Genomic DNA, 57,671 nt, shown 5'->3' with positions numbered 1-57,671 from the left:
GCGACGATTTACAATAGCAATAGGCATCGTGGGTTCAATAAGCTTGTTCTCCTGTTCAAAGGATGACAATATCCTTGTCGAAGAACCAGACTATACTACGCTGACCTATGTGGTTGAAGATAACTTTAACCTTTCGCACTTATTTTTTGCGTTAGGACGGACGGGCTTGGATGAAGAACTGGTGAAACCAGGGCCATATACGCTATTGGCCAGCTCCAATACAGGATTCCAAAATGCCGGATTAGGCTCCCAGACTTCACTCTTTAGTCTGCCTGTGTCCGTTCTGACACAGCGGGTGCAATACCACATCCTTCCTGAGAAGATCTCCTTCACGGATCTTCCACTGGAAGCTAATCAGGAGCTAATGACTGTGACAGGCAAACCGATCTTTGTCAGCAAAGTGGCGCAGGATCAGGATACCTTGACCTTGATCAACGGTACAGAGCTGAGCATGACCGATTTCGAGGCTTCGAATGGATATCTACAGGTGATAAATGGCTTTTTACAACCTTTCGTTTACGAAAACGTAGTTGACAATATCATTAACCTCCCTGAGCTGACCATGTTCTATCGGGCCATACAAAAAGCCGGTTTGGAAGAGCAGATCCGTAACGCACAGGGGCAAACGATCTATGCACCTAGTAACACGGCTTTTGTCTCAGCTGGATATGCCGATCTGCGGGCGATAGACGCCACAGATCCAGCGACGTTGCGACAGCTCGTGCTCAGGCATATCGTAGGAGAACGCCTGTTTATGCAGGATTATATCCTCAAGGCTGAAGTCTCCGCCAACAATTATCCGCAGATCATGTTGGACGAAAGCACCGTTACTATCAACATGTCGAGACGAGCCGGCGGCTTCCGGCCTATTAACAGCATCACACTACGCGGTCCGCGAAACACGGCAAACATTTCAGTAGGCACACGCGACCTGATTACGAACAACGGCATTATCAACATCATCAATGGAGTTGTTCAGTAATGTTAATTTACAAACACATAAAAATAGAAGAGTTGTATAATGAAAATCTATATAAATAGTATTTACGGGAGGATAAGCGGCTTTTTATGGCTTCAGTTGATTATGCTCTGTCCTTTTGTCGCTTTTTCCCAGGAAACCGGTGGATCGATGCTCGGTCGGGTTTTGGACCAGTCGGGCGCGCCTGTGGTAGGAACAACCATAACGGCAGTGCACGTACCGTCTGGGACACGCTATTCCTTATCTACAGATGCAGATGGACGCTATGTGTTGGATAACTTGCGCATAGGCGGGCCTTATGAGGTGACAGCTTCCCAGATTGGGCGATCTCCGGTTTCCCGAACCGACATTACGGTAAGACTCGGTAGTGCGCAGCGCGTAGATTTCACATTGGTGGACGACGTACAGCAATTGGAAACTGTAGCCATTACGGCCCGGCAACGTTCCGATCGGGCCAATACGTACGGAACTGGCCAGAACATCTCCCGGGAGCAGGTACAAGGTATGCCGACCATCAGCCGTTCGGTGACCGATATCACGCGGCAAGTGCCACAAGGGAGTAGGGACAACAGTTTTGCAGGAACGAACTTCCGCTATAATAACGTGACCATAGATGGTGCCATCAACAACGACGCCATCGGATTCAGTCCCTCTTTGGGTGGACAGACCGGTACCTCCGGCATGCCCGGAAGTAGCACGCGGACAAACCCCATTTCTTTAGACGCTATTCAGGATATGCAGGTATATCTAGCACCGTATGATGTGAAAATTGGTAATTTCACGGGGGGATCCGTCAACGCCGTGACACGCAGCGGGACGAACAAAGTTGAGGGATCAGTATACGGCTACGGACGCAACGCAAGCATCACAGGAAATGACAGGGTAGGCTCTTTGGGTAAAATGGATAGCGATTTTCATGACTTCCAAACCGGTCTGCGTCTAGGTTTCCCAATTCTGAAAAATAAATTGTTCTTCTTTACGAACCTCGAGTTTACTTCCCGCAACGATCCCACCCAGTTGATCGCCGGAACCGAAGAAACGGCCCATATCCTCACTGTGCAAGACGCTGCGGTACTGAGCGAGACCGCGAGAGCCCGCTATGGTGATATTTTCGATATCGGCACATCTGGCCTTTTTGTAAACAAAAGCAGATCAACGAAACTATTCAACCGCATAGACTGGAATATCAATGAACGGCACCAACTGGCCATTCGTAACAACACCATTTTCAGCAGCGCGACACACATGGACCGGGATCAACAGGACTTCCGTTTCTCCAGTATGGCTTTTGATCAGACCAACAATCAGGTCAGTACCGTCGCAGAGCTAAAGAGCCGCTTCCGCAATAATCTTACGGGCAATTTTATTGTAGGATATACCTCCGTCCACGACTACCGGGATCCCCAGAGTGATGCCAGTCTGCCCCAAATCCAAATTCAGGGAAGGACGCCGGGAACAACCATTTATCTCGGCACGGACCGCGAAGCCAGTATCTTTAACATGAAACAACGCACCCTGGAGTTGACCGCCAACCTAAACTGGAACATCGGCAACCAACGCTGGACTTTTGGTACGCATAACGAACTGTATGGGATAGATTATGGTTTTGTAAATGGCTGGAACGGCCGTGTGGACTTCCTAAGCATCGAGGACTTTCTGGATGAGAACAAGTCGCCATATCGGGTACGGGGAAGCTACAATTACCAGAATAACAACCGGGATTTTATCATGGACAATCCGGCAGCAAGCTTTAATGTCAACATGTACAGTGTCTATGTGCAAAATGAGATCAGGATCAGCAATGGCCTATTGGTGACACCGGGTCTGCGTGCGGATCTAGCTCATCTTCCTACCCTACCGACATTGAGCGAAAAGGTACAGAGCATGTTGCCTGATCCTGATTTTGGCAGAACATATTCCTATACGCCTGTTAACAGGATCCGCAATGACTTTTTGAACAGGGTGCAGTTATCTCCAAGGATAGGTGTTCGCTGGGAAGCCTTAGAAAATCAAAAACTAGTCATTCGGGGCGGGGCAGGTCTATTTACGGGCAGGATACCATTTTCCTGGTTGGCGTATGCCTATTATAATACAGGCTTGACGTACGGCGCCTTTGACCAACGCGCAGAAAACAAGCCATTTGCTCCAGGAAGTGATGCTGTCCGGCCAAGTGAAAACGGTTTGGCAGACTTTATCGCTCAAAATGGTGTAGTGATCAATGACCGTAATAGCGGTAAGACGCAGGTGGACCTCGTCGACAATGGGTTTACCATGCCGCAGGTGTTCCGCACAAGTCTAGGAATAGATTACGCGGCGGGTAGCGGCTGGGATTTCACGCTGGAAGGAATGTTTACAAAAAACATCAAAGACGTCATGTTTCAGCAGATCAACAACCGTGATTTTACCTTGTGGTACGGATACGATAATAATCGTCAACAGCCTGTTTACGACGGTACGGTAGATGCACGTTTTACCAATGTGTATATGCTCAGCAATACAAGCCAAGGGTACCGCTATAGCGTAACAGGTACGATCAAAAAGCGTATAAGCAGTCTGTTCAACGGTTCGGTTAGCTACACCTTCGGCGAGTCGAAAGATATCTCCAACGGCGTACGTAATTCGATGGAATCCAACTGGCAGCTGAACCAGTCGCTAATCCCGAACAGCCCTGAACTGGCCTACAGCAACTTTGACATCCGGCACCGCATCGTGACCAGCTTCAGCTATACCCACGGCTGGAAAACCGCCGGCCGTACCAGCGTCAACCTGTTCTTCTCGGCACAGTCGGGATCGCCGTTCACCTACGGTATTGTGAACAACAGCATACAGGGGCTGCCCCAGCAGGTATCGCTCGTTTATATCCCCACGCAGGCAGAGGCTATCAACTACTTCAAGGACATTGCCGGCGGACAGACCGCCCAGCAGCAGGCGCAGGCGTTCAATACCTTCATCGACGGCAACGAGTACCTGTCATCCAGACGTGGCGACTTTACCGAGCGCAACACCGGGCGTACACCATGGAACGTACAGGCAGACCTGAGACTGGCACACGACCTGCCGGTCACCAGAAGCGGACAGTTCCTGACCCTATCGGCGGATATCGTAAACCTGACCAACCTGCTCTACAGGGAATGGGGCGTGCAGTATTTCTCACCGAACACGTTCAACTCGACCAGTTCGGTAGGGCTGACCCCGACCCTGTTCCCGCCGCAGCAGAACGCGGGCAACTGGCCCGTGTTCACCTTCAGCGATCCGGGAAGGCCGTACAGTATTGATTATTTCAACTCCAGAGCACAGGTACAGCTCGGGGTGAGATATACATTTTAAAACACACCAAGAAACCCGCCCCGTTCCATCAGCCGGGGCGGTACAATACTTCGGGCCGGAAATCAGCGGCCGGCCCGGTATTGTCTATTTGGTAAGTTCGATATGCAACAGTCACCCGAATGGATTTCCACTTCCCCTAGGTATCCATTTTTTCTTACTAATCATTCTACGTTCGTCAGCGGAATGGGCTGTTCCAGCTTCACCGACTCCATCGTTGTTGAGTCGCTCAACACTTGATTGAACCATTCCTCGGATCGCTTCGTACCCGTTCGCTCCATCAGGAAACGTCCAAGCTCGATCACATCTGTGTTAGCCATGCGTACCGAACCATGAGACTCAGCCTCACCTAAAGATTCGAGGTCAGTAGTGCCATGTATGGTATAAGGCATCTTGTATATGATGCGAGCTCGCCCCATCGGATTTCCGGTCTGACCGGGCCGCTTATAGCTCTCATCCCGTGCCCATTCGCTATCTGGCGGTGTCCAATCGGGATTCCAGTCGATCTGGTGTATTTTGAAGTCGCCCTGAGGGGTAGGGTGTCCCTGTTTACCTACCGATATAGCATATCGCTTTATCGTATCGTCTCCTTCAATTGCATATAGCTGCCGTTGCGATATACTGATCACCAGTCGAGTTTCGGGCAGCTCAGGCTGGGTATCATTCTTGGTTTCGGAGGTCCTATCCCTACAAGAACTGTAAAAAACTACTGCTAAAAACAAAAAAAAGTAACGCGTAGTGTGCATAATTCTTGATTTTATTTTCTAAACCTGCAAAAAGCACACCAAATTTGAGGGTTATCGTGTTATCTAAAACCAATACACCGAAACATCTGGTAGGGACATTATTCTTGGTCTGACAGAGGCTGCGCAGAACTATCTTGAGATAAAAAGCTTTCATTCAGCCACTTTAGCTGACTGTAGGACCGAACAGCTTTCAGTTTTGTTTCGATCTCTTTCTCTTGAATCTCAATTAGACTATTTTCTCGCGTATTTATCAAAAATAAGGAACTTTCTCCATTACTATATTTAGTCTCTTCGGCGCTTAGTAACTTTTGTTGGTTTGCTGCGGCAAGTGCCATCGTTTGGAGCTGCTGTTGATAGTTGATGATTTCGTTCTTATAGTTCTCGATCTTCGTCAGTATCTCCTGTCTCTTAAAATCAATATCTAATTGGTTTTGGACCAATTTATGGCGTGTTATACGGTAATCGGCGCGCGCCTGTCGGAGAAATATGGGGATCTCAAGCTTAATGCTATACTGATAGTTGTCCAGAAATAGCGGGAAGACATCTGTTTTATAATGTTGTTTGTTTAAAAAATTATAGGTGAAATCTATCTTTGGCAACAATGCCTGCCGTTTCAGTCGTTGTTCGCTGGTTAGGATAACCTGTTTTTGTAAGTACACGCGCAAGGAAGCATGAGCGTCTATTAGTTGCGCTTCCACGTCAGCTAAGAGTCCCGGATATAAATCTTTCAAGTTGTAACCGCCGAGCCGATCCGAAGGGACGGTCCACTCGTTCAATTCCCGTATCTCGTGGTTTTCTGTCCAGAGAAAAAGTTGTAGCTCCTGCGTATTTTTCACAAAATCCAAATACGCTTGTTGTTCACGTAGTCTATAGGTTTGCAACTGTGTCAAAGCTTCCGTAGTGTCAATTGCTGCGCTCTCTCCATATATATGGGATTTGCGAACCATCTCTATGCGTAGCTGATTAACCTTAACGGCTTCGGATAATAGCGTAAGGGACTCATATGATTTAGCCCATTGCCAGTACACACTTTCTGCTTCCGCTAGAAGAGCGTTGGTAAGCATAACTTGCTCTGCTTCTGTCATCCTCAGTGCAGCTTGGGCCTGATCCAGTATCGCTCTTTGTTGATTATAAATTAGATTTCGCGCTAAAGGCACTGTTACGCCAAACTGATACAAACCGCCTCTTGTATCGCTGTTATTGAGCTTCTGTCCTTCTATGTGATTAAAAGACCCCTCGAACATTACACCATACCAAGTAGGTATCCGTAAATGAACGTTACTTTCCTCATAATAGTCTACTCGGTCAATGGTTTTGGCCCCGGTCTTCGCACCCAGTACAGGGTCAACTTGTCCTCTTGCTCGCTGTACTTCCGCCCGCGCAATTTCTTGATCCATCTGATAGGATTCCGCCAAAGGATGGAAATGCTTAACAATAGTTAGAAATTCAAGCAAGGACAATTGATGATATTGCTGTCCAAATATAAGCTGGCAGCTAAAGCCCATTGACAAAAGAAGTATGATTATTTTAGGTATGAATTTCTTCATTTTTTCAACACTTGCTTTTCAGATTCGGACATATAATAATCGGGAGGGAAGCCATTGATGTTACGCCATAACTCGTACCAGATCGGTACGTCGTTCAATATGGCTATACCCTGCGTTCCAGTGCCTATCTTGATTTGAGGCGGCCAGGGTTTCGATTCACTATCGGGAACAACTAGCGCACGAAAAGCTCCACTCGGACTGATATTACTCTCCACTGCAATTACTCTCCCAGCAAACGTACCATAGCTGCTGTTTGGCCATCCAGAGAATACGATGGCGGGAAAACCGTCAAAGATACACATGACACGTTGACCTACCTTGAACAGCGGTAAATCAACAGGTTTGATACTTATTTCAACCGCGTACGCAACATCCGAAGGAACAACGGTGCCAATACTCTCGCTCTCTTTGAGAATTTCGCCAATACCAGATTTGTTGAGCTGTATAACCTGGCCATCCTGAGACGCCAGCACAAAATATAGTCCCTGTCGTACCTGATAATTGGCCATTTGGTTTTCGAGTTTCGCTATTTCTCCATTATTGTTCTCAATCTGTCCTAAACTCTGAAATCTATCGCCCTCCATTTTGCTTAGCTTTTCTGCGTAATCTTGTCGCGTGGCCTGCTGTTCGATGGCAGCATTAAGGATATCCTGCTTTGTTTGCATTACCTTGTTTTCGGCGGATGTTCTTTTTGCGATGGCATTACGGTAGGCAAGGGTGCGCTGCTGAAATTGGGTCAGCGAAACGAGTCCCTCTTCGTACATTTTCTTTTGTCGATTGTATTGATCTTCACTAAGGGATAGTTCTGCTTCAATTGCTTGTAACTCGGCTTGCTCGCCGTCTAGTCGGCTTTCAAGCTGGTCTACTTTTACCTCTAGTTGCTCGAGTTTGAGGTCTCGTACCGACCTTAGGGCCGCTATTTGGCTGTCCGTAGTAGCTATCTTCGCTTGGTAGTAACTGCGCACCCCATGTTTAGCTGTAACTTGCTTCTGGGTGCGCTCGATTAAATTGGGATCCATATAGGCATCCTTTATTTCGGCAAGTTGTAATATAGTATCACCTCTCTTTACGAAATCTCCGTTTTTAACATGCCACTTGATAATCTTTCCCGGTATGGGTGAGTTGAGCTGCTGCGGACGTTGATCCTGATACAGCGTGCTAACTTTTCCTGTTACTTTTATATTTTGTGTCCATGGCAGAAATAGCACGACAACTCCGAACGCAAAAAAAATGCTAAACCACTTTTTGGCGTTATCCTTTTTATGGATGTGATATATTTTGTCTATTGATTCTAATTTTCTCATTTATATATGATAAGATTATCTATCGATAGGTTACAATTTTTCCATATTCAAGCATAAGATGCTGATCAGCCTCGTGGATCAATTTTTCATTTTCCGAAACGATAACGACTGTGGTGTGTTTCTTTATTTGGCGTAGGTAATCCACTAATTTTTCTGAGAAATCTTGATCCATTCCTTCAATCGGATCTTCCAAAATAAGCAGCCTGTTTGACCCAAGGAGAGCTCGTAATAACAGAATTTTCTTTTTTGTACTAAAAGATACTTCTGTATCCGTCTCCCTTATTTTTGTATTGAGATCTTTGGTAAATCGACTAGAGAAATTTTCTATACCGAGTTTTTCCGTCAGTTTCAATACGTCCGCCGGCTTCACATCCGCCCGCCCCAGTTGGATGTTTTCAAATACTGTAGCTTTAATCAATGGCATGTCTTCGAGGTAAACGCCAATCTGTTCGCGTAAGACAGTCTTGTCCATATTGCGTATGGCCACCTTGTCAAAAAGAATGTTGCCCGAGGTCGGTTCATAAAATCCAGCAATGAGGTTAAGCAGAATTGTTTTTCCTGCCCCGAGATAGCCTGATATTACCGTCATACTATTACTTGCAATTTGGGTGGTAATTTCCTTCAGAATCGGCTTGTTATCGACAAATGAAAAATTGACGTCCACAAGATCGATTTGCATACCCTGCCCATTTTTGTGAGACGGTGCTAATTGAGCGTTAGGCTCTTCGTCAAGATTCAAGACTTTATCCAATTTGGTCAATGACGTAACGACATCGTAATAACTCTCTAGGTTTATAATCAGCTTTTCTACGGCGGCCATTATCGTCAGCAGAACTATTTCTGTCGCGATAAAAGCACCTATATTGAGTTGTTGTGTAACCAATAAATACGTGCCAATGGACAACAAGAAGAAAGTAATAATGACTTTAAACCCAATAATTGCTTTATATTGCAATATTAAAACTTTAAAATGCGACGTGCGGTTTTCAAGATAGTCGCCTACACGTTGGTCTGTTCCTCCCAAATGTAAGTCTGTTCCAGAATTTATCTTAAATGTCTTCACCGCTCCAGCAATATCTTCTAACCAAGAAGCAACCTCATATTTGCTTTCACTCTCTTCGAGGCTTGACTGGATACCCGAATGCATAGTCTGTCTAAAGATAATAATAACAATAATGATTACTAATGCCCCAAAAACCAAAAACCACGGGTGGTAAAAAGCCAATAGTATTAGCCCCAAAACAATTTGAATAAGCGCTGTTGGAATATCCAATAGGATTTTCGAGACCGCTTTTTGGAGATTCTGCGTGTCAAAAAAGCGGTTAACTAATTCGGGTAAAAAATATTTTTTGATGTTTTGAAGGTTAACTTTGGGCAGTTTTTCCGCAAAGGCAATAGAATATTCTACAAAGATCTTTTGCTCAATCTTTTCAATTATTTGCATAACCTTAAGCCGAAAATATCCCGTTAACCAGGTGCCGATTACGACAAAGGCGATCAATAAATAAAGAGACGTCACCATAGTTGCTCCCATGGCATAGTTTACGATGGCCTGTATGCCCAGTGGAATACTTAGCTGTACCAATCCTGCGAACAATGCATAAATATAAATATTTCCAACGTCGCTTTTTTCCTTGGTAATGTGTTTAAATAAATTTCTGCTGGTTACTTTCAGGTCTTTATCTCGAAGCATAGTATTTCATTATCCAATTAATACGCTAAATTTTATTAAACCCATCACTTATCCTGCAGGATTTAGTCAAATCCTCGCAAAAATATTATTTATCATAAGTTTTTCACAATAAAATCCCCCTGTTTTTTATGAAATGGCATTTAAATACAGGCTGGACAGAAATCAAAGCTTTTTCTGCATCATGTCGAAGTATTTTGTAGTAAAAAATAATCCTTTTCGAAGTTAACGCGGCAAATGCAAAATTATTAAAACTTTTTCATGCCCCGGTTGATACTATATAGTAAGCATACAAGAATTATATAAAAAGACACACTCACATTCCATCGCAACTTTCGTCTGGAGATAAGGGGCATGATATTCTAGTTTAAAAAGTTAACAAAGTAAATATGACGTACTACATCACTAACAATCTTTTAGAAATAAACGGTCTGCTCAGTAAGTTATCACCGGCTCAGTACAGCACAAAACTAAAGATCCTAACACAGGCGTCTATTGGTCAGCACGTACGCCATATCATTGAATTCTATCAATGCTTGCTTCATGCCGAACATCGGAAAGAGGTAAACTACGATGAACGCCAACGGAACTTAAAGTTGGAAACTGATATTGATTTCGCTTCGGAAACTATCAATGGATTAGTAAATACCTTGTCTAAGGTAAAGCAAGATTTTCCCATAACCTATGTGGCGGATTATTCCACTTCCGACGATGAGGCGCCCTTATCCATCCAGACCACTTTCTATAGAGAGTTAGTCTATAACCTTGAACATAGCATACACCACCAGGCCCTTATCAAGGTTGCTATCACTGAAATGAATTTAACGACTTTAATAGCGGAGAATTTTGGTTATGCTCCATCAACCATACGTCATTTGAAGAGATGTGCACAGTAACTTACATACCAACCCTAGACGGGTTTTATTTCACATCAAGTAGAGATGAGAAAGCCAGCAGAGCCACTATACCTCCAACGCAATATCAGGTTGATGGCATTGATCTCATTTATCCGAAAGATGAAATAGCAGGAGGAACTTGGATTGCTGCCGATTATAATGGTCGCACCGCCTGCCTTTTAAATGGAGCGTTCCACAACCATGCGAAGCAGAAAAGCTATACGCGGAGCCGGGGCCTGGTCCTTCTAGAGAGTTTTAAACACAAAAGCATACATGAGTTCTCAAACGTAGTCTATCTGAATGACGTAGAGCCATTTACCATGATTAGTCTTATTCACCTGCCAGGGATTAGGTCCGAATTCACAGAGTTTAGGTGGGATGGTACGAGCAAGCATCTAAGGCGGCTGGACATTTGCAAAAGCCAAATTTGGTCTTCGGCTACGTTGTACAGTTCCGAAATTCAATTACAGCGCACGGCAGTATTTAAAGAGTGGATCGCGAAATTTAAAGACGTAGACGGGCGGAACATCTTGGCGTTTCACAGCAGGAAACACGGGCTCGATACCTCACACGATATTATAATGAAGGGTGAGGACGACTTAATGACACTGAGTATTTCGCAGCTTCATTTTAAGAATGGAAATCTTGTATTTAGGTATTACGATATCCTGAATGACAAGGTCCATGTAACAGAACTTTAGAAAACCGTACCAATAGCCCAAATTTAATGGCATACTTTTTTCTGTAACTTTGCATAGACATATTGGCTGAAATTTAGATGTGATGGCTAACAAAACTACAGACAAGAAAAATTCCTACCTTCCAGTGGCATGGGAATACCGTGAAGGTATCGAAGAGCAGATCGATAAAAAAAATAGCGGAAAAGTGTTCTATTTTGACGAGGACAACAAACTGGAAGAAGCAGGAGGAAGGTTGATTTATCACGAAAAACAAAGATTGATATGAAGCGCTCTTCCAAAGCAGAAAACATACTGGCTCAGATCAATAGCGAAACTAAGCTGGGAGACCTACGAAAAATTGCGGGGGAGATCAAGAAGGACCACGAAGTGGCTTTAGAACTTTGGTCGACAGGTCAATTTTTACCCCGACAGCTTGCCATTTTGATTATGGACAAAAAGCAACTTTCCCAAGAACTCATCGACAATTTAGATAACGACATTAGACAACATAATGACGATGAAAAACTTCAATTAATTGACTGGTTAATGGCAAATCAACTTTCCAAAGACAAAAGGACGATCTCATTAATGGAGACTTGGGGAAACAGCCAGTCTGTCCTACAAAGGCGAGTTTTTTGGTACTATCAAGCCCGTTTACGTTGGGTTGGGCAAACGCCCCCACCAAACACGGAAGAATTGCTTTCTAAAATCGAAACAAGCATTGAAAAAGAACTGCCGGAAGTCCAATGGGCAATGAATTTCACCGCGGCTCAAATCGGAATTTTTGAAGAAAAATACCGTTCGCGATGCATTGCCCTCGGAGAACGTACTGGGTTATATAAAGACGAAGTAGTTGCTAAAAATTGTACCCCTAATTATTTGCCTAAGTTAATAGCGATTCAGGTAGATAAGCACCTGTCCGCCCGGTGAACCAAATATTTAGTCGTAGTATTGATTAGTTGTCATAAGACAAGGGTTTTCCTTTTTCTATGTTATAGCTTTGAACCAATACCAAAACAGAGGTCGCTAGAGGCTAAGCATGTGAGCCGTTAGCGGTATCGTAAAAACGGTTGACAAATACTAAGCCGACAGACAAAATCAACGCATAAAAATATCAGATAAATGGAACGAATAGAACAAATTAACTACATCAAAGCCCCCGCCACGTTAGTATATGAAGCACTCACCACAGAAGAAGGCTTAGGACATGTATGGACGAATAAATTGAAAGTAAAACCGGAGACTGGTTTCATAAATGAGTTTGATTTTAACGAAGGGTACCTCACAAAAATGAAAATAATTGAATTGCAAGAAAACGATAAAGTCGTTTGGGAGTGTATAGCATCTGATGAGGAATGGGTAGGGACAGGAATTTCTTTTGACCTTTCAGAAAAAAATAATGTCACAACCGTCGTCCTCAGACATTATAATTGGAGAGAACTGACGGACTACTATAGGTGGTGCAGCTATAACTGGGCGATGTTCCTTTATCGTTTAAAGGGGTATTGCGAAAACGAAATAACGTCTGCATACCAGGAAAACAAGACCTAGCATATTGCTTTCGCGCTAATCGTCGTTTTCGGTATCATTCTGGGGTTGAGAGTAAGAAGGCGGGTCGCTGGCCGGAAAAGTTTGCTCAAGTTGTTCATCTATTTTTTCTTCTTGCTCTCTTCGTTCATTGTCTTCCTGGTTTTGATCCTCGTCGCGTCCGGGAGCATTTTTATCTGGGTCTTTCATAGCATCTTCTTTAATTGCGGGAAAGCTTATTCCTTCCGCGAATAGAACAATAACCTGAAGCCTTTGTTTTTGCAAAGCTTAAGTATTTTATAATTTCGAAGTTGTCTCCCCTCCCAATAGGAGGGGAGTGGCTGGTCCTAATGCCCTTTCAATGATAGATATTGTGGAACCTTCGGTACTGTAAATATACCCGAGAGCACACTCATGGTCCCCATAAGGACATGCCACAGCCAAGTGCGATCATTAAATCCAAATATCCACGGAGATAATAAAAGAAACAGGCCTAATATGACGTCCATAGATAAATGAAACTTCATCGGGATGACACGGATCACGCCTCCCTCATACCGAGTAAAGAGGCTCAGCATAACGACGAGCGCGCCGCTCGCAATAAATACAAACTTTGCACTCTGGATATCTTGAAACGCCAAGATCCATGGACCTGCCAATAAAATTACTGCCGCCCCATAGTCTATAAAGGCGTGCGCGTTGGTGGGAATGACTTTTCTCATAGCTTTACTTTTATAAAAGGAACGCTTCGAGGGGATCTATGGTTTTGGCACCGGATAATTTTAGTCATATTTTTACTGATTCCGTTTTCTCCCTGCCTGAAATTGATAGAATCCTCGGCGGGTACAACCCAGGTAAGAACGAATTAGTTTTTGTAGTTTATTGATGAAATAGTTCTTTTACTTCGACAATCTCAAAATCGCTATTCGATTCAATAAGATGTTTAAGTATTGGTATATGCCCTTGCCCAAAGATAACCAATATAGCTTTGTCTGTTGGTTGCACTGCTCTCAAAATATTTGTATATATACGAAGGTTTGTCTTATACCATTCCGAAACCAAATCAGTTCCTTCGTAGTGATTTCCTTTACCAATATTTACATAATATTTTGTGTAGTATTGCAAATTTTTATTTAAAGTGCTTTGGTCGTTCAAGTATATTAGATGATCTATCAGAGGCAGTTCCCCTTCTTTTTCATTCATCTCGTCTACTAATTTTTGAGCGTATAAATCCATACTTTTTAACACGGTCTCCTGATCGTATCGTTGAGCCGCTTCCTGAGCTTCCCGCGCATCAAACTTTCCTTTGTAATTGATACAGGTTAATCGCGGCAGATTTAAAATTTTGGCAGCCTGAAAACCTAACAAATCTATTTCGTTTAACTCAAGATCGTACTTACCGGCGAGGTACTTTTGATATTGCTTATCAATGCTCTCTTGTTTGTCAACAGACAATTCAATGCAAATTTGATCGGGATTGAAGTCAGCCAATTTTGAAACGACCTCTTCCACTTCTCTCTGCTTCTGCGGAGTTAGCTTAAGTTCGTTGTTACTGTATGAGTCTTGGGTTGACGGGGTAAAATGCATGCTTCCTAATAAAGCAATTTTTATTTTTTCCTTTTTGTCAGTTTGGCTGTAGGTTATCGTTGATAATAATAGTAAAATTGCTGATAATAAATAGTTTTTCATTCCGAAATTTTTAGTTCACTAAGGTAATAAAATCATTTTCACCTAGGAAGATCTATTGATCGATTTTCTTTTGGACCTGCATAAAATCGAAGAGCGCGTTTTCCGGAAGGGGACTTTAAAACTATTCAGCGTGCTCGTTGTTGATGTAGAAGAAAGTATCAACGTAGCAGCTAAAACTAGTGGAAAATAAACAAAAACCGTCAGACGCAAAAACCATTTCGTTAAATACGATTTGGACAATTGTCGGAGTTACGGCATCGGTCGTAGTAGTGCTATTGCTCTGCTGGAAGGCCATAAATGTATTTCTATTTATCCTTGCAGGAGCCATTATGTCTATCTATTTTCATGGTTTTGCTGGGCTGATCGGCCGTACGACCAAAATGACGGCGAAATGGTCTCTTGTCGCTTCTGTGCTTATAACGATTGCTTTCTTGTTTGGGATATCATTTTTGATCGGAAGCCGTGTAGCAAATGAAGCTATGCAGTTTTCAAAACAAGTTCCTGATTTGGTTGCTGATGCTAAAAAATATATACAACAGAACGAGACGTTGAAATCTGTCTATCAGCAGATCCAGTCATCAGAAATGCTACAAAAAGCCACGCCGATGCTTTCCGGCTTCTTCAACAGTACATTGGGTTTTTTCGGCGATATATACGTTGTACTATTTATTGGCGTCTTTTTTACCGCGACTCCAGACGTTTACAAAAAAGGCATGGTAAAGTTATTACCCGCTCGAGCGCGAGACGAGGGCCGTCGCATTATCAACCTTATCGCCGGAAATCTTAGGTCTTGGCTAAAAGGTATGCTGTTCTCGATGTTTGTGGTATTTATACTGACGAGCATCGGTCTATTATCACTGGGTATAGATTTGTGGCTTATCTTGGCATTAATTGCCGGGCTTCTAAGTTTCATCCCAAACTTTGGTCCCGTTATATCGCTTATACCCGCAGCCCTGGTTGCACTGTCACAGTCGCCCATAACAGCACTGTGGGTAATTCTATTGTACGGTCTGGTACAGCTCATAGAAAGTAATTTTATTACGCCGTTAGTTCAGCAAGAACTCATAAAAACACCGCCGGCATTGATTATTATCTCCCAAGTTTTCGCAGGTATATGGCTTGGCGCATGGGGAGTGATATTGGCGACACCAATATTGGTGATTGTGATGGTAGCTACTGAAGAATTATACATTAGAAAGCAGGACATTAAAGAACATCATTAAAACGGTGCAACCCTAACAGACATCCCGTCCATTCCCAAAAGCAGGTACAACAGATTGTTCATCCAAGGCAATTTCGTTGTGTTTGGTTCGATGTTTTTCCCGGCTAATTAATTTCGTTTCCACGGATTTCTTAAGAGACCTTTATTATGTTCAGACCGGCCTAAGCTCGGCGCTAGGTGAAAAAACTTCAAATAGGGTAGTAATACGTGAACTCTTTAGATCATGGGAAGTTCATTAGTTGATAATTAAACGTATAACTAAATTAAATTGCTATGTTTTATCATGAACCAAAATTACAGTACAAGGTGCGGGTTGATAAACCCAATCCGCAGTTTGCTCGTCTACTCCAACAGGCTATCGGCGGGATAGAAGGTGAGATACGCGTATGTTTGCAGTATCTATTTCAAGCCTGGGGAAATCGCGGCCCCTCCAAATATCGCGATATGCTGTTGGAAACAGGTACGGAGGAAATTTCGCACATCGAGATGTTGTGTACGGCCGTAGCCTTGAATCTAGAGGGCGCGAAGGGTGATATAATCGATCGTGTCGTGTCTGAAAACCCAGTAGTCGAACAGATTATGGGAGGAATGGATCCGCGCCACTATCTTTCGGCAGGACTGGCTGCTATGGCCACGGATGCAAACGGTGTGCCTTTTAACGGTTCATGGGTGGTCGGTAGCGGAAATCTAGCAGCCGATATGTACGCTAACGTGATGGCAGAATCTACAGGTCGGACACTCGCGACGCGGCTTTGGGAGTCTACTGATGATCCAGGGATGAAGGACATGCTCGCTTTCTTGATTGCGCGGGATACCATGCACCAGAACCAATGGCTGGCCGTCCTTGAGGAACTAGGCGGGCCAACAGGCGTGCACCCCATTCCGAATACATTTCCTCAGGATCAAGAAAAGAGTGAATTTGCCTATACTTTTTTCTCGACCAACGTCAACAGACCGGAACCGCCTATGGCGCGGTGGGCTCAGGGTGCTTCTATTGACGGCAAGAGCGAGTTCACTTTCTCGCATGCGGTGCCTTACGGAGAAGAACCTGTATTAGGACCGCCGATTCCTGAGGCTTACGCACAGGACAAGCAACAAACGTAACGTAGATATTGTTACTGTTTGGTCGGACGGCGCGGGCGTTGTCCGACTAAACTTTTGCTGCAAGATATCCGAATATACTGACAACGTACGCCGACCCAAATACTAAATTAATAAATTATGAAAAGTATCTTCCTCCAGATCGCTCTACAGTTCACTACTTCGACATCGCATCGCCTAAGATGACCTTGGAAAGAACCTGGTCTATGGCTTTACTTTTCCGGGGGTAAAGCCATAGTATTTCTTAAAAGCCGCTGTGAAATTGGTAGAATCGTTATACCCCATCATCAGTGCTACTTCACTTACGTTCAAGTCCCCTGTCAATAATAACCGCTTTGCTTCGTGCATGCGCATTTCGGTCAGATAGCCGTAGACCGTTGTTCCATACACTTTCTTAAATGCTTTCTTAAGGTGGTATTCATTGGTGCCGACCCGATTTGCCAGATCAATGAGGGAACAGGGACTCGATAAGCTATCCTCAATGATATTTTTGGCGTCCTGCATTTTTTTATAGGTTCTTTTATCCACTTCAGTGCGCATATTTCCATTATGGAAAACTTCGAATTGTTCCAGTTGGAGCATCAGTAATTCAATGATCTTCGATTCGATGTGCATCCGCTTGAACCCACTGCGATGCTTATTATCCAAAATCTCTCTCAACAACACGTACATCCTGGGCGTTATGGGAAGGGCTGCATCACAAAGAAGCGCCGTCCTGTCTTTTTCCATATTCTTTATAAACGTGGAAAAAAGCATTTCCCGTGGGATATATTTTTCAACGTACGCAGGGGGTAACATAATGGATATTTTTTCCTGGTTTGCTCCGGCCGACCAACAGTTTTTATACGCCGTCTCCGGGTAATAAACAATGTTTTGCTGGTTTCCGTTGAGGCTGATAGGGGCGCTAATATCTTCAAACTTATAGACCGATTCTGAAGAAATGGAGAAGTTCATTACAATAGCCGGCTTATCTGTCTGTATCGCAAAATCTATTGGCTGCTGGGCATCAATGTTCAGGTGCGTTATGCAGATATCTGACAACGACAGAATTTTATTCCGGTCCACTACGCCGTCCGCAATGTTGACCCTGTCAATCTCAATGACATCCAGATAATCTGCCTCCTCTGCAAACCCGTTGATCACGTTAATACCGCTTGGTGATAAGCTTTGTACTGATACCTCCATATGATTCTCCTCTCAACCTTTTTTCATCGAAATTACTCCTCTTTTCATCGTCCGAAAGTTCATGCCCGGACTATCTTTGCAGCCAAAGTTATTTATAATTAATCTTAATAAGAAGCTATGAGCGTTGCAATTTGTAATCATCCTGTCAAATGCCATGGGGAAAGCGGTAATACCTGGAGTACAGGCAATCCTTCAGTTTACGTCGTTTGTCGTGGGAAATCTTCACGCCATTGTTACCGTACAATCTTCATATTGACTTTAAAAGCCTGAACTAATTTATCCTAGAACTACGATGCAAAAAAGCTACCTCAGTCTGCTACCGCTTGTTATCCTTGTCCTTTGGTCCATTCGATTAAATGCCCAGACCCCGTCGTCCGGCTCCCTATCTGGGATCATCCGCAACGACAAAGGAGAGCGAATTCAGAACGCATCCCTGCACTTCGACAAAAAAGAATATAACACACATGCCGATACCGAAGGGGAATTTTATATCAGGTCTTTACCACAGGGGCAATATCGGCTAACCATTTCGGTAATGGGCTATGACACGTATGAGTCAAGTATAGCCATTACAGCCGGAAAAAACACGGCGCACGTTGCTACCCTCAGACAACGCGTAAGTGTACTCGATGAAGTGAGCGTGGTGGGTAAGTCTGGCGTATTGGAGGTGAAAGAAACCCCTTTTAATGTGGTAGCGCTCGACGCTAAGTCGCACTATAACTCTACTTTGGATCTGGCGGGGCTTCTCGATAAAGCTTCGGGGGTAAAAATCCGTGAAAGCGGTGGTATCGGGTCAGACATGAACATCACGCTCAATGGATTTACCGGACGTAATATCCATGTGTTTATGGACGGGGTTCCGATGCAGGGCATGGGGTCTGCTTTTCAACTGAACAATATCCCGGTGAATATGGCCGAGCGCATAGAAGTGTATAAAGGGGTAGTACCCATTGAGTTCGGAGCGGACGCTCTGGGAGGCGTGATCAATATCGTGACCAACCGAACAAGGAATACGACACTGGATGCTTCATATTCCATCGGATCTTTTAATACGCACAAAAGCAACATCAGTTTAAACCACACCTTCAAGTCGGGAGTATCTTTGCAATTAAATGCGTTTCAGAACTACTCGGACAATGACTATAAGGTCAAGACAGTCTATCGGATTTTTGCCGAGGAAGGGAATACTGATGATGGCTGGTCCCAGAATGCAGGCTGGTCTACAGATTCTGCTTGGTTTAGACGGTTCCACGACACGTATAGAAACGAGACGGTCATGGCCCGGGTAGGGATCGTAGGCAAAAAGTGGGCAGACCGGATGCTTTTCGGACTAACACTTGGACAGGAAAAAAAGGATATACAACATGGGTCCGAAATGAAATACGCATTCGGTGAACGCACCGCACATAGCAAGTCCATATTGCCCTCGTTTGTTTACGATAAACGCGATCTGCTTATCGAAGGACTCAGTGTACGGGTCAATGGTAATTTTAATTACCAAAAAGGCGGCACGGTGGACACCACCTCTTACAAATACAGCTGGACGGGAGAAAGGGTGCCTATCGGCGGCCTGCGGGGCACCGGCGTGTCCTATGGGGAAGCTGGCTATGGTGTTACTGAGTTTACGAACAGGAACGAATCTGCTACAGCCAACATTGGCTACCGCATCAATCATAGTCATTCCATCGCGATAAACAACGTCGCGACCAACTACACGCGAAAGCCAGATTTAGCCGACATCGCGCAACGCTTGTATCCCGGACTGCCGACAGCGGCCGACAGCATGAGCCGCAGCAGCTTCCAGAATATACTTGGACTCGAATACCGCTTCTCCTATAAGCGAAGATGGAATACCAATCTATTTGCAAAACACTACCGTATTGATGCATCTGGGCCGCAGACCGACGAGGGGCTTACCTATCGCAAGAACGAAAATTCACAGAAAACGGGCTACGGTATAGCCACCACCTATTTTTTTAAAGATGTGCAACTCAAGGCCTCCGCTGAAAAAGCCTACCGTCTGCCGAACGACCGCGAGCTTTTTGGGGATGAAATACTGGAGGTTGGTAATATCACATTGAGACCTGAGCAGTCGAACAACTACAACATCGGATTCACGTTGAATAAAGAGCTGAACCCTGCCTATACGCTCTATGTAGATTGGTCCGGATACTACCGGGATACATATGATTTTATACAGACCGCATTGGACAGAATCGGCGACGACCTGAACGGAATATCCGTATACAGACGAGCTAACCATGGGCGGGTTACGCGTTTGGGAACAGATGTAGAGACCAGGATCTATTATAAAAACGTCGCTACCGTCGGAGCAACCCTGACCTATATGGATATTCGGGACAAAGCAAAATATACAGATCTCAGCAGCAACCTGGTAAACGGCAACTATAACTACCGTATGCCCAATCTGCCGTGCTTTTTCTGGAATGTGGACGCATCGTACTACCTACACAATCTCATGGGGAAGGGGAACACCCTCAACCTGAACTATACGTTCAATTTCGTGGACCGCATTTACAGAAACGCTATAGCCTACGGCGATCGCGACACCAAAGATTTTATAGCGAAACAAATGTACAGTGATTTTTCCGCTACATATATTATGAAAAATGGCAGGTACAATGTCTCATTGGAAGCCAGAAACCTGGAAAACGCAATGCTATACGATAATTTTAGCCTTCAAAAGCCCGGAAGACGTTTCGCGCTGAAACTGAGATATTTCTTTATCAAACGATAACAATTTAAATATAAAATAACATAACTATAATCTCGAAACATGAAAACACAACTGATAAGCAAATCCTGGACATTAGCATTGGCAGCAATCGCTATCATAGGCTGTAGCAAGAATAATCCTGAAGTACCCGAGCCGAACCCAAACCCGGAAGAAAATTTGGAGGGACAGTTCTTAGTCGCGGCAACGGTAGACAATTCAACCTACCTGCTCACCGCCGAGGCATTAGACGACGAGAATGCTTCAATAACGACGATCGGAAATGGACTTGAGTATTCAGGAATATTTTCAAACTATATGCAAAACGGCTATCAAGGCTTTACGGCCATAAACTATGGCCGGGGCGACGCGCATTTAGGTCAGCGTTTTACCATCAATGCAGAAGGCAGGCCAGAAAAACTTGGAGCGCAGTTTGAAATTCAGAACGGGTTCATTACAGCCGGTGTCGTGGGCGATATCGCTTATTCATTGATGAGCGGAGGCCGGTCTTCGGACCCCACATTGGCGACCATAAACAGGATTCCGATGTCCGCAGGCGATCCCAGTCATAAATTTTTCAAGGTCAATGAATTTCCTGGCTTCGAAGGCAAAAATGCGGCCCTGTTAGGAATAGCAGATGCCGGAAACGGGTCGTTTTATACAGGTCTTGACTTTCCTTCCGATGATGTAGACAATGTTATTGTTGCGCGGATCAATGCCAATAGCCTAGTTACGGAGATCGTATATTCGGATACCCGCCTTACCGTTTCCGGTGGTTTCTACAGGTCTGCACGCTATTCGCAGATTGAATCTGCAACTGATGGCGATGTATTTGTATTTTCCGGGAACAATCGGGGGAGCAAAAAAGCCGGAGCATTGGTTATCCGAAAAGGCGCTTCCGGTTTTGACAAAGATTATTACTGGGATCTGGAGGAGGCCTCTGGAGGCTATCGCTTCCGTAGGGTCTGGCCTATAGTAGAGGATAAATTCTTATTGGAGTTTTATAATGAAAAAATAGAGCCGGATAAAGCTGTCGATATTAGTAATGCGGCTTCCCAGTTCGCCATAGTGGATATGTCCGAGAAGAAACTCTCCTGGATATCCGGTATACCGGCAAAATCAGATATTCCTGATCTTAGTGTAGGCTGGCCGTATGTCTTTGCTGGGAAACTCTATATCGGCGTTATAACCTCTACCGAGGATCCCAGATTTTACGTTATCAATCCGGAAACCGCAGTCGCTAAAAAAGGCTTATCGGTTAAAAATGCATCGTCTATTGCCGCGGCTACATTTGTGCAATATCCCGGGACATATAAAAAATGAACAAGAAAGCATGCATTACGGAAAGACATGACATAATTTCAACACGCTATAAATGAAAATTATTTTACTCACCATACTGCTCCTGTTTTTATCCGGCATTTCGCTGTTTGTGGGAGTTGCCGACCTTACTGTGGGCGATATTGTCCAATGGGATAGGGAAAAGATATCACTAATATTTGTGAGCCGTATCCCCCGGACCCTGTCGCTTGTACTGGCTGGCATTGGATTGAGTGTCTCTGGACTGGTCATGCAGCAGGTGACGCAGAATAAATTTGTTTCGCCTACAACGGCAGGAACGCTTGAGGCCGCGAAAATGGGGCTCTTAGCCGCTATGGCTTTTTTACCATCGTCGAGCATGATGATCAAGGCCCTTTTCGCGTTCTGTTTTACGTTTGCCGCAAGTCTCCTCTTTTTAAGGATGGTGGAAAGGATACGTTTTCGGAATGTCATCTTTATACCGCTAGTAGGCTTAATCTTCGGAGGCATACTGAACGCTGTATCCAGTTTTTTTGCAATCAACCTCAACATTGTGCAGGATATGAATGCTTGGATGATGGGTGATTTCTCGGGAGTTCTACAAGGCCGCTATGAATTGATCTATATATGTCTTCCCGCAGTTTTCCTGACCTACATATACGCAAATAAATTCACGTTGGTAGGCATGGGGAAAGACTTTGCCTCCAACCTCGGCCTGAACTACCGGACGGTAATGAACATCGGTCTTTTCTGCGTATCGCTTACGGTCAGCACGATAATCATCACGGCAGGGGCCATCGCCTTCCTGGGATTGGTGGTCCCCAATGTCGTAAGCTTGGTTTATGGGGATAACGTTAAGAAAACACTGCCCCTTGTGGCGTTGGCGGGCGCTACGTTCCTGATTGTGTGTGATATTATCGGGCGGCTGCTGATTTATCCTTTTGAAGTTCCGATCGGTTTAACGGTAGGCATCATCGGTGGTGCTGTTTTTCTGACACTTTTATTATCCAGAAGATGAAAAGGAATCAGCGAATAATAGGTCTGCTTACGATATTAGCCTTGGTGGCTATCGCATCGTTTCTGTTGTACAACCTGGGGAGCAGCTGGCAGTTCGCCCTGCGCCTCCGGTCGATAAAGATCGTGGCAATGGTCATTACGTCCTGTTGCGTAGCCTATTCTACCGTGGCGTTTCACACGCTGACCAGCAACAGAATCCTAACACCTTCCATTATGGGGTTTGAATCCGTCTATATGCTCCTGCAGACCATATTGGTTTTTGTATATGGAGACCAGACATTCCGTGTGCTGAATAGTTTCGGCAATTTTATGCTGTCCATCGCCTGTATGATCGGTTTTGCGTTCCTCATCTATATACTGATATACAAAAAGGGCAGGAGCAATATGTATCTATTACTACTGATCGGACTGGTTTTAGGGATATTGTTCAATACGCTCAGTGCTTTCATGCAACTATTGATCGACCCCAATGATTTTTTCATTATCCAGGGTAAAATGTTTGCCTCCTTTAACAAGATCAATCAGTACCTGTTACCGTACACAGCTTTCATCCTGTTGCTGGTTATCTCAATCGGCTTCTACATGGCCAAATACTTGGATGTACTCGCTTTGGGCCGGGAGCAGGCCATCAGCCTGGGATTGAACTACAACAACATGATACGGCTATTCCTGATTATGATCGCCATTCTGGTAGCCGTCTCAACTGCGCTGGTTGGTCCGATCACATTTCTTGGTCTGCTGGTCGCCAATCTCACTTACGAGCTGATACGGACCCACAGCCATCGCCTCATGATCCTTGCATGCTGTCTGGTTTCGGTAATATCCGTCGTGGGGGGACAGTTTCTGATGGAACGGGCATTTAACTTTTCTACCCCCGTTAGTACCATCATCAATTTTGTGGGCGGGGGATATTTTATCTATCTGTTATTAAAGGTCAAAAAGATATGATTGAAGTAAAACATATATCCAAAAAATATAACAACAGGGTCGTCCTTGATGATATTTCACTACAATTTCCGAAAGGTAAGGTTACCTCACTGGTAGGCAGCAACGGAGCTGGAAAAAGCACCCTGCTTTCCATTATCAGTCGGTTGCTGCAACAGGATAACGGCCATGTACTGGTCAACGGGAAGTCTCTGACAGATTACAAGAACAGGGTCCTTGCACGGCACCTGTCCGTCCTCAAGCAATTCAACCATATAGGAATGAAACTTACCGTTCGGGAGCTGGTCTCTTTCGGGAGGTTCCCATACTCGGAAAACAGGCTGAACGCTGAGGATCATGAAATTATTGCGAATGCCATCCGTTTCCTTGACCTAGAAAACATAGCGGATGCCTTTATCGATGAACTGAGCGGCGGACAAAAGCAACGGGCCTATCTGGCCATGGTGGTCGCTCAGGATACTGAATATATCTTGCTGGACGAACCGTTGAATAATCTGGACATGAAGCATTCGGTACAGATTATGAAGATCCTGCGGAGATTGGCCGATGAGCTCGGCAAAACGATCATCATGGTGCTGCATGATATAAATTTTGCGTCCCACTATTCCGACTATATCATCGCATTAAAGGACGGCGGGATCAAATACCATGACCGGACAGAGAAGATCATTGACGAGAACATATTGAAGGATGTATTTGATATCGACTTTGTCATTTCCGAGTCCGGTTCCAAGAAAGTTTGTAACTATTTCAATCACTAATAAAATTAAATATTGTAAAAAATGAAAAAATCAGTTTTATTATTCGCATCGGCGGTTATGGTTACCTTTACTGCCTGTAACAGCAGCAATGGCGAAAGCAGCAAGGAAGCGGCGCAGAGCAAGGTTACCATCGCTCATACGCTCGATACGGTGGAAGTGCCGGTCAACCCTCAACGGGTGGTCGCATTGGATTACAGCGCGCTGGAGAACCTGGATCTGATCGGCGCCAAAATAGTAGGAATCCCTAAATCCGGATTGCCAAAATACTTGAGCAAGTACCGGGACGATGCTGCGATTGCCGATGTGGGCAATCTCGTGGAAGTTAACATGGAGAAGATAAATGAACTGAGCCCCGACCTGATCATTCTAGGAGGCCGTCTTCAGGATTCGTATACCGACATGTCCGTGATAGCACCTACCATCATCCCCGTATGGGATACGAAGGATCAGTTAGGAGCACTTGAAAAGAATCTTAGCAACCTTGGTGAAATTTTCGATAAACAAGCTGAATTTGATAGCGCACTGGCCGATATCAAAGCAAAGGCAAGTGCGGTAAAGGAAAAAGCCAGCAGGTCGGAAGCGAAGGCGTTGGTGGTACTCCATAATAAAGGGCGGTTTAGTGCGTATGGCAGCGGTTCCCGTTTCGGTATGATACATGATATACTGGGTGTCAAAGAAGCCTCAAAAGGACTGGACACCCATCTCCATGGCACCACCGCGTCAAATGAATTCATCCTGCAAACCAATCCCGACATTCTGTTTATTGTCGACCGCAGCGCAGCCGTTGGCGACACACCCTTGGATAAACGGGAAGTCGAGAATAAGCTGATCCAACAGACTAATGCCTATAAAAACGGAAAGATCATTTACCTTGATCCCGAAGCATGGTATCTGTCAGGCGGTGGAATAGCGTCGATAAATGTGATGATTGACGAGGTAGCCAAAGCACTTTAATAAATTCAAACGGCAGCCTTGGAATTTCCAAAGCTGCCGTATCATAGCAAATGCATATAATAATAAAAAATGAAGGCGATATGGCAAAACTGGCAGCTGGACAAATAATCGTGTCCGTCACTAAAAAAGAAATGATAACCCCCCACTTTATCCGTGTCTATCTCCAAGGGAAAGGCGTTGAACAGTTCAAACGCACAACTGTCGGAGACAATAACAAGCTACTTATCCCACCAGGCGGTGTAAAACAAGTTCATTTTCCTACCTTTAATGCGGAAAAACGTGAATGGAACCACCCACCAAAGGCGGTCGCACCTGCTGTCAGAACGTATACGCATCGGGGAATTGATGTAGCCAAACAGGAACTGGTTGTCGATTTTGTCAACCATGGCGAAACGGGGCCTGCCTCGAAATGGGCATTGCATGCACAGGCCGGCGATCAGTTGGGGGTTATGATGCGTACGGAGCCCAGAGAGCTATATCCTCCAGCTGATTGGTATTTGTTGGTTGGTGATGCTACGGCAATACCAGTGCTTAGCGCTATCCTCGAAACGTTGCCTGCAGATAAGAAAGGCGTGTGCATCATTGAAGTGCACGGTAAAGACGACGAACAGCTGCTACCCACAGACGCCGATATCGAATTCATCTGGCTGCATAATGCCTCCCCACAAAATGGCAGCGAGCTCGCCGACTTCGTAAGGAGCATAGCTATCCCCGAAACCACAAAGTTCGGATACGTAGCCGCCGAGTTTTCCAGCGTAAAACAAATACGTTCGTACCTGCGAGTGGAAAAAAAGTGGCAACAAAAAGAGCTGTATGCATATTCCTACTGGAAATCCGGCATGTCAGAAGATAAATCGCAATCTGACCGGCAGGTCGAGAAGAATACAATTCGATAACGATGTTCATCTTTCATGAAAGACATCGTTCTTGTTTCTTGTTTGCAAATCGCAAACAGATCTACGGTCCGCAACGTGATAACTGCAAACAATCTGTTAGCATAGTCGTTATATAAGTATATCAACCGCGGTTCTAAAAATTTATAAGAACGAAGTCGAAAACATCTGTTTACGTTTTCCCAAATAGTTTCTGTATGAAGAGGAGAATAATTTCAGATGCCAATTTCTTTCGGGCTTGGCTGCGGACGGTAGATAAACTTCCAAAATTTTAAAATATGGCTATCAGAAAACAGTTAGAAAAAATTGCTGCCGAATCAGGAGCGCCTTGTGTAACCATTTCTCTTAATACACACCGTACGCATCCTGATAATCAGAATGATCGTGTTAAATTGAAGAACTACATTACAGAAGCTCGGAAACGGGTCGAAGACGAATTCGGCAAACGTCCTGCTACCGAATTATTAGCAAATCTAGAAGAGGTTGAATCCGAGATTGATGAAAACTTTAACCTGGAAAGTTTGCATCTTTTTGTATCAAATCAAACGAAAGAAGTTGTTCGATCTATTTGGCCAGTTTCCAACGAAGGGGTAGTCATAGCAGACCATTTTGCTACGCGGTCATTGATAAAATCTTATACACGGAGTTACGAGTACCTTGTAATGTTACTGTCACAAAGTGGAGTTCAATTATATGAAGCTGTTAATGATACAATTATCGCTGAGATCGAAAACGCGGACTTTCCGTTCGCGGAGAATCCTCATTATTTGATAAACGCAGCACAGCAAAGTGACCCTAAGCAAGTGGATAATATGGTCCGGGAGTTTCTTAATAAGGTTGACAAGGCTGCAGTACGTGTTTATCAGGACACCGGTCTACCATGCGTTGTAATTTGTACTGAGGATAACTATAGTCGATTACTTCAGGTAGCTGATCAAGAAGACATTTATTTAGGTTATGCACCTATCGATTACAATAATACAGCAACCCATCAGGTTGTAAAGCAATCTTGGGAGCTTGTTAGGGAGAGGCAAAAGCAAGTGCGGCAATCAGACATCAAGGAAATTCAAGAGGCGGTTGGAAAAGGTTTACTGATTACGGATTTACAAGAGATTTATCAAGCTGCAGTTGATGGACGAGGTGATCTGCTGGTAGTACGCGAGCATTTTGCACAAGCAGTGATGATGGATGACGAGCGGACCTTTACCTTGATTGACGACCCAACACACGATGGGAGCGTTGAAGATATCACCAGTACGATTGCATGGGAGGTCATGGCTAAAAATGGTCGTGTGTTATTCTTAAAAGATACCGACGAAATGGATGTTAACGATATCGCTTTAAAGGTGAGATATTAATGCTCAGAAATTCGTTCGTCAAATCCCGGCTTTATCTCGTGAGAGATAAAGCTATATAGTGCTATTGAGATTTAAGGAGGAGCTTAATGACGGTTCCGATTGAATGTAAAAGTACCTGGTCAATGTGTTCGACTACCTTAGAAAAAAGAGGTAGAAAGTACGGAACTTTTTTAAGCAGATGAGCGTTCAACAGGTATCCCGTGGCATTGGGAAATTGAACATTATGGATTGGCATAGAATCTTCATCGGCGAGGCACCTACGGAGTTTTTACTGGAGGTGATTATCAGAACGGTAGTCATATTTCTCGTCTTGCAATTAATAATTCGCGGGCTGGGCAAAAGGATGGCAGGGCAGCTTACGATCTCTGAGATGGCTGTTATGATAACGTTGGGCGCCATTATTGCCGCCCCGATTCAAATACCTGATAAGGGAGTCGTGACGGGCATTGTCGTTCTTTTTTGTGCGCTAGCCTTCCAGCGGGGAATAAACCTTCTAGGGGTTAGGAGTAGAACTTGGGAACGCGCTCTACACGGCGAGGAAAGCATATTGATAAAAGAAGGAGTGCTGCAAATCGATGCCCTTCGAAAATCTAGAATATCTCATCAGCAAATATTTGCTGCTTTGCGGAATGTCGGTATTTATAACCTTGGAGAAGTTAACCGGCTTTATCTGGAGGCAAGCGGACTTATGAGCATCTTCAAGTTCAAAGAGCCCGGATTTGGACTTCCCATTATTTTGGAGCAAGATAAGAACACGGCTATTTCGGGTTTGGAACCCGCAAGAAATATATTTGTTTGCACCGTATGTGGAAAGACAGTAGAGGCTGACCGACTTCCCGAGGACAAATGTGGACATTGTGAAAACGACTATTGGATAGTGGCAATGAGATAACAGATAACATGGAAGCATATCAAATACACATAGACGACATCCAGCGTATTCTATTCGGGACAACGCCGATCACGTTTCTATTAGAAGTCGTATTCCGAACAGCAGTCATTTACCTCATTCTGATGCTGTCGATGCGGATGATGGGTAAACGGATGTCGTCACAGCTGAGTCGCAATGAATTAGCAGCAATGGTCTCGTTAGCTGCCGCCATCGGAGTTCCCCTTCAAGATGCCTCGCGGGGCTTGTTACCGGCAATATTAATCTCGTTTATCATTGTCTCGTTCCAACGGTGGGCAGCTCGTAAATCAGCTGCGGATCAAGAATTCGAAGCCAAAACTCAAGGCCGGGTCAGTGTTCTTGTAGAAGACGGCGTGCTAAAGCTCGACACCATGAAACAGGCCCGGATAAGTAGGGAACGGTTATTTGCACAATTGCGTTTTGCCGGATTGCAAAACCTCGGCAACGTAAAAAGAATGTACTTTGAAGCCAACGGGTCCTTCAGTTTACTAGAAGACCGCAGTTATAAACCAGGATTATGTTTGATTCCCGCTTGGGACTATGAGTTCAGGGAAAACATGAGATTTGATAGGGCGAAACGAACCTGTACGGCTTGTGGTCTTGTAGCGGACGATCCGTCATGGTCGAACGACAATGCATGCCGAGCATGTGGTGGAGCCGAATGGGAGCATCCAGTCGAAGCGGTTTACGATTGACCAAGGTTCGCTATTCCCGATTTGATACGAGCTGCAACCATTTAAATCCGTAGCCCTCCAGTTCGTTGTCCTCCAAATTTGGATTTGGCTGTTCATTATGTAAAACTGTATCGATATGAAATCCATCCGTTATGGATTTGTCAAAGGTAAACTGTTCGCTGGTCTCACTGAAATTATGAACGGTTATTAATTGCTTATCTTCATCATAATAACGTATCGCAAAAATACTGTTTGAGGAGGTCGGTATGATGTCCCAATTTCCTCTCCCGATTTCGGGGTGCGACTTTCTCGCTTTGACCAACGTTCTAATAAAGTATAATAAAGAGGTCGAATCCGTGTATTGGCGTTCGACATTAATGTGTTCGTACGCGTATTCCCCCGAGTTTATCACATTCCGGAAGGGTTCATCAGCCTGCGTAAACCCTCCATGTCGGCTACTGTCCCACTGCATGGGCGTCCTTACAGCTAGTCGCTCCTGTAAGGTCAGGTCGTCGCCCATCCCGATTTCTTCGCCATACCGTAAGACAGGCGTGCCTGGAAGAGAGAATAAAAGGCTGTATGCCATTCTAATCAACCTGGGGTTGTCAATCATAGGCGCGAGCCGTCGTCTAATACCGCGTTCGTATAACTGCATATTTGTTTCGGGCCCGAACCGATCATAAACCCTTTGTCGCTGCCGTTTCGTAAGCCGAGCTAGGTCAATCTCGTCATGGTTTCGTAAGAAGAATGCCCACTGACAGAGCGCAGGTTTTTCCTTGAATTCTTCGAGTGCCTTGCTAAGCGGTTCTGGATCTTGTTCTGCTAGCGAAAAAAACAGCTTTTGATTGGCAAAAAAGTTAAACATCATGTTTAGTCGCTCCCCGTCCTCACCAAAATAATCGATGTTTTCTGTCGCAGATACATTTGCTTCGCCCAATAATAACGTCTGGGGATTAGTCTCCTCGACCGTTTTTCGGATAGCCGTTAACACAGAAAAGAGGTGTTCTGGATTTTCGCTTCCTGTCCGGGGTATGTCAATAATGAACGGAACGGCATCTAATCTGAAACCATCAAGCCCTGCAGCCAGCCAATGGTTCAGTATTTCGAGTGCCTTGCGTTGAACAGCTGGATTCTCATAGTTAAGATCTGGCTGGAAGTCGTAAAACCGATGGAAGTAGTACTTTGCGGCGACTTCGTCGTATGTCCAGGTTGCGTTTTGGACACCAGGAAACACCATTCCTTTGTCCCAATCCTTCGGTTTTGTGTCAGACCACACATACCAGGTGTGATACATTGACGTACTATCTGAGCGCGCTGCTTGATACCATGGATGCTCTATCGAAGTATGGTTTAGTACAGCGTCCATGATCACACGCAGTCCCCTACGTTTGGCCTCCGCAATAAAGCCCGCAAACTCAGCCATTGATCCCAAGCGTGGATCGATAGCAAAGTGGTCAACGATATCGTAGCCGTCATCTCTTTGTGGACTTGGCTGGAACGGAGCCAACCAGATAACGTCAATACCCAAAGTATCTGCCAGATATCCCAATTTGTTCCGCAGACCGTTAAAATCTCCCATACCATCGTTGTCACTGTCCTTAAAGGTGCTCACTTCGAGATTATAAATGACGGCATTTCGGTACCATGTATCAGGCATATTTGGTTGCGGCTCCTTGATCTTGGACACGTTGGTGCAAGCGCAGAACGTGCTTAGCACAAGAAAAGATATCGTTCGCGATAAAAAAGCTGTCTGCATCATTACTGTTTTGTATACCAAAGCGCTGGTAAATCTATTATGTTAGCATGCGTTTGTTCACCCCTTCTTCAACTGTGAAGGGTCATTCATTCCGCAAATAGAACAACAACCTGAAACCTTTGGTTTTGTAAAACTCAAGTATTCATAATGAATACAAACTTTGCGCTATGGATATCTTGAAAGACCAAAATCAATGGACCTGCCAATAAAATTAATATCACGTAAATGATCGAAAGCAATTAACATAAGCATAATATTTCAATCACAATAAACACACGAATCTTTAGCATTTTTGGATAATAGATTGATCAAGGTGAATTATAGTAAAGCATCAGATAACGAACTGTTCGCATGTTGCCAAAAGGACGACATGAGGGCATACAATCAGTTATTCGACCGCTTTGTTGGCAAGTTGCATCGCATGGGACTTCGTTATATTAAGGACGAATATGCTGTAGAAGAACTTGTCACGGATATTTTGCTCAATCTTTGGATACGAAGGAATGAGATAACTCTCGAGGGTCAACTTTCTCCATACCTCTTCCGCGCCATGCACAACAGGGCTATTAGTTTCCTTCGTAAAGCTACACCAGAAACGATCGACATAAATACGCTGTCCGGAGATAAGTTAGTGGCTGACGGAACGGCAGACCAGCAGATCGGCGTCAAGGAGGCCCTAAAGACCTATGAGGAAAGGCTTGCACGCCTTAGTCCCCAACGGCAGAAGGTGTTCCGACTAAGTAGGGAGGAGGATATGAGTTACGCTGATATAGCCATTGAAATGAACCTCTCCCCTAATACCGTGAAAAACCATATGAATGCAGCGTTAGAGTACCTGCGTATGCAATACGGTGACGCGACAGTCTCCACAGTACTGCTTTTTTCACTGTTTCTTTACTGATCAAGACCAGCAGCAATCCCTTTCAAACATAAATTATTCATTTTTATTCTGAGTATCAGATTCTTAGAAGATAAATTCATTTTGTTTGAAAAATAAATCACTTCCGATTGGTAGTCACAGGACTCTATTTGCGACTCTATAAATAGAAGGATAGAATATTTGGGTAAAAGAATTGAGATCTTAAAAAAGATAAAAGAGAATGCGAGACGCAGAAAAGGTGTTACTCATCAAGTATTTTAATGGTTTATGTAACCTCGAGGAAAAAAAGTCGGCGCAGGAACTCTTGCATGCAGACGAAGCACGGGAATTTTTCCTTGAACTTTGCTTAGAAGAATGGGATGAACCCCTACAAGAAAGTAACAACACTAAAAACACCCATGCCCTTTGGAAAGAGAAAGTGCGTGTACAGATCCATTCCAAAGGAGAGAAGCCTAAAAAAGACAGGCTACCGATACTTCGTTACGCTGCCATGTGGGCAGGAATTGTACTTATATCGACCTTAGCACTTTGGCAATGGCAGGCAAACAACCGGTCGATACAGGCCGAAGTTTCGCTCATTGAAAAGACCAATCTTCAGGGAACTCCCGTTAGCTACTTTTTACCCGATAGTTCGGAAGTATTCCTCGCGGGGGGCAGTAGCGTGATCTACCCTCAAAACTTCAAAGGAGCTACACGGGAAGTCAAATTAGAAGGTGAGGCCTTCTTTCAGGTAACATCCGATCCCGATAAACCTTTCATTATCCACACCGGTGACATCAGCACACAGGTGCTGGGCACATCCTTTAAGATATCAGCTTTCGAAAAGGAAGACATAAAAGTTGAAGTGGCAACCGGTAAAGTCTCCGTTTACAAGATGAATGATAACGCGAAGCAAAAACTCGGAATCCTTACCGCAGGCTTAAGGCTTAAATATAACCATGAAACCGGGACGGTAGAACAAGGTACGGTGGCTGGCACAGATCTCCAGCAATGGACAAAGGGAGAACTGATCTTTGATGATGAACCTTTAGGCTCAGTGGCTCGGGAGTTGGAGCGTCGATATGGCGTTCAGATTGTTTGTCTGGATGCCAAAACGTCGGCCTATCGCGTTTCCACATCATTTTCCCAAGAAGCAGGTGTCGAGCAAATTTTGCGGATGTTAAGCAAAATGGGGAAGTTCAGCTTTAGAAAAAAGACGGAAAGCAATTATGAATTATACAAAACCAAATAAGAAAATATGAAGAAATAGAAAAGAGAACAAGAAAAAACGCCCTACCATGTACGGTAGGACGTTGAAAGTGAACAAAAAAGCCGTAATGATTTGGAGATCCGACGGCTTAGTTGATACCCAACCTTATCTTGTCAAGATAAGGGTAATGAATCGTTAATATTAACTGGCACCCATTTTTACAAAAATATGCAAAATATAGTAAAATCGAATTATTTTCTGCATCCTAGATACGCATGCAGAAAACCATTCATACTGCTAATCTTTTTGTCATTCCTTTGTCTGTATTCTACTAAGGGTATGGCACAGCAGGATATAGACCGAAAGAGAGTAAACCTAAACCTTAGAAATGTATCTATCAAAGAAGCCCTTACTGAAGTGCAGCAGCAAAGTGGTATCCGTTTTATGTATGATGAAGATATCAGGAAGTACGCCAAGATACGGGTAAATCTTACAGAAAGAAACATCCCCATAAAAGATGCCGTAACCTCTATTCTGAGCAGGACGAATTTAACGTTCGAGTTCACCGAAGGTTATCTCATGATCCGGGAACGAGAAACCCCCAGCCAAACTCCCAGACAGACGAGAAACAATCTAACGGGACAAATTTTGGAAGTAAATACAGCTAAAGCCATACCGGGAGCCACAGTGCGCATAGTCGAGATCGGTAAAATTACGGTCTCCGACAACGACGGCTTCTACGAGTTTCCCGCTCTACCTTTGGGAAACTATACCGTAGAGGTTTCCTACATCGGTCAAGAGACACAAAAGTCGCAAGTCACTATCAATGCGGGAAAAGATATCATCCTCAACATCGGATTGGATGGAGCTTCTTCACAATCTTTGAATGAGGTTGTGGTTGTTGGTTACGGAACACAGGAGAAAAAGGACGTGACAACTTCCATAGCTTCTCTCAAGGCCGATGAGATCAATAGCTTTTCGGGTGTAGGTATCGACAAAGCGATGACCGGAAAAATGGCCGGTGTGCAGGTCATCGAAACCTCGGGCGCCCCCGGAAGCGGCATCAGTATCAAGGTCCGAGGCTCCAGTACGATAACAGCCGGGACGATGCCCTTATACGTGATTGATGGCGTTCCCATGTCAGACCAAGATGATAGCGGGTCGGGAAAGCGCGTAAACTCCTTAAATGATCTCAACCTGCAGGACGTCGAGTCCATCGAAGTGCTGAAAGATGCGTCTGCAGCGGCGATATATGGATCGCGGGGTTCGAATGGGGTCGTTCTGATCACAACCAAACGCGGAATTACAGGCAAACCGCTGATTGCTTACAATTCCTTTGGAGGCTGGCAAGAGACGACAAAGAAAATGGAGATGCTTGATGCCTATCAGTACGCACAATTGGTGTACGACTCTCACAACAATACCTATCTCGACTTATTGGCAGATCAAGGGAAGCAGGGAAGCATTTCGGATGGAAATGATATCCGCCGGGCAAATATCGGTAATAATAGTGCAGCTTTGATCCCCCCCGACCTATGGCCATATATACGTGGCGAACAAGGTCTGGTCGACACCGATTGGCAGGATCAGGTATTGCGGCAGGCAGCAATCCAGAATCACTCGCTATCGGTTCGGGGCGGATCCGATAATATCAAATACTATTTCTCTGGGAACTATGTAGATCAAGATGGTATCGTAAAGGGATCTGGCATGGAAATGATCAACGGACGGCTTAATTTGGATGCCCAATATAACCGACTTAAATTAGGTACCAGTATCAACGTGACGAGTACGGTGTATAACTGGATTCCTTCAGAAGGCCGACACACCGATGAGAACATTGTGTCTAGTGCTCTCGCGATGTCACCGACTATGCCTGTTTACAATTCAGACGGATCTTACAATTTTGACCAGTACAGCTGGGGTTATTCGAGAGCTCAAGTCGTCAACCCTGTAGCTTTGGCAGCACTTAAAGACGACCAGATGGACCAGATCCGGTTCAAAGGAAATGTCTTTGCCGAATACGAGCTGGATAGGGGTCTTACCCTGCGGACATTGTTTGGCTATAATGTCAAAGATTGGCAACGTGCTCAATTCCGACCATCGACTTTACCGAATGAGGCAACCCGGATAACTCCCTCTATTCCTTCGGCGACATCTCGCACCAAGAGGAATGTTAATTGGGTTTCCGAAACGACATTGAAATTCAAACGCAAATTTGGATCGCATGGCATCAACGCTTTGGCCGGATTTACTGCCCAAAAAGAACATAGCTCTGCAAACTTAGTGGCGGGTACAGGCTATCAAAATGATCTAGTGAAAACACTCAATTATGCAACCACCATTACAGACTGGTCCTCGACCGTACAAGAATGGTCTTTACTCTCCTGGCTAGGGCGTGTGCAGTACGATTATGAAGGTCGCTACCTTCTGTCTGCCGCAGTCCGGACGGATGGCTCCTCTAGATTTGGCACTAATAACCGCTGGGGCTATTTCCCTTCGGTATCTGCCGGATGGAATGTCGCGGAGGAAGGTTTTTTGAAGGATAATCTAGTAATCTCGACCTTGAAGATACGTGCGAGCTACGGACAAACCGGAAATTTCGGAATTGGTAATTACGCATATCTTTCACGGATATCTCAGGACAATTACATCCTGGGCGCGGTTGACGGCAGATTAGCTGCGGGTATGGTTCCTTCAACGTCTGGCAACCAAAACCTAAAATGGGAAAAAAACTCCATGATCAATCTAGGAACGGATATCGGATTATGGAACAATAGCGTCAACCTTCAATTTGATATCTATAACAGTAATACATCAGATCTCCTATTAGACCTGCCGATTCCCTCTACATCTGGGTTTGCTACAGCCCTGCGCAATGTGGGTAAAGTCAATAATAAAGGAATAGAATTGGTAGTCAACACCAATCATCAATTGGGAGGTCTCCGGATGGCACACAATGCCAACTTCTCAGCCAACAGAAATAAGGTAGTTGATCTTGGAGGGCTGAATGAGATAATTTCGACAAGCGATAATGTTATATATTTTGTTACCAGAGTCGGTGAGCCAACAGCATCATACCAGACGTTGGTAACCGATGGTTTGTACCGTAGCGAATCTGAACTAAATGATCCAGACATACCCAAAGTCCCGGGTGCACGGCCGGGGGATTTCAAATTTGTCGATCAGGACGGTAATAATATTATTGACGGCAACGATCGCATAGCGACGGGTAATTATCAGCCAAAATTTATCTATGGATACACCAGCTCGCTGGGTTATGGCATATTCGACCTAAGTGTAGCAATTCAGGGAACCTATGGAAATAAGGTGGGCAATATAGCCAAGCGCTATATCGACAATATGGAAGGAAATACGAACAATATGGTTACTGCGCTTAATAGGTGGGTTTCCGAGGAAAACCCAGGGGATGGACAAACCATCCGTGCCAACCGGACCGCAAAGGGACTCAACGGACAGATATCCACCTGGCATATTGAAGATGGTTCCTATTTACGGATTAGGGACATCACATTTGGCGTCTCTCTGCCGAATACCCTGATGCACAAAATAGGCGTGAGTCGCCTGCGCATATACGCAAGCCTTATTAATCCCTTTACATTCACGAAGTATTCAGGGTTTAACCCTGAGGTAAGCACACGGGATAATCCCCTTACCCCGGGAGTGGACTACGGGACATATCCAATTGCAAAATCATACAACATGGGTATTAATTTGGAATTTTAACATAATTATCATGAAAAAGATATTTTTACTTTATTCTCTCTCTAGCATCTTAACACTAAGCTCATGTAATAAATTTCTTGATCTGGAGCCACAATCAGATCCAACGGTGGCATCTTTTTACAAAACAGAGTCCGATATCCGCAACGCGGTTAACGGTTGTTATGCTGCACTACAAAGTAACAGACAATATGCAGGTCATTTTATCACGTTGATGGAAGTAAGGAGTGATAATATATCCGACAACAATTCGGGAGGTAACGCGGGGCGTGATTATAATATAGACCGTTTTATTGCTGGCGCTGATAATATTGCTATTCTTCAAGCTTGGCAAAGCATATACAATGCAATATACAGGGCCAATGCTGCACTGGCCAATTTAGATGTAGTTCCCGGTCAGTCTACTCGAAACCAGTATGAAGGTGAGCTACGGTTCTTGCGGGCATTGAACTATTTCAATGCGGTGCGGCTCTGGGGGGATATACCGCTGGTTCTGCAACCTGTGGAACCAGAAGATGCGTATGCCCTGATCCGTAATGATCAGAGCGAGGTGATGGAAGCTATCATTGACGACCTTGAAGTGGCTAAAGATCTGTTGCCTCCCGCCTTTGGAGGAGACGACTTGGGGAGAGCCACAAATGGCGCCGCCAAAACACTACTTGCCAAGGTGCTGCTGACCATCGGAGAATATGGACAGGCTTCCAGCATACTGAAAGAAGTTATTGACAGCAAGCATTACGAATTACTTCCAGTGATAGATTCAGTATTCAGTGTCAATAACAAAATGAACAGGGAGATCATTTTTGCAGTCCGATACAATAAGTCTGTTGTTGACGAAGGCCATCCGATATTAACCTACTTTGACGGACCGGTACTGGATCCATTATTGTTGAATGGATATCCTCCAGATGATGCACGGAGACCTTTGCTCAATACAACGTCGGTAAACACAAGAAGGCCAGTTAATAAATTTTATGATATCCACGATCTGAATACCAATAATGTCGGAAATGACTTTCCATTGCTTCGTTTTGCTGATGTACTGCTGATGTATGCAGAGGCATCGAACGAAGATAACTATCAACTTGTCGGTGATGCAAGAACAGCGCTTGACTCAGTGAGGATCAGGGCGACCGGTACTCCGTTTAATGATGTAGAACTGGCTGATCAGGATCTCTTTAGGAGTGCTGTTGCCGATGAAAGACGTTTGGAGTTGCCGTTGGAATGCCATCGATGGTTCGATTTGATTCGTACCGATCGGGCAGTGGAGGTGATGCAAGGTGTCAATCTACAGATAGAACGCTGGCAATATCTGTATCCAATCCCCCTTACGGAAGTACAGATTGTTAACGATCCAGAAAGATTCCCTCAAAATCTAAATTATTAGCCATATGACGAAACTAAAAATAGGATGTCTACAGTTCATGATAATGGTATCTTCAGTACTGTGGGCTCAGGATTTTGACCATCAGTACGGACGGTTATCATCTGGCAACGAATTGAAAGATAAACTGTTCTATCTTTTCTCCATCATACAGCAGCTGGATCTACGTGAGGATATAAGTATGGAACCGTATCGTGAAGTATATCAAAAGAAGCGAAGAGCTTTGGAGCAGCTATCAAACGATGAAAAGTTGTCACAACACCTCGCTGACCTTAAGTTTAGCGACATTGAGATTACGATTTTGAAGGACGAATTTCAAAAGCTTAGCGAGGGGCACGCAAGATGGGAAGATCTGATAAACACACATCTGATTCCTTCCGGCTATAATATCAAAATAGCAAGTACCGATAATTCAGAGTTTTTATCAGAAACGCTTGAAAATTCCCTTAACGGAATAAACCTCATTATCGATACCTATGGGCTTGGTATTCATGGGAAATACGCATCAATAGATTCCGTACGATTTGATGTTAACGGACAGGAATACGCTGGACTGATTAAAAATCGAGCAACGGTCATTCTACAGCGCGAGTCACAGAAAGGCCTATTCTTTGAACCGTCGCTGGAAACGGCTTTGTCATTGCTAGAACTCAATGAACGTACCGATGCCGCGCGGTTTGAACCCATGGACGAAGGCGTTAACCGTGCAGCAATTGATGCTGTGCAGACGACGAATTGGGCTAAGTATCCCTATTCTGTCATTCTAGTTCCAGGGAATGGGCCAAAGGGCACCGAGCGGCTGAGCGAGAATGCAAAAAAAAGACTGAAATCGGCCGTTGACAACTACAATCGCAAGCTAGCGCCTTTTATTGTGGTGTCGGGAGGAAGCGTCCATCCACCTGGAACGAAGATTAATGAAGCAGAGGAAATGAAAAGAGAATTGATGACAAGATATAAAATTCCAGAATCGACCATCATAATGGACCCTCATGCCCGTCATACCCCAACCAATCTGCGAAACTGTAATAGACTAGTCTTACGGTATGGGTTTCCGAAAGGGAAAAAAATATTGATTACAACGGACAAGAAGCAGGCTGATAAAATCTCGCATAGGGATTTCGTGAATCGGTCCCGGGAAGAATTGGGACATGAACCCTTTTTGCTCCTGAACAAAATATCGGATATAGAAATTGAATATTATCCAGTTTTACTTTCCCTACCGATAGACTTAATAGACCCATTAGATCCCTGAAAAATAATCCGTTTTGCAAAAAGAAAATAAAGATGAAAGCAATAAGAAAAAAATTAAGAACCAATTGGTTTGTTTCCGTAATCTTCGGGTGTTGCATCTTTACCGGGTGTAATAAAATAGAGCCAACTGTGGCTCCCCAAGAGGAAACACACAGTTTATCGACAATCAGGGAGTTATCCGCCGGGACGATTCCGGACGGAATTAAAATTACCGCAGTCGTGATTTCAAATCCATTGATCGAAGACACCGATCTCGTCTACGTACAAGACGAGGAGGGAAGCGCAGTGAAGCTTCGCTTCGCGGGAGGCCACAACTTTAATTTAGGAGACAGAATAGAAGTGTACCTCTCGGGCTGCAAATTGGAGGTAAACGGAAGCGAATATGAAGTTAAGGAAATACCGCTCATTTTCTCGAACCGAATAGGTTCGGTGGCGCTCGTGCCAAGGATAACTACTGCGGAAGAGATAAAAGCGAGTCGAGAGCAATGGACTTCTTCTTTATTGAGATTGAGAGCTATGAAGGTTATTAGCGGACCCGATGACGGTCTATACTTGCTACAGGATTCTATTGGAGAATCGACCATACATGTTTCTGTCGAAGAATCGCTTGAACTCCCGCTTCCGGATAGCGTACAATTCATTTCCGGTTATCTCTTTTATATTAATGGTTTCCCGGCCTTACGCCTACGGAACGCTTCTGATATCGTTACCTATTCACGGCAAGTGGGCGATCAAACAATCCTGGAGCCATTTGATTTTGGGGGGACAGGCAGCATGCCAAATGGTGATCAAGTCTTCACGGGGTTTGTGTCGGGAGACTGGATGTTCAACGATGCTGCGGTACTAGGCGCAAACGAAGTCAACGATTTAAGAAATGGAACGGGAACGGTACGTCTTCGGGGAAACCTTACAAATGCTAGAGTAGGATACATCTACACGTTGTTTGATGTCCAAGGTCTACAGAAAATTAGATTCAATTTTGGAGGAACTAATCTCGGGGAGGGGGGCGCAGAAGTCAATGAATACGCTGTAGAAGCGTTCGTTTCCACGGACGCGGGAAGTACTTGGATATCCTTAGGAAAAAAAGTAGGGACAAGAGGTAGCTTTACCGTAATGGAATATGAGGTCAACGGTGATGCAGACAAAAATTATAGGGTAAAAATACAGAACCGCTCTTTTGTTCGCACAGACAATGGCAATAGATTGCGGGCGAATGTGGATGATGTAGAACTGATTTATTAATAAAAACAAATAAAATGAAAAGACAAAAGATCATGACGGTTATATGCCTTTGGTTGCTGGTGGGGAGTCTTCCCCTCCGGCTATTTGCAACGGTGTCCGAAGTGCAAAAGCAGCCAGATTTGACTTTCCATGCAGCAGTCAGCCTATACCAATTGTACAAAATGAATGCTGATCTTTCAGGAGGCGTCAAAGGTACAGTTGATTCAGGCTACGGAACCGGTGAGGTTACATTAGAAGTCTGGTCGAGCTTCATTCAGTCGGAAGGAGATTTTCCCAATATCCTTCTCTATAAATTGGTAAATGGAAAACCCAATAGTACCGATTACGGCGGTACCGCGGAAACATATTCCGATCCGTCGACGTTAGGGATAATTGGCACAGACTATCCTAAGCCTTGGCTAAGTAGTGACATTAAGTCGGCGGCACTTATGGCCAAACAGTATTATTGCAAAAATGCTTGGGTCGGTAAAGTGTTTAATGATTTGATGGGATCGACGATGCCCGTTGTGATTAAAGTTTTCCTTAAAGGCGGAACGTTTACGGCAGCTAAAATACCCGGAATAGGTGAGTTTACCAATAACGACGCTGGTAGGACAAAGTTAATGTTCGACCCAGTGCATCCTTGTAACGATGGCACTGCACCGAAGGACATTGAAGCGATCTGGACGGATCTTAAATCGCTTCCAGCAGGAGTTTCCTCAAATACCGTTGATCTAAAATATGCCGCACATCGTGGCTTCTGGGGAGACAATCTGGGAGCCGGTCCAGTAGAAAATACGGATCCCGCGATCCAGGCTGCGCTGCCGTATACCAAGATAATCGAATCGGACGTCACTATAACTAAAGATGGCGTTGTCGTGGTCAGCCACGACTACAATCTCCAGCGGCTTACGAACTATCATGGACCTGATCCCGATAACACTTTTATCTATGATTTAAATTATGACCAGATTAAAGACCTCCGTCTTCGAAAGCGGAATTTTGACGTCACGGATTTTAAGTTTATCAGACTGGAAGACCTGATCGGGTACATGATCGAACATAAAACAGTTCTTACTATAGACATAAAAGAACGAGCACAACGCAGAAATCCAATTACGGGAGCTTGTACCGCTGCCTGCGATGTAAACCGAGCTAAACGTGATCAGGGTTGGGTGCAAATATTTGAGAAAATTCTTGATGCCGCCGAAGCGCAAGATGCCTGGGGTTATTTGGCGATAAAGACACCGCTGACTATCAATCGTATCAAGTCCTTACTTCCCGCCGAAAAATGGCCATTAATGGGCAAGGTGCTTTACTTTCCTGTTATTCAACCGGGAGCAAGTGTAAATGCCGCAGTAGAGGTTATCAATGACTGGTATAACAACGGACCAGATTATTTGATGGGTTTCGAAACTAATTTCAAGACCTCAAGCGATCCGGTAATGCATAGTTTCAGTATAGCTGGAAAATCATACGATAACATTCTACACTATGTGGTTTCACGTGTTCGGTTAAGGCCTGGGATGTATCCCGAGGAGCCTATGGGACCAAAAGGCATTGTAGACCGTTATGCACAATGGCTTTTTAAGGACATGCGTCGCGATTATCGGGGAGATCATATTTGGTTAATGAGTTTACCCTATTTCCCCGTGTCAATTCTTACGACCGATCGGCCGGATATCTGGAAAGATGTGAAAGGTCTTTATCAATAATATGTTTTATGAATAAAAACTTAAATAGCGTTTTAAGAAACGGTCTTGTTCTTATCCTACTGGTGTTTTTTCAACATTCCGTTTTCGGACAACACGAACCAGGACCATATTCTTTCAACCCTTACATAGGAAACCTGGTGTGGATGGATGGCGAAGAAAGCACACTTACCTCAAGAACAATTACTATGAATAACCTACAGCCATTGGATAATGAACAGGATGGCCTTATTGTAGTTTTTCAGGTTCATCTTCGTTCTGAGGATGAAATGTTGCCACTTGTCGCCTTCAGTATTCTTGGAGCGCAGGGAAGCAACCTTATCGAGATATATTACTCAAAAAGTACGGTTACAATCCGGCGGTTTTTTCACACTGATGGTCAACGAAAGCATTATGATTATCACCTTTTCGATCCTCTTTTTGTATTTTCCGGAGAGCGTAACTTCGAATTTAGGACGTATTTCACATCCAATTTCATGTATCTCGTTTCTAAAGATCTGGAATGTAATCCGGGATATCTAATGTCTCCTGTTTATTTCGGCTTAGATCAAGGAATTACATTTTCTCAATCAGACTCCGGCACGCAACAAGGTTTTTCAAATATGGGGGTATTTATTCAACGTAGTTCCAATGCTGCTATAAAAATTGGTGATACTACTGGCAAACGTCTTCCCTATATTTCTAGTACCCAAATTTTCGGCCTTCGATATGGAGATTGGTGGCAACAGATGCAAAGCGGTTTTTCCTCACCTAATCCAGCTGAATTGCCAAACTAAAAATTGTTATCATAAATTATCAAATAATCTAAAACAATGAAAACATTAAAATTTGAAAAATTGACAGTATCAGCCCTATTATTGGTTATTGTATGTAGCAAAGCCAGTATTGCGCAAGAGAAACCAGTCAAACGTGATTTAAAGCCTCAAGAAAAAGTCATGATTGCTGATAGCTACGATGCGGAGTTCTATTATCTATACAACAAACAATCAAGTAAGGGGCGTGTTGGAGGAACAACTGCAAATTACGATGGTCCTCTCTTCTATTCCAACAGTGCGTATGACATCCATTTTGCGCCACGAGTAGGTTCGAACTTTTACGACTATTATTTCACCATGTCAAAAGGTCGGAATGGCGACCCTTTGTTTTACAGTCCTAAGAACAATTGGGTGAGGTTCGGAGGCAATGCCGGACTTGCATTTTGGGGTGATGGTAAATACTCTCAAAATGACTTACCAAACTTGTTCATAGATCATTTTGGAAAAGTAGGCATAGGTAATATATTGGATGATATCTCAACTAGCAACCAAAATTCTTACAGCCTTTTTGTTTCGAATGGTGTATTATCCGAAAAATATGGATTAGGCTCGCAATATTCTTGGGCAGATCATGTATTGAAAGAAGACTATTCATTAAAAGCGCTAAGTGACGTCGAGGAGTTCATAATAAAAAATGGGCATTTGCCGAATATACCTACTGCTGAGGAAATCGCAAAAGATGGATATTCAATACACGATATGAATGTAAAGTTTCTTGAGAAAATCGAAGAGCTTACTCTTCATCTAATTGAACAAGACAAGGAGATAAAGCAGTTAAGACAAGAGTTGGATACCCATGTTAAAGACGCAAAATAGTTAAACGCCATCCAAAGAGACAATACCGGGCCGGCCCTTGATTTCCGGCCCGAAGTATTGTGCCGCCCCGGCTGATGTGAAGGGGCGCTGACTTTTCCATAGGGCATTGTCCGAAACTAAATAATTCTTAGTCAAACGATTAAGCTTACAAACAATCATGGGCGGTTAGTTGTTGATGTAACGGTATCTTACTATGAAAACACTTATAAATAACATTGTTTGAAGGGAAGCGATGAAGAAAAGGAGAATATTATTAGCAGAGGACCATTTAGTAGTTAGAGATGGAATAAAGTTGCTATTGGACAATCAAGATAATCTTGAAGTGGTGGCCGATGTATGTTGCGGTCGGGAGATATTGGACTTGATAGCCACAGGTGTGGAAGCGGATATTCTTATTACAGATTTAAATATGGATAATGGCAGTTTTAGGTTCCTTAAGGACTTACATGAAAAGAATGCTGGGATATAAGCAAACATAAAGTTATGTGGAATGAAAAATATTAGAACCAATAACGATCTATTTTGTCCTGTTTTTACGATAATGTATAATCTAACGCTCAAGTTATGGAACAGAGTAAGGACAACAAATTTATTCCTATGACATCCGTGTCCAGTAATAAGGGCAGGGAAGTTAAAGAGGACGTGTATTATTACACGAATCAGATTGTTAATCTGATTATGGTAGGGAAACCAGGCGGGCCTTGGGTTTTAATAGACGCGGGTATGCCGAAATGTGGAGACGAAATCTTGCAAGTTGCGCAAAAGCGTTTTGGCGATAACCGCAAGCCCGAAGCGATCATTTTGACCCACGGACATTTCGACCACGTCGGCAATATTGCCCATTTATTGGAAAGATGGGATGTACCCGTTTTTGCCCATATCCTTGAGCACCCTTATCTTACAGGAGTTCAAGATTATCCGGAGCCAGATAGCTCGGTCGAGGGCGGACTTTTGGCCAAGATATCCGATATTTACCCGCATCAATCAATAGACATTAGTGAGCATCTATTCCCACTTCCTGAGGACGGTAGCATTCCTTTTCTTTCAGATTGGGAGTGGATACACGTACCGGGACATTCTCCGGGTCAGATAGCTTTGTTTCGTCGGAGAGATGGCTTTTTAATTTCTGCAGATGCCTTTATAACGGTTAGACAAGACTCGTTATATAAGGTGTTGCTTCAAAAAAAAGAGATTAATGGTCCTCCTCGCTATCTCACAACAAACTGGGAAGCTGCTGAGGAGTCGGTGAAGACATTACGCGATCTCAGGCCGCAGGCGGTCATTCCCGGGCACGGCCAACACATGGAAGGCGAAGAACTGCAAACCGGCCTTACAGAGCTGGTCGAAAAATTCGATGAGCTTGCTAAGCCCCACCGCGGACGTTTTATATAATAAAGACATCCGCCCTATTATTGGTAGCATCAATTGTTATAGATCCTCCTATCGGAAAAGTAACGATGGGAACGGTATGACCGAAATCAACGTTTGCAATGACCGGTACATTTTTCAGCTCGTCTTTTGTCTTAATGATTTTTGTAAGAAGATCTCGCGTAACTTTCGATTCTTTTCTAAATCTACCAATCAGAATCCCGTTTACACTACTAAAATTTGGCTGGAGGAGTAAAGATTGTAATTGGTTTTGAACATTGTTTGCACTCTCTGCCCCGTTGTCTTCCAGTATATAGATTAGTCGTTTTCCACCGTCGCTTCTCATCGCAAATTCAGTTCCTTGTATAAAATTAAGAGTCAAGAAATTGCCGCCAATGATCGTGCCTTCAGCTTTGCCTCCATTTATAATCCAGTATCCGCTATTTACGCTTTGTTCTTCTGTCCAAGGCGTATTGTAATATATGTCACTGGGCATTATTTTAATAGGGCCTTCTTCCATCAAGCACTTTTTAAAATAGGCCAGTGTATAATCCGCATCCTTACTTGCGGCTATCGCCGAGAAGTGTGGTCCATAATAAGTAACCATACCTGTCTTTACATAGATGGCATTCACCAGTGCCGTAATATCTGACAGTCCGCAAATGATCTTAGGGTTTGATTTGATAAGGTTATAGTCGATATGACTCAATAGTTGGTTTGAACTTGTGCCTCCGCTTAATGCTAAAATCCCATTGATGGTATGGTCTAGAAATGCCTCATGGAGGTCTTCCAGCCTGTTTTCGACCGTTGTGGACTTAAATTCGTCTACCTCTCGAATATGTTTCCCGAAACTTACGGTCAGGCCTAGTTTGTTAAGCCGCTTAACCCCTCTTTCAATTATTTCCGTTGTCAATTTTGGAAGCAGGCTATCAGCAGGCGCGATAACACGTATGTGGTCACCCTGGTGCAGTTTTTTTGGAATCATAGTTCAACTATTTGTAATAAACTAATCGTATCTGTCGCTATTGAACGCTTTTCCGACTTTTTAGTTTGTTTAACCCAACATTTATCTACTCCGCTCCATCTTACTCCCCAAATTCCTTATCGCCGATAGCACCGTCGCCATGTCCGACTGCCCTTCTGGAAAGTCCCTACTCGTATAGGCGTGGAATTTCCAGATTTCCAGTACATCACTAGCCTCTACGGTATAAGGCTCATACAGCGGATTGAGTGACCTTAGCAGCAATGTTCCGTCAGCGCGTACCGTCACCATCTTGAATACTACATCCTGCTCGCCGTTCAAGACCACCACGCAGGGTGTATCCGGCTTGATGTCCGTCCAGTCCGATACATATTTACCTGTTATATCACTGCCGTCCGTTATCGGTAGCATCGAATCCCCCGAGATCGGGAAGATGCGGTAGGTATCACCCTTAGAGAGGTTCGGTACCGAATATTTGGGGAGTGTTGCGATATAGGCAGGGTCAGCATGGCCGGCGGCGTATCCCGCTTTTGCCTTGATCGGCACGTACTCCACATGTTCGTTGTTGTCCCGGTCCACACTGATGGCCAGTACCCGGAGATTGCCGCCTTTGATATAGACATCATTGCCCGCCTCCAACTCCCGCATTTTTAGTTCCCCAAGTTTCGAAAGGTCGATCTTGAGCAGCGTATCGATACTCACGGCAAAGAAAGCAGAAAAATTAAGGTAGTCGTCCGGCTGAGGCGATTTTGTGTTGCCCGCCTCGATAGCAGCTAGCTTGGCCCTTGTTATTCCTAGCTTTTCCGCCAGTTCGTGCTGGCTTATCCGACGGCGCTCACGTAGAAATTTTACATTCGGCGCAAAAAATATCTTTTGTTTATTCGTTTTCATTTGTTATAATTAACAACATGATTTTGTTATCATTAGTAACAAATATATATTTTTTTGAGGATATGGAGGGTATAAAAAAAGAAATTATCGAAAGTTTGCGGGAGAAGATCATGATCATGGAAGGATTCAAGAGCGGCATGATGGAAATGGAGCGCCCGGACTTTGGCTTGCAGGAGATGGCACACGCCTTTCCTCGCGGCGTGTTTCCTACCGGTGCCGTTCATGAGTTCACCAGCCCCACGGCCGCCTGTGCCACCGCTTCCAACGGTTTTATCTCCGGGCTGCTCTCCGGTCTTATCAAACACGGCATGTTCTGCCTCTGGGTAAGCACCAAGCGGAGCCTGTTCCCCTTGGCACTGAAAACCTATGGTATCGAGCCTCACCAAGTTATCTTCGTGGATGTTAAGCGCGATAAGGACGTGCTCTGGGTGATGGAGCAGGGTCTGAAATGCGATGCACTTGCAGCAGTGGTAGCGGAACTTGGCGAGGTCAGTTTTGCCGAATCGCAGCGCCTACAGCTGGCTGTAGAAAAAAGCCATGTAACCGGATTTCTTCACCGCCGGCGACCACGGCGCCAGCAAGCACTTGCCTGCGTTGCCCGCTGGCGGATCCGGCCTGTTGCAAGCCGGGTTCCAGAGGGAATGCCCGGTGTGGGGCATCCTACATGGGAGGTAGAACTGGAAAAGATCAGGAACGGAAAGCCCGGAAAGTGGTACATCGAATGGCGGAGGGGGGAATTTACGTTCCTGCCAGCTGCACAAGGTATCCCAGCAGCACTAAAAAGAGAACATTATGCCTAAGCGCTATATGTGCATATGGCTACCCTTGCTGGCGACAGACAGCATTGAAAAAATCCGTCCCGAATTGCGTAGCCGCCCGTTGGTGCTGTCTGCCCCGCAGAACGGCCGGACTGTGGTAACAGCTGCCAACCGTAGGGCAAGAGCAGAGGGTATTGTACCGGGCAAGGTGCTGGCGGATGCCAAGACCATTTTGCCCGAACTGGAAGCACTGCCGGACGATCCCCCTTCGACGGCAAAGCTCCTGGAGTCACTGGCCGAATGGTGCTTGCGCTTCAGCCCCGTAGCAGCGGTCGATGTGCCTGACGGTATTATACTGGATATATCCGGTTGTGCCCATCTATGGGGCGGTGAAAGACCCTATCTGGACCACATCGTCGGGCGGTTTGCTAAGGGAGGCTATGGAGCAAGGGTAGCGATAGCCGATACCGTTGGAGCTGCCTGGGCGCTGGCGCATTTCGGAACACAGGATGCCATAGCAGAGAGTGGTCAGGAGTCCTTGGTACTGGAAGATCTGCCACCGGCCGCACTACGTCTGGATCCTGCCGTGCTGGCACGGATGGAAAAACTGGGGTTCCGTCGTATCGGTCAGTTTATCCAGATGCCGAAATCCATGCTGCGCCGACGCTTCGGCGATGCACTGCTGCTGCGCCTGGGTCAGGCACACGGTACCGAGCCCGAAGCGCTGGAACCTGTCGTTCCCGAGCTGCCCTATCAGGAGCGTTTGCCCTGTCTGGAGCCCATACGCACGGCAACGGGCATCGAGATTGCGTTGCAGACCCTGCTGGAAAATCTATGCAGCCGGCTTTCCAAAGAGGGTAGGGGCATGCGCAGCGGAATATTGAAAGGATACCGCGTAGACGGGAATATCCAGCAGATCCATATCGGTACGAGCCGGGCATCGCATAACCCAGAGCACCTGTTCGGGCTGTTTGCCCTCAAGATACCCACCATCGAACCGGCACTGGGCATCGAGCTGTTCGTGCTGGAAGCTCCACTGGTGGAGGAAGCACCCAAACCACAGGAAGTACTCTGGGAAACCAAGGGCGGGCGCACGCAGGTAGCCGAACTGCTGGACACCATAGCAGGTAAAGTAGGCATGGACGTCATACACCGTTATCTTCCACAACAGCACCACTGGCCGGAACGTTCGATCCGGGCTACGGCGTCGCTGGATGAAGTGCCCGACACCGAGTGGCCGGTCGACAAGCTGCGCCCGCTGCATCTGCTGTCCCTGCCCGAGCCGATATCCGTGATGGTTGTACTGCCGGATTATCCGCCGATGCTGTTTACGCATAAAGGAAGAACCTATAAACTGGCTAAGGCCGAAGGACCGGAGCGTATCGAACAGGAGTGGTGGATCACGGATGGTCGGCCGAGGGACTATTATCGTGTAGAAGACGAAAAGGGGGGGCGCTACTGGCTGTTCCGATCAGGGCATTACGGGGAAGGCGAACCCGAATGGTTTCTACACGGCTTCTTTGCCTGATAAAAATAAATATGCAAATGGAATACGCAGAACTACAGATAACGACTAATTTTTCGTTCCTGCGGGGCGGTTCGCACCCCGAAGAGATCGTGGACGCCGCGGTTGCGCTCGGTTATAAAGCCATCGCCGTGACCGACCGCAATACACTTGCAGGCATCGTGCGAGCCCATGTTGCCGCGCGCGGAAAGCCCATCCGTTTTATCCCCGCCTGCCGGCTCGACCTGCAGGACGGGCCGAGCCTGTTGGCATACCCTACCGACAGGGACGCGTACAGCCGGCTTTCCTCTCTGCTTTCCAAGGGTAACCTCCGGGCAGAAAAAGGGGATTGCCATCTCTATAGGGCCGATGTGTACGAGCACGCTGACGGTATCCGCTTTGTCGCTATTCCGCCGGACGTGCTAGACGACAACTTTGCGTTCGACCAGGATTTTACCGCTGCACTGGAAGAATACCGCGGAGCGTTTGGCGATAACCTCTATCTGGGTGCGTTCTTCCTGTACAGTGGCGACGACCAGAAGAAGCTGTACCGGCTCGCGCAGCTCGGCGACCGCCTGGATATCCCACTTGTCGCACTGAACGATGTACATTATCACGATGCCGAGCGCCGCCAGCTGCAGGATGTGCTGACCTGCATCCGCGAGAAATGCACCATCCATACCGCCGGGTTCCGGCTACATGCCAATGCCGAACACTATCTCAAACCTGTCGAGGAGATGAATCGTCTGTTCCGGCAATATCCCGAAGCCATTGCCAATGCCCTGGCCTTGGCAGACGCCTGCCGTTTCTCGCTGGACGAACTGGAGTATATCTATCCCGAGGAGATCGTCAGCGAAGGCCGGGCACCGATGGAGGAACTGGAGTATCTGACCTGGAAAGGCGCCCGTGAATGCTTCGGTGATCCCCTGCCCGAGAAGATGCGCGCCACGCTATTGATGGAGCTGGACTTCATCAGCAGAAAAAACTATGCTTCGTATTTCCTTACTGTCTATGATCTGGTACGTTTTGCCCGGGAGCGGAATATTCTCTGCCAAGGGCGCGGATCGGCGGCCAATTCGGCCGTCTGCTATTGTCTGGGCATTACAGCGGTAAACCCGTCCAAGTTCAACCTTTTGTTTGCGCGGTTTATGAGCGACGCCCGTGACGAACCGCCCGATATCGATGTGGATTTTGAGCACGAGCGGCGCGAGGAGGTCATGCAGTACGTATACAGCAAATACGGCCGTCACCGGGCGGGTATCGTAGCTACGGTCACACAGGTGCACTGGAAAGGTGCCGTCCGCGATGTGGGCAAGGCGATGGGGCTTTCCCTCGATGCGGTGGACAGGCTGGCCAAGACGGGCTATGAGTTTACCGAAGATTGGTTTTCGGGGAGATCGGCACCGACTTCGGAAGGTTTCGACGCCAGTGATTCGCTATTGCGGAAAGTCCTGGAGCTGACCAAGGAATATATCGGGTTTCCCCGCCAGCTAGGGCAACATACAGGTGGTTTCGTGATCACGCAAAACAGGCTGTCCGACCTATGTCCCATCATGAACGCCCGTATGGAAGACCGTACGAATATCGAGTGGAACAAGGATGACATCGAAGCGCTGGGCTTTCTGAAGGTCGATGTACTTGCCCTGGGCATGCTGACCTGCATCCGCAAATGCTTCGATCTGGCCAAGGAACATTACGGACTGGATCTTACGCTGGTCAATATTCCGCAGGATGACCCGGAGGTTTATGCGATGATCAGCCATGCCGATACCATCGGCGTCTTCCAGATTGAAAGCCGGGCGCAGATGTCTATGCTGCCTCGTCTTCGGCCGAATATATTCTATGATCTGGTCATCGAGGTGGCTATTGTGCGTCCGGGGCCGATACAGGGGGATATGGTACACCCTTATCTGCGCAGGCGCAACAAGGAGGAACCAGAGGAATATCCGTCGGAGGAACTAAGAGAGATTTTGGGCCGAACCTTGGGTGTGCCACTGTTCCAAGAGCAGGCTATGGAGATTGCCATCGTTGCGGCCGGCTTTACACCGGCGCAAGCAGACGGACTGCGACGCAGTATGGCCACGTTTAAGGCAAAAGGAAAGGTGTCGGAATATGAGCGCATGCTGGTGGAAGGGATGATGAAGAAGGGATATCAGGAAGAATTTGCCCGTCGGGTGTTTCGCCAGCTGGAAGGGTTCGGTAGCTACGGCTTTCCTGAAAGCCATGCCGTCAGCTTTGCACTGTTGGTGTATATCTCTTCGTGGGTTAAATGCTATTACCCCGATATCTTTGCCACCGCGCTGCTGAACAGCCAGCCCATGGGCTTCTACTCGCCGGCACAACTGGTGATCGACGCCCGCAAGCATGGGGTGGAGGTCAGGCCGGTGGACGTTAACCATTCGCATTGGGACAACACGATGGAGGAACCATCCGGCGCTTACCGTGCCGTAAGGCTGGGCTTCCGGCAGGTAAAGGGACTGAACGAGGAAACCCTTGAAAAGCTTGTAGAGTGCAGGACGCAACCCTACCGTACCATCAATGAGCTACTGGATTGCGGAGTCCCTTTGTCGGCTCTGGAACGGCTGGCGGATGCAGATGCTTTCCGTTCGATGGGACTGGACAGGCGACAGGCGCTTTGGGAGGTATCCGCACTTGCCGACCATCCTACGGGCCTGTTCGAAGGACGGCCGTCGGACAGCAGCCAGGAGGGTAGGGTAGAGCTGCCGGCCGTATCTGATAAAGAACATGTCTTTCAGGATTACGGTTCGACCGGGCTTTCACTGAAAGCGCACCCGGTGAGTTTTGCACGGGAGCAGCTGGATGCGCTGCATATCACGCCCTGTGGTAAACTGGGTGGGTTAAAGGATGGCTCGCTGGTCAAGGTATGCGGACTGATCACCGTGCGTCAGCGGCCGGGTACGGCCAAAGGAGTACTGTTTGTCACCATTGAAGATGAAACAGGTTATGCCAATCTGGTGATATGGGGCAAGACCTTCCAAGTATTCCGCAAGGTGATCCTGCAATCCAAGATGTTGATGGTGATGGGTAAGCTGCAGATCGAGGGCGAGGTGATCCACGTCATTGCGGAGTCCTGTCATAATATGAACAGGATGTTGCGAATCGATCTGGACGTGCGCGATATCGGCTCGGTGCATAAGCCAGCCAGAGCAGATGAGAAGGACGGCGGCGGAGCGCAGGGAGATCTGTTTAAATCGCGGGATTTTAGGTGATGACTAAAAGTATCTGCTGATACGGCATTAAGTACCGTCATCAGCTATAGAGCAATACAGAAACAAAAACTAGAATAGTATGTTTTAAAATTATGAATATAAAATTTGGGATATTGTTTTCCATGCTATTTATCACCATTGGCGGTGTCGTCAATGCCACGGATACGGAAAACAGTATATTGCGGTTTAAAAGTCTTTTGACAGAGCAGGATTCTACTGGCAATCCCCCGATATTCTTTAAAGATGGTAAGGGAGAGGTTGTCTCCGTAAATGATTTAAAAGGAAAGGTTGTGTTTATAAATTTTTGGGCACCTTGGTGCCCGCCCTGTATTGAAGAGATGCCTGGATTAAATTCCCTAAAAAATAAGTTTAACGGAAATGAAAAAATTGTCTTTCTGATGGTGGATGTAGATAATAACCGTGAAAAAGCACAAGCATTTATGGACGAACACGATTTACAGCTTCCTGTTTATACACCTCACGGTGAAATTCCGTCGTTATATTTAAGCCGCGGTATTCCAACGACGATTATCCTCGATAAAAAGGGGGAGATCGTATCGCGCATAGAAGGTGGTCGTGACTATACACAACCTCGCTTTGAGAAAGCGTTGAAAGAGCTGATAAATGAGGATTAATTTAACTACTAAGCCTAATTTGTCAACTTCTCTTAGAAGTGCGCCAAACGCGTATCCAAAATGGCTGCACAAAATATTAAAAGCAACGTCATTGCATTAAAGATTTTATTCTTATTTTTGAATCAAAATGAGATAACTATGAGCATTCCAATTTTGAAGATTGGAAAATATGCATTGAAAAGAAATGTGAGATTCCACAATTTCCCAGAAATTTTTACAACATAGCACGCTCACAAAGAAAAATAACATGGAAGGAAATACACATTTTGACGTCATCATCATTGGTGGCAGCTACGCGGGGCTCTCTGCTGCAATGGCGCTGGGCCGTTCATTACGCAAAGTCCTGGTCATAGACAGTGGATTGCCCTGTAACCGCTTCACCCCGCATTCACACAACTTTATTACACACGATGGGGCAATACCAGCAGAGATTACCAAGAAAGCCAAATTGCAGGTGCTGGCATATCCTACCGTAAGGTTCTGCGAGGGCCGTGCCGTCAGCGCCTCTGTGCGAGCTGACGGTTATAGTGTCCTTATAGAAGGAGGGACGTTATATACAGGACACAAATTGGTACTGGCCGCCGGTGTGCGGGATATCCTTCCCGATATCGACGGGTTTGCCGAAAGCTGGGGAAAGACGGTTATACACTGTCCCTATTGTCATGGTTATGAATTCCGAGGTAAAAAAACGGGTATTATTGCAGGTGGAGAGCGAGCTTTCCATATCGCTTCGCTGGTCAATAACCTGACCGGCGACTTAACCCTCCTCACCAACGGGAATGAAGATTTTTCGGAGGCACAGATTACGAAGTTGCAAGAACATAATATCAGCATTGAGCGGGAGAAAGTGGTCACTATTTTACAGAAAAGCGGCGAGGTCAAGGGTGTTGTCCTTTCCGACGCCCGTTTTCTGCCTTTTGAAGCATTATATGCCGCCCCTTCTTTTGAGCAGCATTCGGATATCTATAGGGATTTAGGCTGTGAACTGACCGAATCTGGGCATATCAAAGTCGATCAATTCCAGCAGACCACGGTAAATGGTGTGTTTGCTTGTGGCGATTGCTCCGGGATGCTGCGCTCGGTTGCACACGCGGTCGCAACAGGTAATATAGCCGGAGCTATGGTCAACCACCAGCTAGTACAGGAACATTTTTAATCGAAGTTACAATTATTATTTTACACTTATTGTAATTGCAGGTTTATTGCTTTAATATGCTTGAGCGGATGTTGGAAGTGACGCGAAAAGCTTATTGGACACTAGATGAAAATACACTGAAAAGTTTGATGTCGAATAATATTTCAAAACTATAAAGAATTCAACGGCAAAACTGTTGATTTTGGAGGCGAACTTTATACACCTAAAGAAGTTTTACGACTATTGGAGGAGAAGTTGAACCGACCTATCGATTTCGTACAGGTGCCTATAGAAGCACTTTACCAACAAAGTGAAACATTTGCTAAGTTGGTAGAAATGATCGATAAAGAAGGTTATGATCCCATTGATTACAAATTTATATCCTCTTGGATACCGAAGCTGACAGGGTTTGAACAGTGGTTGCACGAAATAGGAATCAAAAAAATAAAAGAACTATATTCTATAGGCAATTAATCGTAAAATATTACGTTGAAACTTGTCATTCCATCTTGAGGATATAAATTCCCTGATTCTTATCGGTGATGTAGATATAACCACGACGGTCCACCAGCACATCTTCGGTTTGCACCACCAATTCGTCTTCCGGCATACTGCCATAGCGTTTGGTTGGTGCGGGTGGTACGAAATGTCCGACTTCTTTTGGTACATATTTGTCAGCGACGTCATAGACACGAAGCCCCGCGTTGAACCAGGTCATATAAAACAAATCACCCTGTGGCTGCACATCCGGGTTGTGTATCAAATGATTAAAATTATGGGGGCCAGACCAACCTTTTTCCTGCCGGTAGCTTGTTCCTTCCGGCGTAAGCGGCTGGGGGAAAAGCGATAGCAATTTGGGATCTTCTATATCACGTATGTCCACGATAGATGCGTGGCTAAGGGGCCCCTGCCCATATGACACGTCTTCTGAATTGACGAAGGCTATCCCTTGGTCTGTAATAGGCAGTGCACCATGCACGCCAAAGCGATTATGGAATGGCGGACTGAAATCCAGTCGGGATACTTGGCGTGGCTTAGTGATATCGCTGATATCGAGCACGATCATCCCTGCAGCGCCATATGGCAGAAACGCCAGAGAGTCCACTACATAGGGCGGGCCGTGCAGTGACACTTCGTGGTCACTGCCACAAAACATGTGATGGGGATGATGCGAAGTTGTCGCACTTGTGTCGCGGCCGTTATGCATCAGTTGATGCCTTACTTGGCGGGTTGTAACGTAATGATACTCTTCTTCTGATTCATGCTGGCCCGGCACCCACCAGCGGGATACTTCCACCGGTTTGGCCGGATCGCTAATATCGACGATGACGTAAATATTCCCCATGTATCCCGGCATTCCGGCAGCGAGGTGCATGTAGTTGCCACCGTTATAAAAATTCCTATGTGTACCCGATCCTCCAGTGGTATAGTGCCCGAGTCTCTCAGGATTTAATGGATCGGAAATATCCCATAAATACACGCCTTCGGTAAAGGGTTTATCGTTTCCGCCGAAAATGGGAAATATACGTTCGAGAGAAGTAACCATGATATTGCCATGTAACTCCATTTGAAGCGTCCAAGTATTCGGCGGGCCGGGTATGAACTTAACCACCTTCGGATTTGCCGGGTCAGTAACATCCGTCACCGACCAGCCGGAATCCCAGAAGTGCCCTGTAAATAAGTACCATCTTCCCTTGTGTTCCTTAATCGACATCTTAAATGCCGGCCTGCCGTCCATGTCGCAATAGCCCACTGGAACAACCCCCTTTGCCAGGTAGCCTTCGGGAATAGTTTGTCCAGCGGTATAGAAACAAACAGTAGTCAAAAGCACAAGAGATAGAAAATACCCGATCCTTTCTAAAATACGTGGCTTCATTTTTATGTCAGTTTTTTTCATTAATTGCCTATTATTTACAATTTCAAAGAAAGAACTTTTTTTTTATGTTTGCAACATTGATTGTAAATAATCTACAATATGAGTAAGAAAATAACAGAAGACCTGTCGTTCGACTTTGATTTCTTGGATAAGCTTGTGGTCGGCATCGGCGAAGTGTCACAGATAACAAGTATTCCCACCCGCCAAATCCGTTATTGGGAGGATAAAGGAATTATTAGCAGTCTGACTGAAGAAGAAGGCAAAAATAGGCGATACAACTATAAGAACATCAAGAAAATGCTGCTGATCAAGGAACTGCTGGATGAAGGGTACACCCTTGATGCAGCGGCAGAAAAGATCAAGAAAAGAATGGAACTCATTGAAGAAACTCTACGAAAATTAAGTGCCAGAAAAGCTTAGTTTGATAACAACTGTGAATTATGAGGAACAACTACTCACTTTAAAAAAATATGGCTATTTGATTGGCAGTACAGTAATTTGTGCGATAAAAAACAGACTTATGGAGATAAAAAAGCTATCTAAAGAGGACATCAGCCTTTTTGAGAAATTAATAAAACTCTTCGAAGACGTTTTCGAGATGAAGAGTTTTAATATGCCTAATGTTGAACACCTACACTTTTTACTAGCGAAAGAAGAATTTCATGCTTTTGTAGCTTTGGACGATTCTTGCGTAATCGGAGGCCTGACTGCTTATACGCTAAATCAGTATTATTCGACAAAGCCATTAGCATATATTTTTGATTTGGCCGTTTTAAGAACGCACCAAAGACAAGGGTTGGGCAAAGAGCTGATACAGCAGACAAAAGTCTATTTCAAGCAGCAGGGTTTCGAAGAGGTGTTCGTTCAAGCCGACAACGCAGATGAATATGCGGTCGATTTCTATCGCAAGACGTATCCAGCGCAAGAAGAAAATGTATTTCACTTTTCTTATTTTCTCTAATCACGTTCTACCACTATCTGCAAATTGTTAGGCTATGTCTTTTTGCTATCTTTTCGCTACATTTGTGTAAAAAACAATGAAACCAATCGTTGAATTGATTACCGAGTGGGATGCGTATACTAGTTCGC

General features: G+C 45.2%; 53 protein-coding genes (2 of these 53 cut by a window edge). 39 read left to right on the top strand and 14 right to left on the bottom strand.

All coding sequences use genetic code 11. The annotated features are described in order from the left end of the window. Nucleotides 1-982, top strand: partial view of a fasciclin domain-containing protein gene (locus C5745_RS07815; protein ID WP_105716439.1) — the 3' portion only. Its footprint begins 2 nt before the window's first position; only the last 982 of its 984 coding nucleotides appear in the window; the start codon is cut by the window's left edge — 1 of its three bases falls inside, at nucleotide 1; the stop codon is at nucleotides 980-982. 39 nt (nucleotides 983-1,021) lie between these two features. Continuing rightward, on the top strand, nucleotides 1,022-4,306 hold the full coding sequence (locus tag C5745_RS07810) for a TonB-dependent receptor (protein ID WP_105716438.1): 3,285 nt from the start codon (nucleotides 1,022-1,024) through the stop codon (nucleotides 4,304-4,306). Nucleotides 4,307-4,467: 161 nt separating this feature from the next. Here C5745_RS07810 and C5745_RS07805 read toward each other — a convergent pair whose 3' ends face one another. The 4 genes from C5745_RS07805 to C5745_RS07790 form a co-directional block, all read right to left on the bottom strand. Then, complete coding sequence (locus C5745_RS07805) at nucleotides 4,468-5,049, bottom strand: L,D-transpeptidase (protein WP_105716437.1); 582 nt, start codon at nucleotides 5,047-5,049, stop codon at nucleotides 4,468-4,470. Between the two features lie 98 nt (nucleotides 5,050-5,147). After that, nucleotides 5,148-6,596 carry a TolC family protein gene (locus C5745_RS07800; protein ID WP_105716436.1) on the bottom strand — a complete coding sequence of 483 codons (1,449 nt, stop codon included), beginning with the start codon at nucleotides 6,594-6,596 and terminating at the stop codon, nucleotides 5,148-5,150. Then, a complete protein-coding gene (locus tag C5745_RS07795) occupies nucleotides 6,593-7,900 on the bottom strand; it encodes an HlyD family secretion protein (RefSeq protein ID WP_105716435.1) in 1,308 nt (435 codons plus the stop codon). Before C5745_RS07795 ends, C5745_RS07800 begins: the two co-directional genes overlap by 4 nt. A 19-nt stretch (nucleotides 7,901-7,919) precedes the next feature. Further along, on the bottom strand, nucleotides 7,920-9,593 hold the full coding sequence (locus C5745_RS07790) for a peptidase domain-containing ABC transporter (protein ID WP_105716434.1): 1,674 nt from the start codon (nucleotides 9,591-9,593) through the stop codon (nucleotides 7,920-7,922). Between the two features lie 386 nt (nucleotides 9,594-9,979). Here C5745_RS07790 and C5745_RS07785 point away from each other — a divergent pair, with 386 nt between their 5' ends. The 5 genes from C5745_RS07785 (at nucleotide 9,980) to C5745_RS07765 (ending at nucleotide 12,717) form a co-directional block, all read left to right on the top strand. Next, complete coding sequence (locus tag C5745_RS07785; RefSeq protein ID WP_105716433.1) at nucleotides 9,980-10,486, top strand: DinB family protein; 507 nt, start codon at nucleotides 9,980-9,982, stop codon at nucleotides 10,484-10,486. Further along, nucleotides 10,474-11,187: an NRDE family protein gene (locus C5745_RS07780; RefSeq protein WP_105716432.1), complete on the top strand. Its 714-nt coding sequence runs from the start codon at nucleotides 10,474-10,476 to the stop codon at nucleotides 11,185-11,187. The genes C5745_RS07785 and C5745_RS07780 overlap by 13 nt, the downstream gene beginning before the upstream one ends. Before the next feature lie 82 nt (nucleotides 11,188-11,269). Then, nucleotides 11,270-11,452: a hypothetical protein gene (locus C5745_RS07775; RefSeq protein WP_105716431.1), complete on the top strand. Its 183-nt coding sequence runs from the start codon at nucleotides 11,270-11,272 to the stop codon at nucleotides 11,450-11,452. Further along, nucleotides 11,449-12,096 (top strand): DNA alkylation repair protein, encoded by a 648-nt coding sequence (locus C5745_RS07770; protein ID WP_105716430.1) that lies wholly within the window; start codon nucleotides 11,449-11,451, stop codon nucleotides 12,094-12,096. The genes C5745_RS07775 and C5745_RS07770 overlap by 4 nt, the downstream gene beginning before the upstream one ends. A gap of 192 nt (nucleotides 12,097-12,288) precedes the next feature. Further along, complete coding sequence (locus C5745_RS07765; RefSeq protein ID WP_105716429.1) at nucleotides 12,289-12,717, top strand: SRPBCC family protein; 429 nt, start codon at nucleotides 12,289-12,291, stop codon at nucleotides 12,715-12,717. A gap of 15 nt (nucleotides 12,718-12,732) precedes the next feature. Here the strand turns inward: C5745_RS07765 and C5745_RS07760 are convergent, their stop codons facing one another. The 3 genes from C5745_RS07760 to C5745_RS07750 form a co-directional block, all read right to left on the bottom strand. Continuing rightward, the gene (locus C5745_RS07760) at nucleotides 12,733-12,978 is read right to left on the bottom strand and encodes a hypothetical protein (RefSeq protein WP_105716428.1); all 246 of its coding nucleotides are present in this window, start codon (nucleotides 12,976-12,978) and stop codon (nucleotides 12,733-12,735) included. Nucleotides 12,979-13,040: 62 nt separating this feature from the next. Next, a complete protein-coding gene (locus C5745_RS07755; protein WP_105716427.1) occupies nucleotides 13,041-13,415 on the bottom strand; it encodes an SPW repeat domain-containing protein in 375 nt (124 codons plus the stop codon). Between the two features lie 157 nt (nucleotides 13,416-13,572). Beyond that, the gene (locus C5745_RS07750) at nucleotides 13,573-14,382 is read right to left on the bottom strand and encodes a DUF5694 domain-containing protein (protein ID WP_105716426.1); all 810 of its coding nucleotides are present in this window, start codon (nucleotides 14,380-14,382) and stop codon (nucleotides 13,573-13,575) included. Between the two features lie 179 nt (nucleotides 14,383-14,561). On the opposite strand from C5745_RS07750, the gene C5745_RS07745 reads away from it, so the two are divergent. Next, nucleotides 14,562-15,605: an AI-2E family transporter gene (locus C5745_RS07745; protein ID WP_105716425.1), complete on the top strand. Its 1,044-nt coding sequence runs from the start codon at nucleotides 14,562-14,564 to the stop codon at nucleotides 15,603-15,605. Nucleotides 15,606-15,877: 272 nt separating this feature from the next. Further along, a complete protein-coding gene (locus tag C5745_RS07740; RefSeq protein WP_105716424.1) occupies nucleotides 15,878-16,708 on the top strand; it encodes a manganese catalase family protein in 831 nt (276 codons plus the stop codon). 201 nt (nucleotides 16,709-16,909) lie between these two features. On the opposite strand, the gene C5745_RS07735 is transcribed toward C5745_RS07740, so the two are convergent. Continuing rightward, complete coding sequence (locus tag C5745_RS07735; protein WP_105716423.1) at nucleotides 16,910-17,890, bottom strand: AraC family transcriptional regulator; 981 nt, start codon at nucleotides 17,888-17,890, stop codon at nucleotides 16,910-16,912. A gap of 292 nt (nucleotides 17,891-18,182) precedes the next feature. Here C5745_RS07735 and C5745_RS07730 point away from each other — a divergent pair, with 292 nt between their 5' ends. The 10 genes from C5745_RS07730 to C5745_RS07685 all read left to right on the top strand — a co-directional run bounded on the left by C5745_RS07730 (nucleotide 18,183) and on the right by C5745_RS07685 (nucleotide 29,456). Continuing rightward, complete coding sequence (locus tag C5745_RS07730; protein WP_105716422.1) at nucleotides 18,183-20,648, top strand: TonB-dependent receptor; 2,466 nt, start codon at nucleotides 18,183-18,185, stop codon at nucleotides 20,646-20,648. Nucleotides 20,649-20,687: 39 nt separating this feature from the next. Next, entirely contained in the window at nucleotides 20,688-21,947 is a 1,260-nt protein-coding gene (locus tag C5745_RS07725) for a DUF4374 domain-containing protein (protein WP_105716421.1), read from the top strand. A gap of 52 nt (nucleotides 21,948-21,999) precedes the next feature. After that, nucleotides 22,000-22,941, top strand: a complete 942-nt coding sequence (locus tag C5745_RS07720; protein ID WP_105716420.1) for an ABC transporter permease — start codon at nucleotides 22,000-22,002, stop codon at nucleotides 22,939-22,941. After that, nucleotides 22,938-23,888 carry an iron chelate uptake ABC transporter family permease subunit gene (locus C5745_RS07715; RefSeq protein WP_105716419.1) on the top strand — a complete coding sequence of 317 codons (951 nt, stop codon included), beginning with the start codon at nucleotides 22,938-22,940 and terminating at the stop codon, nucleotides 23,886-23,888. The genes C5745_RS07720 and C5745_RS07715 overlap by 4 nt, the downstream gene beginning before the upstream one ends. Beyond that, nucleotides 23,885-24,646: an iron ABC transporter ATP-binding protein gene (locus C5745_RS07710; protein WP_105716418.1), complete on the top strand. Its 762-nt coding sequence runs from the start codon at nucleotides 23,885-23,887 to the stop codon at nucleotides 24,644-24,646. The genes C5745_RS07715 and C5745_RS07710 overlap by 4 nt, the downstream gene beginning before the upstream one ends. Before the next feature lie 21 nt (nucleotides 24,647-24,667). Further along, a complete protein-coding gene (locus C5745_RS07705) occupies nucleotides 24,668-25,600 on the top strand; it encodes a siderophore ABC transporter substrate-binding protein (protein ID WP_105716417.1) in 933 nt (310 codons plus the stop codon). 80 nt (nucleotides 25,601-25,680) lie between these two features. After that, nucleotides 25,681-26,496 carry a siderophore-interacting protein gene (locus C5745_RS07700; protein ID WP_105716625.1) on the top strand — a complete coding sequence of 272 codons (816 nt, stop codon included), beginning with the start codon at nucleotides 25,681-25,683 and terminating at the stop codon, nucleotides 26,494-26,496. A gap of 275 nt (nucleotides 26,497-26,771) precedes the next feature. Further along, nucleotides 26,772-27,851, top strand: a complete 1,080-nt coding sequence (locus tag C5745_RS07695) for a baeRF3 domain-containing protein (RefSeq protein ID WP_105716416.1) — start codon at nucleotides 26,772-26,774, stop codon at nucleotides 27,849-27,851. Nucleotides 27,852-28,029: 178 nt separating this feature from the next. After that, complete coding sequence (locus C5745_RS07690) at nucleotides 28,030-28,743, top strand: DUF421 domain-containing protein (protein ID WP_105716415.1); 714 nt, start codon at nucleotides 28,030-28,032, stop codon at nucleotides 28,741-28,743. An 8-nt stretch (nucleotides 28,744-28,751) separates the two neighbouring features. After that, nucleotides 28,752-29,456, top strand: a complete 705-nt coding sequence (locus C5745_RS07685) for a DUF421 domain-containing protein (RefSeq protein ID WP_133166320.1) — start codon at nucleotides 28,752-28,754, stop codon at nucleotides 29,454-29,456. A 10-nt stretch (nucleotides 29,457-29,466) separates the two neighbouring features. On the opposite strand, the gene C5745_RS07680 is transcribed toward C5745_RS07685, so the two are convergent. Next, on the bottom strand, nucleotides 29,467-31,194 hold the full coding sequence (locus C5745_RS07680) for an alpha-amylase family protein (protein WP_105716413.1): 1,728 nt from the start codon (nucleotides 31,192-31,194) through the stop codon (nucleotides 29,467-29,469). 310 nt (nucleotides 31,195-31,504) lie between these two features. Between C5745_RS07680 and C5745_RS07675 the strand changes: the two genes are divergently transcribed. The 9 genes from C5745_RS07675 to C5745_RS07635 all read left to right on the top strand — a co-directional run bounded on the left by C5745_RS07675 (nucleotide 31,505) and on the right by C5745_RS07635 (nucleotide 44,203). Then, nucleotides 31,505-32,092 (top strand): RNA polymerase sigma-70 factor, encoded by a 588-nt coding sequence (locus C5745_RS07675; protein WP_133166319.1) that lies wholly within the window; start codon nucleotides 31,505-31,507, stop codon nucleotides 32,090-32,092. A gap of 199 nt (nucleotides 32,093-32,291) precedes the next feature. After that, nucleotides 32,292-33,302, top strand: a complete 1,011-nt coding sequence (locus tag C5745_RS07670; RefSeq protein WP_105716411.1) for a FecR family protein — start codon at nucleotides 32,292-32,294, stop codon at nucleotides 33,300-33,302. A 297-nt stretch (nucleotides 33,303-33,599) separates the two neighbouring features. Next, nucleotides 33,600-37,007, top strand: a complete 3,408-nt coding sequence (locus C5745_RS07665; RefSeq protein WP_165793047.1) for a SusC/RagA family TonB-linked outer membrane protein — start codon at nucleotides 33,600-33,602, stop codon at nucleotides 37,005-37,007. Between the two features lie 10 nt (nucleotides 37,008-37,017). Further along, a complete protein-coding gene (locus C5745_RS07660; protein ID WP_105716409.1) occupies nucleotides 37,018-38,391 on the top strand; it encodes a RagB/SusD family nutrient uptake outer membrane protein in 1,374 nt (457 codons plus the stop codon). 4 nt (nucleotides 38,392-38,395) lie between these two features. After that, complete coding sequence (locus tag C5745_RS07655) at nucleotides 38,396-39,640, top strand: YdcF family protein (RefSeq protein ID WP_105716408.1); 1,245 nt, start codon at nucleotides 38,396-38,398, stop codon at nucleotides 39,638-39,640. A 32-nt stretch (nucleotides 39,641-39,672) separates the two neighbouring features. Beyond that, the gene (locus C5745_RS07650) at nucleotides 39,673-40,881 is read left to right on the top strand and encodes a hypothetical protein (protein ID WP_105716407.1); all 1,209 of its coding nucleotides are present in this window, start codon (nucleotides 39,673-39,675) and stop codon (nucleotides 40,879-40,881) included. Nucleotides 40,882-40,895: 14 nt separating this feature from the next. Then, nucleotides 40,896-42,575: a glycerophosphodiester phosphodiesterase family protein gene (locus tag C5745_RS07645; protein ID WP_207795748.1), complete on the top strand. Its 1,680-nt coding sequence runs from the start codon at nucleotides 40,896-40,898 to the stop codon at nucleotides 42,573-42,575. 8 nt (nucleotides 42,576-42,583) lie between these two features. Then, nucleotides 42,584-43,348 (top strand): hypothetical protein, encoded by a 765-nt coding sequence (locus C5745_RS07640; protein ID WP_105716406.1) that lies wholly within the window; start codon nucleotides 42,584-42,586, stop codon nucleotides 43,346-43,348. 36 nt (nucleotides 43,349-43,384) lie between these two features. After that, complete coding sequence (locus C5745_RS07635; RefSeq protein WP_105716405.1) at nucleotides 43,385-44,203, top strand: hypothetical protein; 819 nt, start codon at nucleotides 43,385-43,387, stop codon at nucleotides 44,201-44,203. Here C5745_RS07635 and C5745_RS20200 read toward each other — a convergent pair whose 3' ends face one another. Next, a complete protein-coding gene (locus C5745_RS20200) occupies nucleotides 44,204-44,362 on the bottom strand; it encodes a hypothetical protein (RefSeq protein ID WP_165793046.1) in 159 nt (52 codons plus the stop codon). 73 nt (nucleotides 44,363-44,435) lie between these two features. Between C5745_RS20200 and C5745_RS07630 the strand changes: the two genes are divergently transcribed. Then, entirely contained in the window at nucleotides 44,436-44,672 is a 237-nt protein-coding gene (locus tag C5745_RS07630; protein ID WP_105716404.1) for a response regulator, read from the top strand. A 95-nt stretch (nucleotides 44,673-44,767) separates the two neighbouring features. After that, a complete protein-coding gene (locus tag C5745_RS07625; protein ID WP_105716403.1) occupies nucleotides 44,768-45,595 on the top strand; it encodes an MBL fold metallo-hydrolase in 828 nt (275 codons plus the stop codon). On the opposite strand, the gene C5745_RS07620 is transcribed toward C5745_RS07625, so the two are convergent. The 3 genes from C5745_RS07620 to C5745_RS20080 all read right to left on the bottom strand — a co-directional run bounded on the left by C5745_RS07620 (nucleotide 45,588) and on the right by C5745_RS20080 (nucleotide 47,827). Then, nucleotides 45,588-46,556: a S66 family peptidase gene (locus tag C5745_RS07620; RefSeq protein WP_105716402.1), complete on the bottom strand. Its 969-nt coding sequence runs from the start codon at nucleotides 46,554-46,556 to the stop codon at nucleotides 45,588-45,590. The two genes, C5745_RS07625 and C5745_RS07620, sit on opposite strands and share 8 nt — an antisense overlap. 81 nt (nucleotides 46,557-46,637) lie before the next feature. Further along, nucleotides 46,638-47,444: an XRE family transcriptional regulator gene (locus C5745_RS07615; protein WP_105716401.1), complete on the bottom strand. Its 807-nt coding sequence runs from the start codon at nucleotides 47,442-47,444 to the stop codon at nucleotides 46,638-46,640. Nucleotides 47,445-47,476: 32 nt separating this feature from the next. Then, on the bottom strand, nucleotides 47,477-47,827 hold the full coding sequence (locus tag C5745_RS20080; RefSeq protein ID WP_133166318.1) for a hypothetical protein: 351 nt from the start codon (nucleotides 47,825-47,827) through the stop codon (nucleotides 47,477-47,479). 12 nt (nucleotides 47,828-47,839) lie between these two features. On the opposite strand from C5745_RS20080, the gene C5745_RS20075 reads away from it, so the two are divergent. The 6 genes from C5745_RS20075 to C5745_RS07585 all read left to right on the top strand — a co-directional run bounded on the left by C5745_RS20075 (nucleotide 47,840) and on the right by C5745_RS07585 (nucleotide 55,180). Continuing rightward, entirely contained in the window at nucleotides 47,840-48,244 is a 405-nt protein-coding gene (locus C5745_RS20075) for an ImuA family protein (protein ID WP_133166317.1), read from the top strand. Next, on the top strand, nucleotides 48,237-49,730 hold the full coding sequence (locus C5745_RS07605) for a Y-family DNA polymerase (protein WP_105716399.1): 1,494 nt from the start codon (nucleotides 48,237-48,239) through the stop codon (nucleotides 49,728-49,730). Before C5745_RS20075 ends, C5745_RS07605 begins: the two co-directional genes overlap by 8 nt. Nucleotides 49,731-49,747: 17 nt before the next feature. Next, nucleotides 49,748-52,936 carry an error-prone DNA polymerase gene (locus C5745_RS07600; RefSeq protein WP_105716398.1) on the top strand — a complete coding sequence of 1,063 codons (3,189 nt, stop codon included), beginning with the start codon at nucleotides 49,748-49,750 and terminating at the stop codon, nucleotides 52,934-52,936. A gap of 92 nt (nucleotides 52,937-53,028) precedes the next feature. After that, the gene (locus C5745_RS07595) at nucleotides 53,029-53,571 is read left to right on the top strand and encodes a TlpA family protein disulfide reductase (protein ID WP_105716397.1); all 543 of its coding nucleotides are present in this window, start codon (nucleotides 53,029-53,031) and stop codon (nucleotides 53,569-53,571) included. A 247-nt stretch (nucleotides 53,572-53,818) separates the two neighbouring features. Further along, a complete protein-coding gene (locus C5745_RS07590; protein WP_105716396.1) occupies nucleotides 53,819-54,727 on the top strand; it encodes an NAD(P)/FAD-dependent oxidoreductase in 909 nt (302 codons plus the stop codon). Nucleotides 54,728-54,862: 135 nt separating this feature from the next. Beyond that, entirely contained in the window at nucleotides 54,863-55,180 is a 318-nt protein-coding gene (locus tag C5745_RS07585) for an NmrA family NAD(P)-binding protein (protein ID WP_449448536.1), read from the top strand. Nucleotides 55,181-55,205: 25 nt separating this feature from the next. On the opposite strand, the gene C5745_RS07580 is transcribed toward C5745_RS07585, so the two are convergent. Further along, on the bottom strand, nucleotides 55,206-56,252 hold the full coding sequence (locus C5745_RS07580; RefSeq protein WP_207795747.1) for an LVIVD repeat-containing protein: 1,047 nt from the start codon (nucleotides 56,250-56,252) through the stop codon (nucleotides 55,206-55,208). Between the two features lie 429 nt (nucleotides 56,253-56,681). On the opposite strand from C5745_RS07580, the gene C5745_RS07575 reads away from it, so the two are divergent. The 3 genes from C5745_RS07575 to C5745_RS07565 form a co-directional block, all read left to right on the top strand. Beyond that, nucleotides 56,682-57,002: a MerR family transcriptional regulator gene (locus tag C5745_RS07575; RefSeq protein ID WP_105716393.1), complete on the top strand. Its 321-nt coding sequence runs from the start codon at nucleotides 56,682-56,684 to the stop codon at nucleotides 57,000-57,002. A 100-nt stretch (nucleotides 57,003-57,102) separates the two neighbouring features. Beyond that, nucleotides 57,103-57,543 carry a GNAT family N-acetyltransferase gene (locus C5745_RS07570; RefSeq protein ID WP_207795746.1) on the top strand — a complete coding sequence of 147 codons (441 nt, stop codon included), beginning with the start codon at nucleotides 57,103-57,105 and terminating at the stop codon, nucleotides 57,541-57,543. A gap of 76 nt (nucleotides 57,544-57,619) precedes the next feature. Then, nucleotides 57,620-57,671: the start of a MarR family winged helix-turn-helix transcriptional regulator gene (locus C5745_RS07565; RefSeq protein ID WP_105716392.1), read on the top strand. 653 nt of this gene lie beyond the right edge of the window; 52 of the gene's 705 nt are visible here — the first part of the coding sequence; it begins with the start codon at nucleotides 57,620-57,622; its stop codon lies beyond the right edge, outside the window.

Source organism: Sphingobacterium haloxyli, from assembly GCF_002980525.1.
Classification (GTDB): domain Bacteria; phylum Bacteroidota; class Bacteroidia; order Sphingobacteriales; family Sphingobacteriaceae; genus Sphingobacterium; species Sphingobacterium haloxyli.
Note: the sequence above shows the minus strand (reverse complement) of the source record. Positions and strands in the feature narration are given on the sequence as shown.

What these genes read in the sequence shown, in the direction of transcription:
- C5745_RS07810 (WP_105716438.1), top strand. Translation starts at nt 1,022, where the DNA reads ATGAAAATCTATATAAATAGTATTTACGGGAGGATAAGCGGCTTTTTA.
- C5745_RS07805 (WP_105716437.1), bottom strand. Translation starts at nt 5,049, where the DNA reads ATGCACACTACGCGTTACTTTTTTTTGTTTTTAGCAGTAGTTTTTTAC.
- C5745_RS07800 (WP_105716436.1), bottom strand. Translation starts at nt 6,596, where the DNA reads ATGAAGAAATTCATACCTAAAATAATCATACTTCTTTTGTCAATGGGC.
- C5745_RS07795 (WP_105716435.1), bottom strand. Translation starts at nt 7,900, where the DNA reads ATGAGAAAATTAGAATCAATAGACAAAATATATCACATCCATAAAAAG.
- C5745_RS07790 (WP_105716434.1), bottom strand. Translation starts at nt 9,593, where the DNA reads ATGCTTCGAGATAAAGACCTGAAAGTAACCAGCAGAAATTTATTTAAA.
- C5745_RS07785 (WP_105716433.1), top strand. Translation starts at nt 9,980, where the DNA reads ATGACGTACTACATCACTAACAATCTTTTAGAAATAAACGGTCTGCTC.
- C5745_RS07780 (WP_105716432.1), top strand. Translation starts at nt 10,474, where the DNA reads ATGTGCACAGTAACTTACATACCAACCCTAGACGGGTTTTATTTCACA.
- C5745_RS07775 (WP_105716431.1), top strand. Translation starts at nt 11,270, where the DNA reads ATGGCTAACAAAACTACAGACAAGAAAAATTCCTACCTTCCAGTGGCA.
- C5745_RS07770 (WP_105716430.1), top strand. Translation starts at nt 11,449, where the DNA reads ATGAAGCGCTCTTCCAAAGCAGAAAACATACTGGCTCAGATCAATAGC.
- C5745_RS07765 (WP_105716429.1), top strand. Translation starts at nt 12,289, where the DNA reads ATGGAACGAATAGAACAAATTAACTACATCAAAGCCCCCGCCACGTTA.
- C5745_RS07755 (WP_105716427.1), bottom strand. Translation starts at nt 13,415, where the DNA reads ATGAGAAAAGTCATTCCCACCAACGCGCACGCCTTTATAGACTATGGG.
- C5745_RS07750 (WP_105716426.1), bottom strand. Translation starts at nt 14,382, where the DNA reads ATGAAAAACTATTTATTATCAGCAATTTTACTATTATTATCAACGATA.
- C5745_RS07740 (WP_105716424.1), top strand. Translation starts at nt 15,878, where the DNA reads ATGTTTTATCATGAACCAAAATTACAGTACAAGGTGCGGGTTGATAAA.
- C5745_RS07735 (WP_105716423.1), bottom strand. Translation starts at nt 17,890, where the DNA reads ATGGAGGTATCAGTACAAAGCTTATCACCAAGCGGTATTAACGTGATC.
- C5745_RS07730 (WP_105716422.1), top strand. Translation starts at nt 18,183, where the DNA reads ATGCAAAAAAGCTACCTCAGTCTGCTACCGCTTGTTATCCTTGTCCTT.
- C5745_RS07725 (WP_105716421.1), top strand. Translation starts at nt 20,688, where the DNA reads ATGAAAACACAACTGATAAGCAAATCCTGGACATTAGCATTGGCAGCA.
- C5745_RS07720 (WP_105716420.1), top strand. Translation starts at nt 22,000, where the DNA reads ATGAAAATTATTTTACTCACCATACTGCTCCTGTTTTTATCCGGCATT.
- C5745_RS07715 (WP_105716419.1), top strand. Translation starts at nt 22,938, where the DNA reads ATGAAAAGGAATCAGCGAATAATAGGTCTGCTTACGATATTAGCCTTG.
- C5745_RS07710 (WP_105716418.1), top strand. Translation starts at nt 23,885, where the DNA reads ATGATTGAAGTAAAACATATATCCAAAAAATATAACAACAGGGTCGTC.
- C5745_RS07705 (WP_105716417.1), top strand. Translation starts at nt 24,668, where the DNA reads ATGAAAAAATCAGTTTTATTATTCGCATCGGCGGTTATGGTTACCTTT.
- C5745_RS07700 (WP_105716625.1), top strand. Translation starts at nt 25,681, where the DNA reads ATGGCAAAACTGGCAGCTGGACAAATAATCGTGTCCGTCACTAAAAAA.
- C5745_RS07695 (WP_105716416.1), top strand. Translation starts at nt 26,772, where the DNA reads ATGGCTATCAGAAAACAGTTAGAAAAAATTGCTGCCGAATCAGGAGCG.
- C5745_RS07690 (WP_105716415.1), top strand. Translation starts at nt 28,030, where the DNA reads ATGAGCGTTCAACAGGTATCCCGTGGCATTGGGAAATTGAACATTATG.
- C5745_RS07685 (WP_133166320.1), top strand. Translation starts at nt 28,752, where the DNA reads ATGGAAGCATATCAAATACACATAGACGACATCCAGCGTATTCTATTC.
- C5745_RS07680 (WP_105716413.1), bottom strand. Translation starts at nt 31,194, where the DNA reads ATGATGCAGACAGCTTTTTTATCGCGAACGATATCTTTTCTTGTGCTA.
- C5745_RS07670 (WP_105716411.1), top strand. Translation starts at nt 32,292, where the DNA reads ATGCGAGACGCAGAAAAGGTGTTACTCATCAAGTATTTTAATGGTTTA.
- C5745_RS07665 (WP_165793047.1), top strand. Translation starts at nt 33,600, where the DNA reads ATGGCACAGCAGGATATAGACCGAAAGAGAGTAAACCTAAACCTTAGA.
- C5745_RS07660 (WP_105716409.1), top strand. Translation starts at nt 37,018, where the DNA reads ATGAAAAAGATATTTTTACTTTATTCTCTCTCTAGCATCTTAACACTA.
- C5745_RS07655 (WP_105716408.1), top strand. Translation starts at nt 38,396, where the DNA reads ATGACGAAACTAAAAATAGGATGTCTACAGTTCATGATAATGGTATCT.
- C5745_RS07650 (WP_105716407.1), top strand. Translation starts at nt 39,673, where the DNA reads ATGAAAGCAATAAGAAAAAAATTAAGAACCAATTGGTTTGTTTCCGTA.
- C5745_RS07645 (WP_207795748.1), top strand. Translation starts at nt 40,896, where the DNA reads ATGAAAAGACAAAAGATCATGACGGTTATATGCCTTTGGTTGCTGGTG.
- C5745_RS07640 (WP_105716406.1), top strand. Translation starts at nt 42,584, where the DNA reads ATGAATAAAAACTTAAATAGCGTTTTAAGAAACGGTCTTGTTCTTATC.
- C5745_RS07635 (WP_105716405.1), top strand. Translation starts at nt 43,385, where the DNA reads ATGAAAACATTAAAATTTGAAAAATTGACAGTATCAGCCCTATTATTG.
- C5745_RS20200 (WP_165793046.1), bottom strand. Translation starts at nt 44,362, where the DNA reads ATGATTGTTTGTAAGCTTAATCGTTTGACTAAGAATTATTTAGTTTCG.
- C5745_RS07630 (WP_105716404.1), top strand. Translation starts at nt 44,436, where the DNA reads ATGAAGAAAAGGAGAATATTATTAGCAGAGGACCATTTAGTAGTTAGA.
- C5745_RS07625 (WP_105716403.1), top strand. Translation starts at nt 44,768, where the DNA reads ATGGAACAGAGTAAGGACAACAAATTTATTCCTATGACATCCGTGTCC.
- C5745_RS07620 (WP_105716402.1), bottom strand. Translation starts at nt 46,556, where the DNA reads ATGATTCCAAAAAAACTGCACCAGGGTGACCACATACGTGTTATCGCG.
- C5745_RS07615 (WP_105716401.1), bottom strand. Translation starts at nt 47,444, where the DNA reads ATGAAAACGAATAAACAAAAGATATTTTTTGCGCCGAATGTAAAATTT.
- C5745_RS07605 (WP_105716399.1), top strand. Translation starts at nt 48,237, where the DNA reads ATGCCTAAGCGCTATATGTGCATATGGCTACCCTTGCTGGCGACAGAC.
- C5745_RS07600 (WP_105716398.1), top strand. Translation starts at nt 49,748, where the DNA reads ATGGAATACGCAGAACTACAGATAACGACTAATTTTTCGTTCCTGCGG.
- C5745_RS07595 (WP_105716397.1), top strand. Translation starts at nt 53,029, where the DNA reads ATGAATATAAAATTTGGGATATTGTTTTCCATGCTATTTATCACCATT.
- C5745_RS07590 (WP_105716396.1), top strand. Translation starts at nt 53,819, where the DNA reads ATGGAAGGAAATACACATTTTGACGTCATCATCATTGGTGGCAGCTAC.
- C5745_RS07580 (WP_207795747.1), bottom strand. Translation starts at nt 56,252, where the DNA reads ATGGTTACTTCTCTCGAACGTATATTTCCCATTTTCGGCGGAAACGAT.
- C5745_RS07575 (WP_105716393.1), top strand. Translation starts at nt 56,682, where the DNA reads ATGAGTAAGAAAATAACAGAAGACCTGTCGTTCGACTTTGATTTCTTG.
- C5745_RS07570 (WP_207795746.1), top strand. Translation starts at nt 57,103, where the DNA reads ATGGAGATAAAAAAGCTATCTAAAGAGGACATCAGCCTTTTTGAGAAA.